The organism is Bradyrhizobium campsiandrae, assembly GCF_014529705.1.
Taxonomy (GTDB): domain Bacteria; phylum Pseudomonadota; class Alphaproteobacteria; order Rhizobiales; family Xanthobacteraceae; genus Bradyrhizobium; species Bradyrhizobium campsiandrae.
On the sequence record NZ_JAANIH010000068.1, the window covers coordinates 1 to 46,607 of the forward strand.

General features: G+C 65.1%; 41 protein-coding genes. 20 read left to right on the plus strand and 21 right to left on the minus strand.

Annotation, left to right across the window (positions count from 1 at the left end):
* Positions 1-274 precede the first annotated feature (274 nt).
* A complete protein-coding gene (locus G8O24_RS34520; protein ID WP_188106990.1) occupies positions 275-607 on the plus strand; it encodes a DHCW motif cupin fold protein in 333 nt (110 codons plus the stop codon).
* Positions 608-875: 268 nt separating this feature from the next.
* Positions 876-1,085, plus strand: a complete 210-nt coding sequence (locus G8O24_RS34525) for a cold-shock protein (protein WP_188106991.1) — start codon at positions 876-878, stop codon at positions 1,083-1,085.
* Between the two features lie 127 nt (positions 1,086-1,212).
* Here G8O24_RS34525 and G8O24_RS34530 read toward each other — a convergent pair whose 3' ends face one another.
* Complete coding sequence (locus G8O24_RS34530; protein ID WP_188106992.1) at positions 1,213-2,514, minus strand: RsmB/NOP family class I SAM-dependent RNA methyltransferase; 1,302 nt, start codon at positions 2,512-2,514, stop codon at positions 1,213-1,215.
* A 34-nt stretch (positions 2,515-2,548) separates the two neighbouring features.
* Positions 2,549-2,971, minus strand: coding sequence for an MAPEG family protein (locus G8O24_RS34535; RefSeq protein WP_188106993.1), 423 nt, complete (start codon positions 2,969-2,971; stop codon positions 2,549-2,551).
* Between the two features lie 169 nt (positions 2,972-3,140).
* Here G8O24_RS34535 and G8O24_RS34540 point away from each other — a divergent pair, with 169 nt between their 5' ends.
* The 10 genes from G8O24_RS34540 to G8O24_RS34585 all read left to right on the plus strand — a co-directional run bounded on the left by G8O24_RS34540 (position 3,141) and on the right by G8O24_RS34585 (position 11,584).
* Entirely contained in the window at positions 3,141-3,758 is a 618-nt protein-coding gene (locus G8O24_RS34540; protein WP_188106994.1) for an acriflavin resistance protein, read from the plus strand.
* A 69-nt stretch (positions 3,759-3,827) separates the two neighbouring features.
* Positions 3,828-4,670, plus strand: coding sequence for a metallophosphoesterase family protein (locus G8O24_RS34545; RefSeq protein WP_188106995.1), 843 nt, complete (start codon positions 3,828-3,830; stop codon positions 4,668-4,670).
* 144 nt (positions 4,671-4,814) lie between these two features.
* Entirely contained in the window at positions 4,815-6,110 is a 1,296-nt protein-coding gene (locus G8O24_RS34550; RefSeq protein WP_188106996.1) for an alanine racemase, read from the plus strand.
* Positions 6,111-6,124: 14 nt separating this feature from the next.
* Positions 6,125-6,784 (plus strand): amino acid ABC transporter permease, encoded by a 660-nt coding sequence (locus G8O24_RS34555; RefSeq protein ID WP_188106997.1) that lies wholly within the window; start codon positions 6,125-6,127, stop codon positions 6,782-6,784.
* A 10-nt stretch (positions 6,785-6,794) separates the two neighbouring features.
* Complete coding sequence (locus tag G8O24_RS34560) at positions 6,795-7,445, plus strand: amino acid ABC transporter permease (RefSeq protein ID WP_188106998.1); 651 nt, start codon at positions 6,795-6,797, stop codon at positions 7,443-7,445.
* Positions 7,432-8,160, plus strand: coding sequence for an amino acid ABC transporter ATP-binding protein (locus G8O24_RS34565; protein ID WP_188106999.1), 729 nt, complete (start codon positions 7,432-7,434; stop codon positions 8,158-8,160). Before G8O24_RS34560 ends, G8O24_RS34565 begins: the two co-directional genes overlap by 14 nt.
* A 31-nt stretch (positions 8,161-8,191) precedes the next feature.
* Complete coding sequence (locus G8O24_RS34570) at positions 8,192-8,989, plus strand: transporter substrate-binding domain-containing protein (protein WP_188107000.1); 798 nt, start codon at positions 8,192-8,194, stop codon at positions 8,987-8,989.
* Between the two features lie 57 nt (positions 8,990-9,046).
* Positions 9,047-9,391 carry a RidA family protein gene (locus tag G8O24_RS34575; protein WP_188107001.1) on the plus strand — a complete coding sequence of 115 codons (345 nt, stop codon included), beginning with the start codon at positions 9,047-9,049 and terminating at the stop codon, positions 9,389-9,391.
* 61 nt (positions 9,392-9,452) lie between these two features.
* Complete coding sequence (locus G8O24_RS34580) at positions 9,453-10,478, plus strand: M14 family metallopeptidase (protein WP_188107002.1); 1,026 nt, start codon at positions 9,453-9,455, stop codon at positions 10,476-10,478.
* Between the two features lie 41 nt (positions 10,479-10,519).
* Positions 10,520-11,584 (plus strand): LacI family DNA-binding transcriptional regulator, encoded by a 1,065-nt coding sequence (locus G8O24_RS34585; RefSeq protein WP_188107003.1) that lies wholly within the window; start codon positions 10,520-10,522, stop codon positions 11,582-11,584.
* Between the two features lie 9 nt (positions 11,585-11,593).
* Here G8O24_RS34585 and G8O24_RS34590 read toward each other — a convergent pair whose 3' ends face one another.
* The 3 genes from G8O24_RS34590 to guaB form a co-directional block, all read right to left on the minus strand.
* Positions 11,594-11,893 (minus strand): hypothetical protein, encoded by a 300-nt coding sequence (locus G8O24_RS34590; RefSeq protein ID WP_188107004.1) that lies wholly within the window; start codon positions 11,891-11,893, stop codon positions 11,594-11,596.
* 205 nt (positions 11,894-12,098) lie between these two features.
* Positions 12,099-13,133, minus strand: coding sequence for an NADPH-dependent curcumin/dihydrocurcumin reductase (gene curA / locus G8O24_RS34595; protein WP_188107005.1), 1,035 nt, complete (start codon positions 13,131-13,133; stop codon positions 12,099-12,101).
* Between the two features lie 110 nt (positions 13,134-13,243).
* Complete coding sequence (gene guaB / locus G8O24_RS34600) at positions 13,244-14,737, minus strand: IMP dehydrogenase (protein ID WP_188107006.1); 1,494 nt, start codon at positions 14,735-14,737, stop codon at positions 13,244-13,246.
* A 380-nt stretch (positions 14,738-15,117) separates the two neighbouring features.
* Between guaB and G8O24_RS34605 the strand changes: the two genes are divergently transcribed.
* Positions 15,118-16,608, plus strand: a complete 1,491-nt coding sequence (locus G8O24_RS34605; protein WP_188107007.1) for an MFS transporter — start codon at positions 15,118-15,120, stop codon at positions 16,606-16,608.
* Between the two features lie 89 nt (positions 16,609-16,697).
* Here G8O24_RS34605 and G8O24_RS34610 read toward each other — a convergent pair whose 3' ends face one another.
* From G8O24_RS34610 to G8O24_RS34620, 3 genes are all read right to left on the minus strand, one after another.
* Positions 16,698-18,677 carry a hypothetical protein gene (locus tag G8O24_RS34610; RefSeq protein WP_188107008.1) on the minus strand — a complete coding sequence of 660 codons (1,980 nt, stop codon included), beginning with the start codon at positions 18,675-18,677 and terminating at the stop codon, positions 16,698-16,700.
* A 276-nt stretch (positions 18,678-18,953) separates the two neighbouring features.
* Positions 18,954-19,631, minus strand: a complete 678-nt coding sequence (locus G8O24_RS34615; protein ID WP_188107009.1) for a response regulator transcription factor — start codon at positions 19,629-19,631, stop codon at positions 18,954-18,956.
* A gap of 75 nt (positions 19,632-19,706) precedes the next feature.
* Positions 19,707-22,295: an ATP-binding protein gene (locus G8O24_RS34620; protein WP_188107010.1), complete on the minus strand. Its 2,589-nt coding sequence runs from the start codon at positions 22,293-22,295 to the stop codon at positions 19,707-19,709.
* 238 nt (positions 22,296-22,533) lie between these two features.
* Between G8O24_RS34620 and G8O24_RS34625 the strand changes: the two genes are divergently transcribed.
* On the plus strand, positions 22,534-24,324 hold the full coding sequence (locus G8O24_RS34625) for an autotransporter family protein (RefSeq protein ID WP_188107011.1): 1,791 nt from the start codon (positions 22,534-22,536) through the stop codon (positions 24,322-24,324).
* Positions 24,325-24,664: 340 nt separating this feature from the next.
* On the opposite strand, the gene G8O24_RS34630 is transcribed toward G8O24_RS34625, so the two are convergent.
* Entirely contained in the window at positions 24,665-25,354 is a 690-nt protein-coding gene (locus G8O24_RS34630; protein WP_188107012.1) for an RlmE family RNA methyltransferase, read from the minus strand.
* A 1-nt stretch (position 25,355) separates the two neighbouring features.
* A complete protein-coding gene (locus tag G8O24_RS34635) occupies positions 25,356-26,441 on the minus strand; it encodes a Ppx/GppA phosphatase family protein (protein ID WP_188107013.1) in 1,086 nt (361 codons plus the stop codon).
* A gap of 210 nt (positions 26,442-26,651) precedes the next feature.
* Between G8O24_RS34635 and G8O24_RS34640 the strand changes: the two genes are divergently transcribed.
* Complete coding sequence (locus G8O24_RS34640; protein ID WP_188107014.1) at positions 26,652-29,024, plus strand: xanthine dehydrogenase family protein molybdopterin-binding subunit; 2,373 nt, start codon at positions 26,652-26,654, stop codon at positions 29,022-29,024.
* A 161-nt stretch (positions 29,025-29,185) separates the two neighbouring features.
* Here the strand turns inward: G8O24_RS34640 and G8O24_RS34645 are convergent, their stop codons facing one another.
* A complete protein-coding gene (locus G8O24_RS34645) occupies positions 29,186-29,986 on the minus strand; it encodes a hypothetical protein (protein WP_188107015.1) in 801 nt (266 codons plus the stop codon).
* A gap of 105 nt (positions 29,987-30,091) precedes the next feature.
* Here G8O24_RS34645 and G8O24_RS34650 point away from each other — a divergent pair, with 105 nt between their 5' ends.
* The 3 genes from G8O24_RS34650 to G8O24_RS34660 are packed head-to-tail and all read left to right on the plus strand — an operon-like array spanning position 30,092 to position 33,479.
* Positions 30,092-30,583 (plus strand): YaiI/YqxD family protein, encoded by a 492-nt coding sequence (locus G8O24_RS34650; RefSeq protein ID WP_188107016.1) that lies wholly within the window; start codon positions 30,092-30,094, stop codon positions 30,581-30,583.
* A gap of 2 nt (positions 30,584-30,585) precedes the next feature.
* On the plus strand, positions 30,586-32,397 hold the full coding sequence (locus G8O24_RS34655) for an ABC-F family ATP-binding cassette domain-containing protein (RefSeq protein WP_188107017.1): 1,812 nt from the start codon (positions 30,586-30,588) through the stop codon (positions 32,395-32,397).
* 2 nt (positions 32,398-32,399) lie between these two features.
* Positions 32,400-33,479: a D-TA family PLP-dependent enzyme gene (locus G8O24_RS34660; protein WP_188107018.1), complete on the plus strand. Its 1,080-nt coding sequence runs from the start codon at positions 32,400-32,402 to the stop codon at positions 33,477-33,479.
* Here G8O24_RS34660 and G8O24_RS34665 read toward each other — a convergent pair.
* Entirely contained in the window at positions 33,476-34,378 is a 903-nt protein-coding gene (locus G8O24_RS34665) for a LysR family transcriptional regulator (RefSeq protein WP_188107019.1), read from the minus strand. The genes G8O24_RS34660 and G8O24_RS34665 overlap by 4 nt on opposite strands.
* A gap of 95 nt (positions 34,379-34,473) precedes the next feature.
* On the opposite strand from G8O24_RS34665, the gene G8O24_RS34670 reads away from it, so the two are divergent.
* Positions 34,474-35,691, plus strand: coding sequence for an MFS transporter (locus G8O24_RS34670; RefSeq protein WP_188107020.1), 1,218 nt, complete (start codon positions 34,474-34,476; stop codon positions 35,689-35,691).
* Here G8O24_RS34670 and G8O24_RS34675 read toward each other — a convergent pair.
* The 8 genes from G8O24_RS34675 to G8O24_RS34710 all read right to left on the minus strand — a co-directional run bounded on the left by G8O24_RS34675 (position 35,686) and on the right by G8O24_RS34710 (position 45,035).
* Complete coding sequence (locus tag G8O24_RS34675; RefSeq protein ID WP_188107030.1) at positions 35,686-36,912, minus strand: BaiN/RdsA family NAD(P)/FAD-dependent oxidoreductase; 1,227 nt, start codon at positions 36,910-36,912, stop codon at positions 35,686-35,688. The genes G8O24_RS34670 and G8O24_RS34675 overlap by 6 nt on opposite strands.
* Complete coding sequence (locus G8O24_RS34680) at positions 36,909-37,826, minus strand: SDR family NAD(P)-dependent oxidoreductase (RefSeq protein WP_188107021.1); 918 nt, start codon at positions 37,824-37,826, stop codon at positions 36,909-36,911. The genes G8O24_RS34675 and G8O24_RS34680 overlap by 4 nt, the downstream gene beginning before the upstream one ends.
* 231 nt (positions 37,827-38,057) lie before the next feature.
* Entirely contained in the window at positions 38,058-38,534 is a 477-nt protein-coding gene (locus tag G8O24_RS34685) for a MaoC family dehydratase (protein ID WP_188107022.1), read from the minus strand.
* Positions 38,535-38,540: 6 nt separating this feature from the next.
* Positions 38,541-40,259, minus strand: a complete 1,719-nt coding sequence (locus G8O24_RS34690; RefSeq protein WP_188107023.1) for an AMP-binding protein — start codon at positions 40,257-40,259, stop codon at positions 38,541-38,543.
* A complete protein-coding gene (gene mmsB, locus G8O24_RS34695) occupies positions 40,259-41,149 on the minus strand; it encodes a 3-hydroxyisobutyrate dehydrogenase (RefSeq protein WP_188107024.1) in 891 nt (296 codons plus the stop codon). Before mmsB ends, G8O24_RS34690 begins: the two co-directional genes overlap by 1 nt.
* A 28-nt stretch (positions 41,150-41,177) precedes the next feature.
* Positions 41,178-42,245, minus strand: a complete 1,068-nt coding sequence (locus G8O24_RS34700; protein WP_188107025.1) for an enoyl-CoA hydratase/isomerase family protein — start codon at positions 42,243-42,245, stop codon at positions 41,178-41,180.
* Complete coding sequence (locus G8O24_RS34705; RefSeq protein WP_188107026.1) at positions 42,242-43,387, minus strand: acyl-CoA dehydrogenase family protein; 1,146 nt, start codon at positions 43,385-43,387, stop codon at positions 42,242-42,244. Before G8O24_RS34705 ends, G8O24_RS34700 begins: the two co-directional genes overlap by 4 nt.
* Before the next feature lie 151 nt (positions 43,388-43,538).
* On the minus strand, positions 43,539-45,035 hold the full coding sequence (locus G8O24_RS34710) for a CoA-acylating methylmalonate-semialdehyde dehydrogenase (protein WP_188107027.1): 1,497 nt from the start codon (positions 45,033-45,035) through the stop codon (positions 43,539-43,541).
* A gap of 102 nt (positions 45,036-45,137) precedes the next feature.
* Here G8O24_RS34710 and G8O24_RS34715 point away from each other — a divergent pair, with 102 nt between their 5' ends.
* A complete protein-coding gene (locus tag G8O24_RS34715) occupies positions 45,138-46,052 on the plus strand; it encodes a LysR family transcriptional regulator (RefSeq protein ID WP_188107028.1) in 915 nt (304 codons plus the stop codon).
* A 99-nt stretch (positions 46,053-46,151) separates the two neighbouring features.
* Here the strand turns inward: G8O24_RS34715 and G8O24_RS34720 are convergent.
* Positions 46,152-46,607: LmrA/YxaF family transcription factor (locus G8O24_RS34720; RefSeq protein ID WP_188107029.1), on the minus strand; the 456-nt coding region annotated here is incomplete at its 5' end.

The window sequence follows — 46,607 nt, forward strand, 5'->3', positions numbered from 1 at the left end:
ATGAAGTGCCGACCGCGATCTTGCTACGAAACGCAGCCCTTCAAGGCTTCGGTGGGCATCGATCCGATCGATCGGCGGCCCAGCTCGGGCGGCCACCCGGGCTGGGCCATTCCTCACGGAACGGGGCTCATCCTAACCCGGCGCGCTAATACAAGGGTGGGCAAAGGCGCGCTTGCGCCGTGCCCACGATCTCTTTCAAGATCGCGAGACATGGTGGGCACGCTGCGCTTTGCCCACCCTACAAATCCGCCGGCGCTGAACCAGGACCCTCCCCATGAAACTCCCCACCTCGCCCTTCACCGTCACCGACTGGAGCAAGGTCGAAGCCACCTCGCATCCCGGTGAGACCGGGCACGCGCTATGGCGCACGCTCAACATCGGCGATCTCCGCGTGCGGATGGTCGAGTATTCGCCGGGCTATCTCGCCGATCATTGGTGCGATCGCGGCCATGTGCTCTACGTCCTCAAGGGCGAGCTCGACAGCGAGCTGCGCGACGGGCGCAAGTTCAAGCTGACGCCGGGGATGAGCTATCAGGTCTCGGATTTCGGCGACGCCGCGCATCGCTCGTCCACGGCAGTCGGGGCGACGCTCTTCATCGTGGATTGACGGAACTATCCTTCAGGCCGAACGGGTGCAGCGCAAAATAGCAAACCATTCGCAGCTCGCTGCCAACGCGTGCCGCCTTGAACTGGCCCCAATATTTAGCTACATTAACGAGCATCGATCCTTGGCCGAACGACTGGCTGCGGCGCTTCATTTCAAATGGGCGAGCACGTTTCAGGTATTTCTCCAAAATCGACCAACCGGGACGAAAGGCGCGAATCCTCGCGCTCTGGTCCCCCTGAGTGCATCGTCACTTGAAAAGGAACTAACTATGACTATGGGCACCGTGAAGTGGTTCAACAGCCAAAAGGGTTTTGGTTTCATCCAGCCCGATAACGGCGACAAGGACGTTTTCGTCCACATCAGCGCCGTCGAGCGCGCGGGTCTGTCGACCCTCAACGAGGGCCAGAAGGTGTCGTTCGACATCGTCGCGGACCGCCGCAGCGGCAAGTCGGCCGCCGACAACCTCCGCGCCGGCTAGCCAGCCGCGCCACGCGACCTGACCGCGGACGTGCCGGTTAGGTCGTTGAATTCGAAAGACCCCGCGGCCGGGATTCCGGTTCGCGGGGTTTTTGTTTTAAGCCGTCATTCCGGGGCTCGGAGCAAGATCAAGCCGTTTTCTTCAAAACCGAGACGAAGAACCCGTCCGTCCCGGTGCGCCTTGGCGTCATCAGCCAGCCCTCAGGCGACTGCAGCGCGGCGTCTGCAAAGGCCTCGGCTTGGTCCCAGAGCACGCTCGCCGTCTGCTCCGGCGGCACTACCGCGAACTCCGGATGCCTCGCGACGAAGGCCCGCACCTGCTCGTTGTTCTCCTCCGAGAGCACCGAGCAGGTGATGTAGGCGATGCGGCCGCCCGCCTTCACCAGCGGAACGGCGCGGGCGAGCACCTCGGCCTGGTCCTTCAGGCGAATCTCCAGCGCGCCCGGGCGCATCCGCCATTTGGCGTCGGGGTTGCGGCGCCAGGTGCCGGTCCCCGTGCAGGGCGCGTCGATGACGACGAGGTCGGCGCTGGCGTGGATGTCTTGAAGCGGATCGGCCTCGCCCTTGGGCGTGCGGACATCGGCGTTGTGGACGCCGGCGCGCGACAGCCGTTCATGGATCGGCGCAAGCTGACGCTTGTCGCTGTCGGTCGCGATCAGCCGGCCCTTGCCCTGCATCTGTGCCGCGAGCGCCAGCGTCTTGCCGCCGGCGCCGGCGCAGAGATCAATCACCTGCTCGCCCGGTTTTGCCGCGGTGAACAGCGCCGCAAGCTGCGATCCCTCATCCTGCACTTCAACGGCGCCCTTGATGAAGTCCTCTTCCGCCTGGATTCCCGGGTTGCGCGCGTCGGCCGAAAGCTCGATGCGCAGGCCATTTGGCGACCACGGCGTCGGTTTCGCATGAAGATGAGCCAGCGCCTTCAGCACCTTGTCGCGATTGGATTTTAGCGTATTGACGCGCAGGTCGAGCGGGGCCCGGCTCGCCATGGCCACGGCCTCGGCGACACGGTCCTCGCCGAACACTTTTGTCAGGTGCGGATCAAGCCATTCCGGGTAGTCGCCGGCGACAGCGGCAGGCACATCCTGCAGCGACCGCGAGGCTAGCGCCGCCTGCTCGGCCTCCGTCAGCGGCTCCGGTGCAAACCGGCTGCCGTCGAACAAAGCGGCCATGGTCGCGATGTCCATGTGGCGCTCGAGGCGGAGCATGCCGATCAGGCGCGCGCGGGCGGTGTCGGAATCCATCAGATGCGCGCTGGAGGAAAAGCGGCGCAGCACGTCCCAGACGAGGCCGGCGATGGCGGCGCGGTCGCCGGAGCCGGCGAAGCGGTGCGCGGTGCCCCACTCCTTCAGCGCCTTCGCCGCGGGCACGCGGTCCTTCTCGATGGTGTTGATCACTTCAATGGCTGCGGACAGCCGGGCAGCGGGAGTCATTTGAATCTTTCAGGTGAGATCCGACGGTTAACCGTCAGATCAACAACAAAATCTTGAGTGCGAAGTAGATCCACATCGCCAGCAGCACCAAGACGCCGGCAAGCCAAACCGTGGAGCGGCGGCCGAGATCGTTCGAACTAACAAACACGCCGGCATGGGCAAAGCGCGTCACCACGAACACCCAGGACATCAAGACGATGAAGAGATCGGCGTGGCGGAGCGGCAGCGCCAGCGCGATCAGGGCGTAGAACAGCACCGGCAGCTCGAACTGGTTGCGGTAGCAATTGGCGATTTGGGTGGCGCCCTTCGGCCAGTTCGGCTCGCCCAGCGCAATGTCGCGGATCTTGGTCTCGCCCGAGACCAGCGCCTTCCGGCGCCCGAAGACCATGCCGATCAGGAGCGCGAAGGTGAGCCCGATCTGCACGAAGACAGGCAACAAAACCATTTGAACTGACATCGGAACTTTCCCGTGAGGCGGCACGCGGCGGACCGTCAATAGCCGCGACTCCCCGCGCTGACAATCGACGAGTTGAACCGGCGTTCCCACAGCGGCGACCAACTGCCGATCGTTCAAGCGATTTTGGCCCGTTTACGGACCTGCAAGGCGAGACCGCCGAGAGAGCACGATGAACACCCTCTCCAGCCTATGGGCCGAATCCGCTGACAGTCAGCTCGGCATCTGGATGTCGGCACTGTCAGGCGTGGCGGCGGCGCTCGCCGTCGCGCTGGCGCTCACCGTGTATTTCCGCCTGGGTTACCGGACCTGGCGCGACGTCGTCAGGCATGGGCTGGCGGCACTTGCTGCCGTCGCCTTGCTGGGTTTCGTCGCCTACGACATGCACCACGCCGCGCTCGCTTTTCTCGGCCTCAACCCGTCCAAGCCCGCGGTCGAGTTCGAGATCCGGATGCCGCGGGAGACGCTCACGGCCGCATCAGCCGACACCCAGATCGAGTTGCACACCGACCGCAACCAGACCTTGGCCCTGATCGACGGAATGACCGACCTTGCCGACGGCCGCGCGGTGCTGCGCGGCGCGGTGGCACTGACCTACCGCACCGCCGACCGGGTGCTGGTGCTGAACCTGCCCGGCAAGGGCACGTTCGAGTTCCGCCTGCGCCTGCCTGCCGCGCCGCATCGCACCGAGCAGTTCGGCCCGTGGCACCTCGCCGATCGCATCGCCGCGCCGATCGCAAGCGGCGTCGCGCAGCAGGACGCCTACACGATAAGGTATCGCGTGCTTTAAACTTTGTTCGTCGCGATCCATGCCGGTGTTGTCATCGTTCCGACGCGCGGCGACGGCTACGATGATCGCATGTCCGAATTTCGTCTCACCCAGATTTCCGACACGCATCTCGGCCAGCGCTTTCCCGGCCTGATAGCGAATTTCCAGGCAGTCAGCGCGCACATCGACGCTACGCGGCCCGATCTCGTCATCAACACCGGAGATGTGTCGTTCGACGGCCCGAGCGGCCGCGAGGATGTGGAGTTCGCGAAAAGCCTGCACTCTGCCCTGCCCGTCGAGTGTCGCTACATCCCCGGCAATCACGACATCGGCGATAATCCGACCGCGCTCGGACCTGCGCCGAAACCGCCGGTCGCGGAAGCCCATCGCCAGCAATTCCGCGACATCATCGGCGAGGACCATTGGTCGTTCGATGCCGCGGGCTGGCGCTTCATCGGCCTCAACTCGCTGGTGATGAATTCAGGGCTGGCCTTCGAGGCCGAACAGTTCGACTGGCTCGCTTCTGACATCGCTGGGGTGAACGGCAGGCCGGTCGCGCTGTTCATCCACAAGCCGCTGTTTCTGAACCTGCCCGACGATCCTGAAACACCGGAGACCTCGATCCGCTACGTGCCGCAGCGGGCGCGTGCGCGCTTGATCGAAATGTTCTCGCGCGTCGGTCTCCGCCTCGTCGCCAGCGGGCACGTGCACCAGCGCCGCGACTTCACGTTTCGCCATATCAGGCACGTCTGGGCGCCGTCGGCCGGGTTCAAGATCAACGACACGCGCCAGGATCGGATCGCGATCAAGGAGACCGGCCTCGTCGAGTACCGCTTCACCCCCGACAGTTTTGAAGTCCGCCACATCCGTGCGCAGGGCCAGGTCGATGTCGATATCGAAGAGGTCCTCGCCCAGATGGACGGCGAGCACTAGCTCAACACGCGGGCACTCTCCCTTATCCCAGTACCATTTAGCGTCAATTTTCACCTGCGAATGCTCCGAAATGGCTAATGACAACGTTGTCATAAGTTCATATCGTTCGCTCCAGCGGTCTTGGGCCGCGACAGGGGAGCGACCATGCAGTTCTTGGCCCGCTGGGATAGCCAGCGCCTTTCGACGACCACGCGCGGCATTCCCGTGGTCGACGGCCTGCCCGCGGAGGAGATCGGCCGCCAAGGCTGGCAACCCGCGCAGGGCGATCTCGCCCTGCCCGCCCTCACTTTCGATGAGACCGCCTTCGCCGCCAATCGGGACTTGTTCCTGCGCTGGTGCAAGAGCGCGAGCGTTGCGGTTGCCCCGCACGCCAAGACGCCGATGTCGCCGAAGCTAGCGCGCTCGCTGCGCGAGGCCGGCGCCTGGGGCACGACCGTTGCCAACATCCAGCAGGCTGCGGTGTTGCTCAGCCACGGCGAGCGGCGCCTGCTGCTCGCCAACGAGATTGGTGGGCTCGCGGCCGGCCGGCGGCTCGGCGCGCTGCTGAGGGCCTATCCCGATGTCGAGCTTCATGCCTTCGCGGATTCGCCGGCGGCCGTCGCGGCATTGGCCGAGGCGGCGTGCGTTGCGAACCACAGCGGCCTTTCCGTACTGATCGAGCTCGGCGCCGGCCGTGCCGGCGCGCGCGATCGCGCCGCGGTCGAGGCAACGATTGCAGCCGTGCTCGCGGCCGATCGACTCCTGCTCGGTGGCGTTGCCACTTACGAAGGTGCGGTCGCAACGCCTGATGCCGATGCGACCATGCGCGCGATTGCGGCCCTGATGAAGCGCACCGGCGAGGCCTTCGCTTTGGTACGCGCTGCCGCCCCGCATCAGAAGCTGATCATCAGCGCCGGCGGCTCGGCCTATTTCGACGTCGTGGCCCACGCGCTCGCGCCCATTGCAGCGGCCGACGGCAATGCCACCGTCGTGTTGCGCTCGGGCGCGCTGTTCTTCGCCGATCACGGCATCTATGCCCGCGCCTTCGCGGAGCTCGATCGGCGCGGCGGCCTTTTCATCGACGGCACGCATCATTCCGCGGCGGACAGCTTCCGCGCGGCGCTGACGCTCTGGGCCGAGGTGCTGTCGCGGCCCGAGGCGGGCCTTGCCATCGCCGGCTTCGGCATGCGCGATGCCTCGTTCGACCAGGGACTGCCGATGCCGCTGCGCGTCTTTCGCGACGGCGTGGAACTGGACGGGCTCGCAGCGCGCCTGTCGGTCACCCGCCTCAACGACCAGCATGCGTTCCTGTCCGTGCCTTCCGACGGCCCGCTCGCGGTCGGCGACATCATCGCTTTTGGCATCTCGCATCCCTGCACCTGTCTCGACCGCTGGCGCATCATCTTCGGTCTCGATGCCGACGGCGTCGTGACGCGCGCCCTCCCCACCCAGTTCGGCTGAGAGCGAAAGCCGCGATGAATTTCCTGCCGCTCTGGCGCTATCAGAACCAGCTCATCGACGGGGCCATCGTGACGCTCGAGCTGACGGTGATCTCTGCGGTCTGCGGGCTTCTGATCGGCGTTGCCGGCGCAGTCGCCCTGAAGGGCCGCATAACGCCTTTGCGCTGGCTGGTGCGCTCCTACATCGAGCTGTTCCGCAACACGCCGTCGCTGATCCAGATCTTCATCATCTTCTTCGTGCTGCCGACGTTCGGCCTGAAGCTGCCGGCGTTCGAATCCGCGGCGGTCGCGCTCTCGCTATATTTCGGCGCCTATTCGGTCGAGATCATCCGTTCAGGCCTCGACTCCATCCCGCGCAGCCAGGTCGAGGCCGGGCAATGTCTCGGACTGTCAGGCTGGCAGGTATTCCGCCACATCGTGCTGCCGCCGGCGCTGCGCAACGCCTATCCGGCGGTGACCAGCCAGTTCGTGCTGCTGCTGCTCGGCACCTCGCTCGCCTCGCAGGTCGCGGCCGACGAGCTGTTTCATGTCGCCGGATTCATCGAAAGCCGCACCTATCGCAGCTTCGAGGTCTACGCGGTGATCTGCGTCGTCTATTTCGCGATGGCGATGGCATTCAAGGCGCTGTTCGCGATCATCGCGGCGGCCGCCTTCCGCTGGCCGCGACGGCGCTGAGGGACAGGCGATGCGATCCTTCACCCTCATCGATCTCGTCTCGCTGTTCGCGGCCCTGCGTTGGACCGTCGCGCTGGTCGTGCTCGCGCTGGCCTTCGGCGCGCCGCTGGCGCTCGGCCTCGCACTCGGGCGCATCAGCCGCTTCAGCGGCCTGCGCTGGGGGATGGCGGCGCTGATCCAGACCATCCAGAGCGTGCCACTGCTCGGGCTGTTGTTCTTCTTCTATTTCGGCATGCCCGTCTTCCTCGGCATCCAGGTGCCCGCGATCATCGCAGTCACCGTCGCCTATACGCTCTACACGGCGGCCTTCCTCGGCGAGATCTGGCGCGGCGGCTTGGATGCCGTGAAGCAGGCGCAGTGGGAGGCCGGCGCCTGCCTTGGCCTCTCCGCCTGGCAGCAATTCCGCCACATCATCGCGCCGCAGGCACTGCGGCTGTCGCTGCCGCCGACCGTCGGCTTCCTGGTGCAGCTCATCAAGGGCACCTCGCTCGCCTCGATCCTCGGCTTCGTCGAGCTCGCCCGCGCAGGCCAAGTGGTGAGCGCTGCGACGTTCCAGCCACTGCTCACCTACGCGCTGGTCGCCGCGCTCTATTTCGCGCTGTGCCTGCCGCTCACGCTCTGGTCCCGCTCCCTGGAGGCCCGCCTCGATGGCTCTCGTTGAAATCCGCGACGTGCACAAGACTTTCGGCAAGGTCGAGGTGCTCAAGGGTGTCTCGCTCGATGTTAGGGAAGGCGAGATCGTCACCATCATCGGCCGCTCCGGCTCGGGCAAATCGACGCTGCTCCGCTGCATCAATGCGCTGGAGAGCGTCGATTCCGGCGAGATCCGCGTCGAGGGCCGACACGTCCACGCCAAGATGCCGGACCTCAAGCAATTCCGTCAGCGCGTCGGCATCGTGTTCCAGGCCTTCAATCTGTTTCCGCATCTGAAGGTTGAGCGCAACATCACGCTCGCTCCGCTGCTGACCGGCCGCATCGGGAAATCAGGCGCGCGGGCGCTTGCCGAGGACGTGCTCACCCGCGTCGGCCTCGCCGACAAGATCGACGCCTGGCCGGAGCAGCTCTCCGGCGGCCAGCAACAGCGCGTCGCGATCGCGCGGTGCCTGGCGATGGCGCCTCACCTCATGCTGTTCGACGAGGTCACTTCCGCGCTGGATCCCGAGCTGGTCGGCGAAGTGCTGAAAGTGATGGAGGCGATGGCGAAGCAAGGCATGACGATGATCCTCGTCACCCACGAGATGGGCTTTGCCCGCAACGTCGCCAACCGCATCGTCTTCATGCACCAAGGCCGCGTCTGGGAACAGGGTCCGCCGGCAAAACTGTTCGCCAATCCAGAGACTCCCGAGCTCGCAAGCTTCATCGCTTCCGCGAAATGATCATCCACCCATACGTCACCAGGAGACCGTCATGAGACCATTGAAGTCCCTCTTTGCGATCGCAGCCACAGCGATCGCTGTGCTCGCTGTCCCCACCCTCGCCCAGGCCGACAAGCTTCAAGACGTGCTCGGGTCCGGCAAGCTGCGCGTCGGCATCCTCACCGATGCCGCGCCCTGGGGATTCAAGGACGAGAAGGGCGAGATCGCCGGTCTCGACGCCGATCTCGCCAAGCTGATCGCGGCCGACATGGGCGCAAAGCTGGAGCTCGTCCCGGTGACGGGCGCCGCGCGCATTCCGAGCCTCTTGTCCGACAAGATCGACATCCTCATCGCAGGCCTCGGCGCCACGCCAGAGCGTGCCCAGCAGGTGATGTTCTCGCAGCCCTACGCGGTGGTGAATCTCGGCGTCTACGGGCCTAAGTCGATTCCATCAGCCACCGGCAAGAAGCCCGACAATCTCGAGGGGCGCACCGTTGCGGTCGCCAAGGGCACGACGCTCGACGTCTGGCTCACCGACAACGCGCCGAAGGTGAAGCTGGTACGGTTCGAGGACACGCCGGCGGCGCTCGCCGCGTTCCTCGCGGGCCAGGCCGACACCTTCGCCGAGAACAGTGCCATCGCAATCAAGGCGCAGGAGCAGAACCCGTCCAAGGAGATCGAGCTCAAATTCCTGATCCGCCAGTCGCCCGCCCATGTCGGCGTGCGCCAGGGCGAGCAGAACCTGCTCAACTGGATCAACACCGACATCTTCACCAACAAGCTCAACGGCAAGCTCGGCGCGCTGCAATTGAAGTGGTTCAAGGAAGAGCAGACGCTGCCGACGCTGTAAGTTTCAGACCGGCTGCCGCGACCTCTGCGGCAGCCCCCTCACGAGGAGTATTCCGAGATGATCAAACGTTATGTTGTCGGCTCGCGCATGAGTCAGGCTGTCGCGGCGGGCGGCATGGTGCACATCGCCGGCCAGGTCGCCGACGACCGCAAGGCGGGCATCGTGTCACAGACGCAGCAAGTGCTCGCCAAGATCGACGCGCTGCTGAAGGAGGCCGGCTCCGATCGCTCCAAGCTGATCGCGGTCAACGTGTTCCTGCCTCACATCACCGACTTCGACAGCATGAACTCGGTCTACGACGCCTGGATCGATCCGGCCAATCCCCCGGCGCGGGCCTGCGTCGAAGCTCGCCTTGCCGATCCCGATCTGCGCCTCGAGATGACCGCGGTCGCCCTGCTCTGACGGCTGTCCTTACATTCAACCTTTGGCCGACACCGGCGATGGTGCGGCCGCGAGGCATCCCATGCATACCGGACTTTTCCACGAGATCGACTTCGAGAAGGACCAGAAATGGTCGGGCCATCTCGGCATTCCCTTCTCGATCGACCGCTCTCCCTATTTCCAGCTCAAGATCCCGATCTTCCGGATCAAGAACGGCACTGGGCCGAAACTGCTGCTGATGGCCGGTAATCACGGCGACGAATATGAGGGCGAGATCACGCTGACACGGCTCTATCGCCGGCTCGATGCCGCGTCCGTCAAGGGCGAGATCACGATCCTGCCCTTCGCCAACCTGCCGGCGGTGATGGCGGCGCGCCGCCGCTCGCCGCTCGACGAGGGCAATCTCAACCGCGCTTTCCCCGGCGATGCCGGGGGCACACCGACGTTCCGCCTGGCGCACTTCCTCGAGCACGAGCTGTTTCCGCGCCACGACGTCGTCTTCGATATTCATTCTGGTGGAACGTCGATGGCGCATGTGCCTTGCGCGCTGATCGAGCGGCAGGGTCCGCCCGAGATGTTCGGCCATGCGATGCGCCTGATGGAAGGGCTTGGGATGCCCTTCGCTTTCGTCGCCGCGAACGGCGCGGCCGCGCCGACCTCGATGGCGGCAGCCGCACGCGCCGGCGCGATCGGCTTATCCGGCGAGTTCGGCGGCGGCGGCACTGTTACACCGCAGACGATGGCGCTGACCGCCCGCGCCGTCGATCGCCTGCTGCTCGCACTCGGCCTGGTTCAGGCGCCGGTGCTGGGGCCGCACGCGCCGGTCGAGCGGGCCACCGAATTGCTGGCGCTGCAAAGCCACGCACAGGCGGTGTTCGCGACGCGCCGCGGCTGGTTCGAGCCTGCGGTCACGGTCGGTGCGCGGGTCACGGCCGGCGATATCGCCGGCTGGTACCATGATTTCGAGCGCCCGGAGCAGGCCGAAGAGGTGCTGCGCTTCCCCGCCGACGGCATCGTGATCTCGCAGCGCCTGCACACCGACAGCCAGAGCGGCGACTGCCTGGTCCAGGTCGGCCGGGCTCTCGCGCGTGACGAGGGGATGCGCTGAGCGTTGGAGAGACCGCCGACTTCGTCTAACTTCGGGAATCGATGACCGATCCGGCCAAGCCGAGCTATGACGACGTGGTGCGCATTCCGGCGGCGACCGGCCGCAGCAATGCGACCGGACGGCCGCCGCGCATCGAGGAGGTAGCGGAGCGCGCGGGCGTGTCGCCGATCACGGTGTCGCGGGTGCTGCGTCATCCCGAGAAAGTCAATCGCGACACCCGCGAGCGCATTCTCGAAGTGATCGAGGCGACCGGCTACGCCTCCAACCCGCATGCGCGCGCGTTGCGCTCGGGGCGGTCGAACGTGGTCGTTGCCTTCGTCTCCAACATCCTGAGCCAGCAGTTTGGACTCGCGGTGCGCAGCCTCGCCGCGACGCTCGAGCCTGAGGGCTTCGAGGTGCTGGTCGGCCAGACCTCCTACTCCTATGCCAAGGAGGTCGCGATGATCCAGTCGCTGCGGGGCATCCGGCCCGCGGCGGTGATGTTCACCGGCGTGATCGAGCTCGAGGAGAATCGCGCCGCGCTCGCCGAGCTCGGCATTCCCGTGATCGAAACCTGGGCGTTTCCGCGCGATCCCATCGACATGCTGGTCGGCCTGCCCAATGCGGATGCCGGCGCCATGGCGGCGCGCCGATTGGCCGGGGCTGGACACCGCCGCGTCGCCTTTATCGGCCGCAGCAGCGGCCGTGGCGTGCTGCGCCGGGACGGCTTTTGCAAGGCGGCCACGCAGCTCGACCTCACTGTTGTCCACGAAATCAGTGTCGGTGAGATCACGGGGCTCGTCGACGGCCGCGCCGCGTTCGCCGCCCTGCTCGACCGTGGCGATGGTGTCGACGCCGTGTTCTGCGCCAACGATCTGCTCGCGACCGGCGCGCTGATCGAGGCCCGCGCGCGCGGCCTGTCGGTGCCGCGCGATCTCGCCGTGCTCGGCTTCGGCGACAACGACGTTGCCGATCAGATCATGCCCGGCCTCACCACCATCTCGTTCGACGCCGCTTCTGTCGGTCGCATTGCGGGCGAACTGCTGCTGGCGCGGCTGTCAGGCACACCGCGCGCCGAGCAGCGACTGGCCGTCGATCTGTTCCTGGTTGAACGTGGCAGCGTCTGAGCGTGCGGCTCAGGCGACGCTCTTGAGATCCTGCTGAATCGCGGCGAGCAACGACTGCAGCGCTTCGCTGCTCACGCGCGGAGCTGCGACGTCGTCGGCCGGCACAAATTTGGCGGGCTCGGCCGCCTTGCTCGGGCGCTTGGGAAAGCGCGGCGGAGGCGTCGGCATCGGAGGCTGCACAAACGCGCCGCCATCCTCGACGTGGACGAACTTGCCGTGAATGACGTCGTCATGGCGGCCCATGACGTACATGGCCACCCAATAACCGGCAGCCAGAAGGATGACGCAAAAAATACCGATCTCGAACATCGCAACACCCTAAATATGCGCGATGATTCAATGCCTTCGCCGAGACGTCAATGAACCCTCGGTCACACACTGCCCCTTTGCGGGCAGGTGTGGCCGATTGGTGACTCTTTGTTAACCACCGATGTCCCTGATGTGACACCGGCGCAACGCCAAGGCGCCCTGGAAGGCGTTCCAGGCCTTCAGACGTCGCTTCAGCCCCTGCGGGCTAAGCCTTGTCCGGCCCGACGCGGACGAGCTGCTTGCCGAAATTGGCGCCCTTCAGGAGGCCGATGAAGGCGCTGGGGGCGCTCTCCAGCCCCTCGGTGACGAATTCCTTGTACTTCACCTTGCCGCCCTGGACCCAGCCGGACATGTCGCGCAGGAAGTCGCCATGGCGCGCGGCGAAGTCGGAGACGATGAAGCCGCGGAAGGTCAGCCGCTTGGTCAGCGTCGCCCGCATCAGCGACGCGGCCCATTTCGGCGGCTTGGCTTCGGTGTCATTGTAATGCGCAATCAGGCCGCAGACCGGCACGCGCGCGAACGGATTGAGCAGCGGAAACACCGCCTCGAACACGGCGCCGCCGACATTCTCGAAATAGACGTCGATGCCTTTCGGGCAGGCCTCTTTCAGCTTCGCCGCCAAATCAGGATCGCGGTGATCGATGCAGGCATCGAAGCCGAGCTCCTTCACCACGTAATCGCACTTGTCCTTGCCGCCGGCGATACCGACCGCGCGGGCACCCTTGATCCTGGCGATCTGGCCGACAGCCGAGCCGACTGCGCCTGAGGCACCTGCGACGACGACGGTCTCGCCTGCCTGCGGCTTGCCGATGTCAAGCAGGCCCGTGTAGGCGGTCATGCCGGGCATGCCGAGCACGCCGATCGAGGTCGAGATCGGGCCGAGCTTGGGATCGACCTTGATCAGGCCCTTGCCGTTCGAGATTGCATGCGTCTGCCAGCCGGTCCGTGCGCGGACGATGTCACCCTTGGCAAAGTCCGGATTGTTGGAGGCCGCAACCTCGCTCACCGCCTCGCCTTCCATCACGCCGCCGACCGGCACCGGCGCGGCGTAGGACGGGCCCTCGCTCATGCGCCCGCGCATGTAGGGATCGAGCGACAGCCAGATCGTGCGCAGCAGCACTTCGCCTGCGCCGGGCGTGGGAATTGCGAATTCCTCGATGCGGAAATCAGATGATTTTGGTTCGCCGACGGGACGCGCGGCGAGAACGATGCGTTTGGCGCTATGTTGACCTTGGGACATGGCTTCCTCCACTTTTCTGTCATTGGAGCGAAGCGAAGCAATCCAGCTGCGTCAACACAAAAGACTGGATTGCTTCGCTGCGCTCGCAATGACGAAGGAGAGACCGATAACTAACCCCCGCCCGGATAGTTCGGCGCCTCGCGCGTGATGGTCACGTCGTGGACGTGGCTTTCGCGCAGGCCCGCGCCGGTGATGCGGACGAACTGCGCCTTGTCGTGCAGCTCCTTCATGTCCTTGGCACCGACATAGCCCATCGCGGCGCGCAAGCCGCCGGCGAGCTGGTGCATGACGTTGCCGACGGGGCCCTTATACGGCACCTGGCCCTCGATGCCTTCGGGCACGAGCTTGAGCGAATCCTTGATGTCCTGCTGGAAGTAGCGATCGGCAGATCCCCGCGCCATCGCGCCGACCGAACCCATGCCGCGATAGGCCTTGTAGGAACGGCCCTGCCACAGGAACACTTCGCCCGGCGTCTCGTCGGTGCCGGCGAGCAGCGAGCCGACCATGGCGATGTCGGCGCCGGCGGCGAGCGCCTTGGCGAGATCGCCGGAGAACTTGATGCCGCCGTCGGCGATGACGGGGATGTCGGACTTCTTGGCGGCCTCGACCGCATCCATGATCGCGGTGAGCTGGGGCACGCCGACGCCGGCGACGATGCGCGTGGTGCAGATCGAGCCCGGGCCGATGCCGACCTTGATGCTATCAGCGCCCGCATCGATCAGCGCCTGCGCGCCGTCCGAAGTCGCGACGTTGCCGGCGACGACCTGCACGGAGTTGGAGAGGCGCTTGATGCGGTTGACCGCATGCAGCACGTGCCGGGAATGGCCGTGCGCGGTGTCGACCACGACGAGGTCGACGCCGGCATCGATCAGCCGCTCGGTGCGCTCGAAGCCGGTGTCGCCGACGGTAGTCGCGGCGGCGACGCGAAGGCGCCCCTGCGCGTCCTTGCAGGCGAGCGGATGGGCGACGGCCTTTTCGATGTCCTTGACGGTGATCAGGCCGACGCAGCGGTATTGATCGTCGACGACCAGAAGCTTCTCGATGCGGTGATGGTGCAGCATCCGCTTGGCTTCGTCCTGGCTGACATTCTCGCGCACGGTGACGAGGTTCTCGTGCGTCATCAGCTCGGAGACTTTTTGCCGCCGGTCGGTGGCAAAACGCACGTCGCGGTTGGTGAGGATGCCGACCAGCTTGCCGGGCGTCGCCTTGCTTGCCCCGGTGACGACCGGAATGCCGGAGATGCCGTGATCGCTCATCAGCTTCAGCGCGTCGTCGAGCGTGGCTTCGGGGCTGATGGTGAGCGGGTTCACCACCATGCCCGACTCGTAGCGCTTGACCTGCCGGACCTGGGCGGCCTGCCCTTCGGGATCGAAATTGCGGTGGATGACGCCGAGGCCGCCGGCCTGCGCCATGGCAATCGCCATGCGGGCCTCGGTGACGGTGTCCATGGCCGAGGCCATGATCGGGATGTTGAGCGGAATGGCGCGGGTGACGCGGGAGCGGATGTCGACCTCGCCCGGCATGACGTCGGACAGGCCCGGCTTGAGCAGCACGTCGTCGAACGTAAAGGCTTCGCGGATGCCCTGAAGTTGCACCGTGGCCATCTGCCAACTCCTTCCTGCGGCCCTGCCGCAAATAAATATGGATGAGCGCCGCCCTCGGCGTACCTTGCGGCATCGCCTTGAGAATCGGAGCCCATCGGTGGGGTTGACGCGGGTCGATAGCATGTCCGCGTGACGAATCAAAGCAAATCGGACCGCTGGCCAGCCATGCACAGGCTTTTTACGCAAATTCAGCGGGGATTGCCCCTCGCCGCCGTCATTCCCGGGCGCGGCGCCTGCCGCGAGCGCAACCCCGACGAGAGGGTCACACCGTTGTTACGCGGGATTTAGGTGCTATGCGTCGATCCGCAATGGTCCGGCGCCGATGGCGGTGATAAGCCGCAATCCTCGCCCTTCCCGCCGAACTCCATTACCAATCCGACATGGTCGACAAGCAACGCATCATTCCGCTGATCGTGGCCACGGCTCTCTTCATGGAGAACATGGACTCAACCGTGATCGCCACGTCGCTGCCGGCGATCGCCGCCGACATCGGCACCAGCCCGTTGACGCTGAAGCTCGCGATCACCTCCTATTTGTTGTCGCTTGCGGTGTTCATCCCGGCAAGCGGCTGGACCGCCGACAGGTTCGGCGCGCGCATGGTGTTCGCGATCGCCGTCGGCGTGTTCATGATCGGCTCGGTCGGTTGCGCGCTGTCCGGCTCAGTCACCGACTTCGTGTTCGCGCGCGTACTGCAAGGCATGGGCGGCGCGATGATGACGCCGGTCGGGCGCCTCGTGCTGCTCCGCTCGGTCGACAAGAGCGCGCTGGTCAACGCCATGGCCTGGGTGACGGTCCCGGCCCTGATCGGCCCCGTCATCGGCCCGCCGCTCGGCGGCTTCATCACCACCTACGCCTCGTGGCACTGGATCTTCCTGATCAACATTCCGATCGGCCTGCTCGGCATCTTCATGGCGCTGCGCTTCATCGATCCGATCAAGAGCGAGACGCAGGAGAAGTTCGATCTCTACGGCATGATGCTCGCCGGAATCGGGCTTGCCGGCATCGCCTTTGGACTTTCGGTCGCCGGGCTCAATTTGTTGCCCTGGAGCACGGTGGCGGCCCTGGTTGCGGGCGGCGCGATCTCGATGACGCTTTATGTCATTCACGCCCGGCGGACGGGATCGCCGGTGCTGGATTTCTCTCTGCTCAGGCTGCCGACGTTGCGCGCGGCCATCATCGGCGGCTTCCTGTTCCGGCTCGGCATCGGCGCCCTGCCCTTCCTGCTGCCGCTTCTGATGCAGATCGGCTTCGGATTGTCGCCGTTCCATTCCGGTCTCGTCACCTTTGCATCCTCATTGGGGGCGATGGGCATGAAGACGCTGGCCGCGCGCCTGATCCGCGCCTTCGGCTTCCGCAATCTGATGACGGTGAACGCGATCGTCAGCGCCTTCTTCCTCGGCGTCTGCGCGCTGTTCACTGTGACGACGCCGCTCTTGATCATCATGGTGATCCTGGTGGTCGGCGGCTTCTTCCGCTCGCTTGAGTTCACCGCGATCAACACGGTGGCCTATGCCGATGTCGAGAGCCCGCAGATGAGCCGCGCCACCACGCTCGTCAGCGTCAATCAGCAGCTCGCGGTCTCCGCCGGCGTCGCCGTCGGCGCGGCTTGCGTCGAGACGACCATGTGGTTCAGCCATGTCAGCGAGCTCAACGCCACCGTGTTCGCGCCCGCCTTCGTCGTGGTGGCGCTGACCTCGGCGGCTTCGAGCTGGTTCTTCTGGCAGATGCCTGCGGACGCCGGCCACGAGATCTCCGGCCGCAAGGCAATCGAGGTCGCAAGCCGCAAGGGCGCGGCGAAAAGCGCCGCCAACGCCGCCGTCAAGGCCGCGACCGAAGATACGCAGGACATGCGGGATCAGCGGCTGGGGTGAGCCAGCGCAGGTCAGATGCGAAGGAAGAGACAAGCAAGCTATGGCTGGATGCGCCTCGCTCGCCCAGTCTCCAGTCGCGCGACGAGCGTCTATCTTGGTGTAATGCGGTAGAGCGTGACACCCAATCCCAGCGGCTTGTCCAAGGGAGTCTCCAGGCGCAGCTCGCCGATGTCCACATACCCCGTATAGTCTTCGATCTTTTGCAGGCTGGGGTCCGGCGGAGTCGGATCGGATGCATGCTGGAGATAATATGCGAGGTTGCTCCTGGTCGCGTCGATTTGATAGCGTTCGACCCTCACCGATCCATAATAGTTGTTGTTCTGGAATATGTTGGATATCAGAATGGAGACATTCTCCGGTGTGTCGGTCCGGGTGTTGGCGTCGTTGTTGAACACCAGATGCGGGTCGAAATTGTAGACCATGGCACTGGTCGAGTTCTGGTCACTGGTGACGAACGCGCCAAGATGCGACCCCGAGCTGCCCGGCGTGACGGCAACCTGATTGCGCAGGCCCGTCATCAGGTTGTACATCCTGAACACGTTCATCGGCGGCTTTGGCAGGAAGTTGTAAGATTCCGCCGCGCCGTGGGTATGCAGCAGACTGGCCCCGTTCGTGATAGAGGAAGCGGCCGGTCCGCCATAGACGAGCCGGTCTTCGATGGTCAGGAACGATCCCATCGTCACGCCCTGGGCTAGCGCCTCCGGCAGGAACGCCGCAACCCAGGCCGCCGACTTGTGCGACGTATTGACGTCGCCGGTCGTGCAGCTGGAGGCCCCCCATTCCGAAAGGAACAGCGGCACTTCGCCCATTCCGGGATTGGCTGTCCTGAGCGCGCCAAGCTTGGTCCTGTAGGCACCGGTCATCTGCCGGAACAGGTTGAACGGCTCAGTGACGTCGGCATCGCAAGCGTGATCGGCCGTAGTTGTACGAAGCGCCTCAACCGAACCATAATAATGAAATGAAAAGCGATTGAGAGGCGCATTGAACTTGCCGCCGTAGGGCGCCGCGTAGGGATTGAAGGTCTGCTCGAGGAATTGCTCCTCCAGCGAAGCCCCCGTCCCCTGTGGCCGCACGATCAAATTCCAGCCCGCTAAGGCAGGGCCAGCCATCTCGATGGTCTTGCCGCTGTAGAGGCTGTTCTGCGCGAACTCGGCGTTCATCGAGGTGACCGCCTCGGCGAAAATCTTCTGCACCGGAAGCAGACCACGGCCCAGACGGCGCACGTCGCCATTGTAGGGAAAGCCCAATTGCCGATTGTCTTCGTCGGCAATCGCGTACGCCTGCGAAAATCCACCGATGTCATAGCCATTCGGGTCGATCCACCACAGCCAGCGGCCCCACGGACCTAGGGGCGCGAGGGTGCAAACGGGCGCGGCTTGGTTCGAACGGTTGCATGTCGGATAATCGGCAGCAATGTCCATTTCGTTGCTGACCTCGAAAATCGCCGTTTGCGCGCCGGCGGTGAACGCCTTGGTGGCGATGTACCGTACGAGCGCCTTGGCGTAATCCTTGTAGTGATCGATGATCTTCTGGCCGTTCGGGTCGCTCGGATTCAGCCGCCGATCACCCCACGTCTCGGCCGGACCGTACTGCACGAAGCTTGTCGGCATGTGCGAGGCGACTGCCATGTGAGGAGAAAGATTGGCCTTGATCAGCCATTCGATCTGCCAAGCCAGCGGGAAGCAATCGCCTGCGGTAAAAGTGCCACCGGAATTGGTGCCGAAATGTCCCTGAACGTCGATATCGCAATATTCGTCGACGAGCAGCAGGCGGGCCCGCTTGACCCCGATACCCGACAGCATCGGCAGCATCTGATCGGCCAGCGTATCGGGGCCACCGCTCACAGCCCCCGGGGCGTTGCCGTCCTGGAAGATATTCTTCAACGTCGGCAGAACATCCCCGCCATTTTGTGGAAATGTCGATGTCGCATCGATCGAAATCGTCGCGTCCGCGGCTGCCGGCACTGTGCTGGCGCCCAGCGCGACGATCATCAACAACGCGAGCAGCCGTGTTCGACGCCATGTCCCGCTTGCTTCGCCTTGATCGACAGAGGAATTCAGATAGCGCATGTCATTCACCATCGCTTCTCTGCGGGACGTCCAGAGATTGCAATGTTAACTGATAATACCATTATGTTATGATTATGTGATGCATAGTCTCGACACCGATGCAGCTATCAGACATGCTACGCCCCGAAGCCGCGGCGATCGCTTGGCCGCAGGAGAGCATTGAGACCTGCTTCGTTTATTCTCCGCCTGGAGCGGGCGGCGATGCGGGCGATCCCGACCTGATCCAGCCGCAGTCTAAACGCGCATCGATTTCGGTGGCTTGCTCGACGAGGGCGCCTATTGCTGCAGCGGCACCAGCGCATAGCCGACGCCCCTGACGGTCGCGATCGGTGCGGCCGTTCCGTCGTGCTGCATCTTGCGGCGCAGCCGCACGATCAGATTGTCGACCGTGTGCTCGCTGATCTCGCGGGGATCGCGATTGGAGATCACATCGAGCAGAAAGTCGCGGCTCAGAGGCTGTGTCATGTGGGACGCCAGCGCGACCAGGATGTTGAACTCCCCGGAGGTCAATTTGACCATGCTGCCGTCGGGCCGAAACAGCTCGCGACGGACCGGATCGAGAATCCAGCCATCGAAGGTGATGATGGACTCCTTGGTCCGCCGCATTACGCTGCGGATGCGAGCGAGCAGCGTGCGCAGGTTGATCGGCTTGGAGACGTAGTCGTCGCCCCCCGCCTCGAGCCCCGACAGCACGTCGTCATCGGAGTCGCGGCTGGTGACGAAGATCAGACCGCACTGCTCGCCGAGCCGCAATTCGCGCGCCAGCGCGATGCCGTCGGCATCGGGCAGGTTGACGTCGAGCAGAACGATGTCCGGTCTGAGGGCGGCCAGCCCGGCACGCAGTTCGCCCCCGGTCGCCATGCCGTGCACGACCATGCCCTCCTCCTGGAGGAACGACGTCAGCATCAGCCGGATCTCCGGCGCATCTTCAACCACGAGTACGATCGTCGACATCGGCCCCTTCGAACACGCTGTTGATGGCTGCGGGCACTAAAGCGCGATGAGATCAAGATGGATCGTCATCGCGCTTCAGGTTGTTGTTTGAGCATGATCTCCGCGCAAACGCGTTCCGCGTTTGTCGCGAGGGAAAACCGCTTCGCACTTTTCCGGATCATGCTTTGGCCTGCTCTGCCCGGCGACTTCCAGCTCCCGCAAGACCGGCCTGATTTGCCGCCGGAGCGCCCTGACCGCCTCATCCCGTTCGTTGCGGCTCGCCCCTGCGGCCTTCGCCGCCGTCAGCGCATCGTCCGCGCGAGCGGCAAGTTCGGGCATGCGCAAATTGGCCGCGCTTCCCTTGATACGATGAGCAACGCCGGCCAGGTCCCTCGGTGCCAGGTCGCCCCGCGCCAGCTCGCGGTCCAATCCCCTCAGGCTCGCCGCGAACAATCCCTGTAATTCGTCGATGCGGTCACGCTCGAACACCTCTTCGAGCGTGAACGATCCGTGAGTCTGCTGCGGAGCAAGGAACGCTTCGATCTTCCAGGCGACTTCGTCAGGCGCGAGCGTCGAGGCCAGCAGGAGATCGGCCCCCTCCTCCAGCACGCGCCCATCCTCGCCGTCGCCGGGCACGGCCACGATGAACATCCCCATGCCCCCTGCTTCGGCGCGCCGGCGCAGCGCCTGCACAAAGCCCGATGGCGGGCTGACTGCGACGATCGCAGCGAATTCCCGTGCCGCCACCATGGTGCCGGCAGCCTCGAAGGATTGAGCGGGAAAAACACGAAATCCCAGGTGCTGGAGCGGACCGTGCGTGACCTTGCCCGGATCCCCCACGACGAGAACGTCGCCGCCGGCCTTCAGAGATACGCTCGGGCCGGACGCCGGCCAGTGCCGCGATCGCAGCGCGCCCTCGATCGCAGCGTACAATGCTGCGACGTCGATCGGTTTCGCCAGATGTCCGTCCATGCCCGCGGCAAGGCACGCGGCAACATCCTCCGACATGACATTGGCGGTCAAGGCGACGATCGGTACCTGGCCGTGTGGGGGCGGCAACGCACGGATTCGACGTGTCGCCTCCAGCCCGTCCACGTCGGGCATCTGCATATCCATCAGGACGGCATCAAACCGCGCGCTCCGCACCAATTCGAGCGCCTGCTCGCCTGATGTGACGAGTGCAATCCGGTGACCGGCCTTTTCAAGGATTCCGCGGGCCACCATGGCGTTGATGGGAAGATCCTCGACCAGCAGCAGGTTGAGCGGCCGTACAGGGGCAGCCCTCTCGGTCGCATCAAACTCGTCCGGCTCATCCACCGCAGGAAGCGGCAGCCAAAACCGAAAGCGGCTGCCCTGTCCCGGCGCGCTCTCGACGTCAATCTCCCCGTTCATGCCGTCGACGAGCCGCTTACAGATGGCAAGTCCGAGACCCGTGCCGCCGAAGCGCCGCCGGATCGTGGCATCCGCCTGCTCGAATGCCTGGAACAGATGCGCCCGCTGCTCAGGCGTGATCCCGATGCCGGTGTCCGACACACAAAAATCGATCCGCGCCTGATGCTGCGCTTCGGTTGCCGTGACCTCGATGGTGACGCTGCCCGCGCTGGTGAATTTGAGAGCATTGCCGATCAGATTGAACAGGATCTGTCGCACCCGCGACTGATCGCCGAGCACCCATTGCGGCACGAGCGGCGCGAGCACCAGCCGGAGGCTCAACCTCTTCTCCTGGGCGCGCGGCGTCATCAGGTTGACGATCTCGCGAAGGCTCTGCCTGAGATCGAACGGTGCGCGCTCATAGACTTCGGCCCGGCGCTCGAGCTTCGAGATGTCCAGGATGTCGTCGAGGATGTTGAGCAACCCCTCCGCCGACGATTTGATGATCGAGATGCGCTTGCGCTGCGATGGCGGCAGCGGCTCGTCGAGCGCCAGTTGCGCCATGCCGAGGATTCCGTTCATGGGCGTGCGGATCTCGTGGCTCATCACCGCCAGGAAGTCAGCCTTGACGCTTGCAGCCGCTTCCGCCGCGTCCTTGGCTTCGCGCAGGTCGAGATTGATCTGCTGCTCGCGCGCGATGCGCAGATATTCCTCGCGCCGCAGCCGATTGAACTGGGTGCGCGCCACCGCGCCGACGACATAGCCGACCAGCACCACCAGCCCGATGATCGTCAGATCGAGCGAACTCTCCGGATCCGGCCTGAGGACCGCCCAGAACAACAGGCTGACGATGGGTGCATAGGCGCTCATCAACGCGACCCAGCGAAATCGCCCGGGGATGCACAGGTTGAGCGCGATCGCGATCAGCGGCAGCAACAACCCACCGTGGCGGATCAGGCTCGGATGGTTGAAGACGAGCGCATTGAGCGTGAAGAAAACGAACTGATGCAGATACGTGATCGCGACGATGCGGGCGTAGCGGGTCGTCCGCAGCACCGCGACCACCGCGGCAACCGCCGACAGCGCGATCAGGAGCCGGATCTCGCTGAAGAATGCCAGCCGCGGGCCTGCCATTGTCATGAAATCCAGCGGCACGAAGGACAGGCTCGCGACCGTCTCGGCGAGCATGCACAACAACGCCATCGCGCGCGCCGACTGCCAGACGCTCGCCGAAAACGCCTCCTCCATCCTGCCATCACGAAATTCGCCGCTCGGCCCAACGAGCCCGCGAAGGTCGAATTCTACCGCCGGCATACCGGCCAATTCCTCTCGCCTGCCAACCACGCACATCATTTGCAGGAGCGGTTCGCCTTCGTCCAGAGCCAATTCCGGCTGACACCTCGCGGCGCGCCTGCAATCAACCGCCGTTGATGGTGGTTTCCGTCCCTTTCGCCTACCAGCCCCTTTCAGTTGATCCCAGACACGTCCGGCGTCGCATCACGCGCGGCCCCCGCGTCACGACCAGTTGAGTATGGCTTTCCTTCATCACGACATGCGCACACGTCTCGCGAACTTCAATCGGGTCACCCTGGCCGTATTCCGCGTCCTCGTGCTGCTTGCACTGGCCCAGACGGCCGGTATCGGATCGGCGCTCGCGGCAACCACCTGTGCTGACATCAACGGCGGCGCCTTCAACGTGGGCGGAGCTGACAACCAGTCCAGCACGTTGTCGCTGACCGCCGGCGACGTCATCACATTGAATTACACCTTCATCGTCGACACCACGTTCTTCTATGGCATCGAGCTCGGTGTCGGCGGCCACTATGCCGATGGCTCCAGCAGGGTGTCGGGCACGCTGCGGATCACCGTAGCGACGACGGGCACGCAGACCTTGAACTGGCACTCCCTCAGCGAAGGCATGCCGTCGCAGATCGACGTCACCGTGGTCTGCACGGCCGCGGTCATTCCCGGCCCCGTGGTCACCAGCGCCAATCCGGCGTCGGGCCCGGTCGCCGGACAGCAGACGACGATCGTCACCGGCCAGAACCTCACTGGCGCGACCTCGGTCAAGTTCGGCGGCGTGAACGTGCTCGGTTTCACCGTGTTGAGCGCGACGCAGATCTCGGTCATCACGCCACCGCATGCGGCGGGCGCGGTCGACGTGACGGTGACGACGCCACTCGGCACGGGCACCGGCACGGCGATCTATCGCTACGCGGCCATGCCGGATCCGACCACGGATCCGACCGTCAAGGCCATGGTCGACTTCCAGGTCCACACCGTGCAGGTGATGGGTCAGCAACAGATCGACAACGTGCAGGACCGGCTGACCGAGCTGCACAATGATGACGTGCCCCTGGTCAGCAACAGGGCCGCTTTCGCGCAGATACCGGCGCCGCAGAGACATTATGGCCTGCCAGCGGACGCCAGCGCGAATGCGGGCGCCTCATCCGATGCAGCGCTGCCCGCGGCAAAACCGAGAGATGCACAGGCGGCGCCGGAGGCGTTCGGATCCGATTCATCGCTCCGCTATTGGACCGCAGGCTCGCTGCAATTCGGCCGGGACACGACTTATGCCGACGCCAAGTACAACGTGTCGTCGACCGGCATGACCGCCGGCGTCGATACCCACCTGACCCGAAACCTGAAGGCTGGGGTCGCCATCGGGTTCGGCATCGATCATGCGACGATCGGCAGCAACGGCTCGCGCATCGATGCCAGTGTCTGGTCGACGCAGGCCTATGCCAGCTATCGCGTGGCGCCGCTCTGGTTCATCGACGGCGTCGTCGGCTATGCAGGCGGCCGGCTCGCAAACTATCGTTATGACGGCACGGCGCTGGCGTTCGGCTCCGGCGAGCGAGGGGCCGGCGACCTCTTCGGCTCGCTGGCGGTAAACCACGAGATCAAGCTCGACCGCTGGAAGATCACGCCCTATGCGCGGTTCGACCTGCAATGGATCCGGCTCGACGGCTACGCCGAGACCGGCGCGGGCATCTACAACCTGACCTTCAATCAGGCCTCGGCTGTCGATCTCGCGAGCATGCTCGGAACGAAGTTCAGCCATTCAACGGACACCGCGGCCGGCACACTCAAGTCGAGCGTCGAGCTCGCCTATCGCCACAGCTTCAACGGCGGCTATACGCAGTTCGTCGCCTACAGTCTCGACCCCGCGACGCCCTACAGCCTATTCGGCCTGGCAGAGAAGCGCGATCAGGCCCTGATCGGTCTTGGCCTGGAACTGCAGGTGAACAAGTCGCTCAGCCTCAGCGCGCGGTTTGACGAGTTGATCGCAAACCAGGCGAGGAGCGAGCGCGGGCGGGCACAAGTCAAATTCGGATTCTGAGGCGGCACCAGCATTGCTCGACATCAGTCGCAGTAACACCTTCACAAGGCTTCAACACGGATTCCGGAGACCAAGATGATCGCTGCAGGCAAGCCGGCCCGCACAAGATTGACCGCTCGGCCCAAAGCCCGGGACGAAACAGGTTGGCTCCTGGCCGTAGCCGCCGCGTTTCTGATCGTTCACATCGTCGGCTTGACGATCACAGCGCGCGCCTTCGCGGGCCAGACAACGACCGGACAATCTGCGATATCGGAATTGTGCGATTAGCGTTGCCGATACCGACATCTCGGCCGGATGATCTCAAGCGCCTTGCGCCGGAGCGCCGGACGAGCCAAGGCGGCTACGTCTCGCCTTTTGTCCCGCGAAATCCCGTTGCCAGCACGTAGCGCTCGGACGAATCCTGCCGGCTCGCGGCCGGCTTCACATGCCGCACCGTTGCAAAATCGCGCTTGAGCTGGGCGAGCAGATCGGCGTCGGCGCCGCTCTGGAATGTCTTCGCCAGGAACGTGCCGCCAGGTTTCAGCACGTCACAGGCAAAGGCCGCGGCCGTCTCGACCAGGCCGACGATGCGGAGCTGGTCGGTCTTGCGATGGCCCGTGGTGTTGGCGGCCATGTCGGACATCACGACATCGGCCTTGCCTCCGAGCATCGCGGTGAGCTTGTCCGGCGCGTCATTGTCCATGAAGTCGAGCTGGGCGAAATCGACGCCGGGAATCTCGGGCATTTCCAACAGATCGATCGCGACGACCTTGCCCTTGCCTTCCGTGGAGCCGACGCGCTTGGCGGCGATCTGGCTCCAGCCGCCGGGTGCGGCGCCGAGATCGACCACGGCCATGCCGGGCTTCAAGAGCCGAAATTTGTCGTCGATCTCCAGGAGCTTGAACGCCGCACGCGAGCGATAGCCCGCGGCCTTGGCCTTGGCGACATAGGGATCGTTGAGCTGCCGCTCCAGCCATAGCTTCGACGACAATTTGCGCTTGCCGCCGGTCTTGACCTGGACGTGCAAGCGGCCGGTGGTGTCCTTGGCCATCTCACCAGCTCCTGATCGCGCCGTCCTCGCGCATCATCTCGACCAGCATGCCTTCGCGCAGGCCCCGGTCGGCGACCCGTAGGCGCGGCAGCGGAAACGCGCGGCGGATGGCATCGAGGATGGCGCAGCCGGCCAGCACGAGATCGGCGCGCTCGACGCTGATGCAGCTGTTGTTGGCCCGCTCCTCGTAGCTCATGCCGAGCAGCTTGTTGATGGTCGCGGTGACGTCGGCATCGTTCATCCAGATGCTGTCGATGCGGCGGCGATCGTAGCGGGCGAGATTGAGATGGATGCCGGCGAGCGTGGTCACCGTGCCCGACGTGCCGAGCAGATGCATGTCGGTGAGATCGCACCCGTGCTCGGCGGCGAACGGGGCAACGTGGCCCGCGACCTCCTGCTCCATCGCGGCATAGATTTCCGGCGTCACGTCCCGGCCGCCGAACTGCTCGGCAAGCGTGACCACGCCGTGCGGGATCGACATCCAGGCCTTGATCCGCGGTTCCGGATTGACGGGATCGCGCTCGATCCGCACCAACTCGGTCGAGCCGCCGCCGATGTCGAACAGGATGGCGCCGCGACCCTTCGGATCAACCAGGGGCGAGCAGCCGAGCATGGCGAGCGAGGCTTCGGTCTCGCGGTCGATCACCTCGAGCTCGATGCCGGTCTCGGCCGCCACGCGGCTGCGGAAACCTTCCGCATTCGCGGCCGCGCGGCAGGCCTCGGTCGCGATCAGCCGCAGCCGCTTGGCCTTGCGCAGGTTGATCTTGTCCCGGCAGATGCTGAGCGCGGCGATGGCGCGGTCGATTGCGGCCTCGCTGATGCACCCGGTCGCCGAGACGCCCTCGCCGAGCCGGATGATGCGCGAGAAGGAATCGACCACACGAAAGCCATCGTGGGTCGGACAGGCGATCAGGAGCCTGCAATTGTTGGTGCCGAGGTCGAGCGCCGCATAGACGCCGGTTCCCGGCGCCTGCACGGGGACGGCAGGCTCGGTGGCCAACGCCACCGCCGCCATCGACCCCTCCAGCTCACCGTGCGGCCCATGTTGGCTTACATGGCCGTCGCGGAGCCGCGTGTGGTCATTCATACAAACTGTCTTTCCGCGGCCGGTCAGGCCGGTCTGGAATGGATTTTTCGCCTGAAACATTAGCAGCGCCGCAGTCCTGCGCAACATCGCATCACATAGGACCATGCCCATTCGTGCGTTGTCGTGGGTGGGTCGGTGGGCTATTTTTGTGGGGTCCGGTCCTCCAGGCGCCCGCCAAACGCGCAATTGCCGGCTTTTCAGGTCAATTCCATGCAAGAACACACGAAATCCTCGACGCTCGAAAACGCTATTGCACTGCAAAAATACGGCGTTGGACAGCCGGTCCGCCGCAAGGAGGACGATACCCTGGTGCGCGGCAAGGGCCGCTACACCGACGACTTCAACCTGCCCGGCCAGGCCTATGCCGTCATCGTCCGCTCGACCCATGCCCATGGCGTGATCCGCGGCGTCGGTATCGACGCCGCCAAGGCAATGCCCGGCGTGCTGGGGGTGTGGACCGGCAAGGACCTCGACGCCGCCGGCTACGGCCCCTTCACTTGCGGCTTGCCGCTGAAGAGCCGCGACGGCACGCCCCTGCACCAGACCAATCGCCAGCCGCTGGCGACCGACAAGGTGCGCTTCGTCGGCGACCCCGTCGCCTTCGTCGTGGCGGAGACGCTGGCGCAGGCGCGCGATGCGGCCGAGGCGGTCGAGCTCGAAATCGAGCCGCTGCCGGCCGTGACCGATCCCGAGGACGCCGCCAAACCCGGCGCGCCGCAGCTCTACGACCACATCCCGAACAATGTCGCACTCGACTACCACTATGGCGACACAGAGAAGGTGAATGCGGCGTTTGCCAGCGCCGCTCATGTCACCAGGATCGACATCGAGAACACCCGCGTCGCCGTGGTCTCGATGGAGCCGCGCGTGGGCCTTGCCTCCTACGACAAGGCCACCGAGCGCTACACCATCCAGATGCCGACGCAGGGCGTGGCGGGCAACCGCGCCAACCTCGCCAAGAACCTGAAGGTGCCGAACGAGAAGGTGCGGATCCTCACCGCCAATGTCGGCGGCTCCTTCGGCATGAAGAACGTCAACTATCCCGAATACATGTGCATCCTGTACGCGGCGAAGGCGCTCGGGCGCCCGGTGAAGTGGCTCGACGAGCGCTCCACCAGCTTCCTGTCCGACAGCCATGGCCGCGCGCAGAAAATCCATGCCGAGCTCGCGCTCGACGCCGAGGGGCATTTCCTCGCCGCGAAGCTTTCCGGTTACGGCAATCTCGGCGCCTATATCACCGGCGTTGCGCCGAGCCCGCTTTCGCTCAATACCGGCAAGAACTTTTCCAGCGTCTACCGCACGCCGCTGATGGCGGTCGACATCAAGACGGTGCTGACCAACACCACGCTGATGGGCGCCTATCGCGGCGCCGGCCGGCCCGAGGCCAACTACTACATGGAGCGGCTGATCGACCGCGCCGCCGACGAAATGGGCATCAACCGGCTCACCTTGCGCAAGCGCAACTTCATTAAGCCGAACCAGATGCCGTTCCCGGCGTCATCAGGCGTCACCTATGACAGCGGCGACTTCCAGGCCGTCTTCAACAAGGCGCTGGAAATCTCCGACCACGAGAATTTTGCCAAGCGCAAGAAGGAGAGCAAGAAGGCCGGCAAGCTGCGTGGCATCGCTGTCGGCTCCTACCTCGAGGTCACCGCACCGCCAAGCCCCGAGCTCGGCAAGATCGTGTTCGACCCCGACGGCAGCATCCAGCTGATCACCGGCACGCTCGATTATGGCCAGGGCCACGCCACGCCGTTCGCGCAGGTGCTGAGCGCGCAGTTAGGCGTCCCCTTTGAAAGCATCAAGCTGGTGCAGGGCGACAGCGACATCGTCCACGCCGGTAACGGCACCGGCGGCTCGCGCTCGATCACCGCGAGCGGCATGGCGATCGTCGAGGCTTCCAAGCTCGTCATCGAGAAGGGCAAGCGCGCCGCAGCGCACATGCTGGAAGCGTCCGAGGCCGACATCGAGTTCGAAGGCGGCAGCTTCACCATCGCTGGCACCGACCGCAGCATCGACATCATGGAGCTCGCCAAGCGCTTGCATGACGGCAAGGTGCCGGACGGCGTGCCCGATAGTCTCGACGTCGACCATACCAGCGAGCCGGTGCCCTCGGCCTTCCCGAACGGCTGCCACGTCGCCGAGGTCGAGATCGATCCCGAGACCGGCGTAGTGGAGATCGTGCGCTACAGCGCGGTGAACGACTTCGGCACCGTGATCAACCCGATGCTGGTCGCCGGCCAGCTCCACGGCGGCGTGGTCCAGGGCATCGGCCAGGCCCTGATGGAGCATGTCCGCTACGACGAAAGCGGCCAGCCGATTACGGGCTCGCTGATGGACTACGCCCTGCCGCGCGCGGGCGACGTGCCGAACATGACGGTCGGCGACCATCCGGTGCCGGCCACCACCAACCCGCTCGGCAGCAAGGGCTGCGGCGAAGCCGGCTGCGCCGGTAGCCTGTCGACCGTGGTGAACGCGGTGGTCGATGCGCTCTCCGACTACGGCATCAAGCATATCGACATGCCGTTGACGCCGGAGCGGGTGTGGCGGGCGATCCAGGACGCGAAGAGGAAGGCGGCGTAAGAGTTGTTTACCTCGCCCCGCTTGCGGGGAGAGGTCGCCGCGTAGCGCCGGGTGAGGGGGAGCTTCCGCGGGGATAGTGACAGACGACTCGCGGAGAGTCCCCCTCACCCGCCGCGCGTGCCGCGCGTCGGCCTCTCCCCGCAAGCGGGGTGAGGCGAAGACTACGCCGCCGCCTGCTCGCGCGGCTGGTAGATCGCAATGTGCTGGCAATGCGCCAGCGGCGTCGTGCCGTTGGCGACGACGAGCGCGTCGAGCTCGACGAAGCGGTGGCCTTTCTTCTCGTAATTCGCGGTGACCTTGGCGCGTGCAACGATCTCGTCGCCGGCGCGCGCAGCCGACAACAGCTGCATGCGGCTGCCGACGTGGATCCACGGGCCCAGAATGGTGTTGTCGACCAGCACGCGGTTCATCACGCGCTGGATCAGGCCGGGATGGCCGAGCCCCTCGCGCGCAAAAATCGGATCGGTCTCCCTGATATCAGCGAGATAGTCCGACGCCGCCTGCCCGGCCCAGCGGCGCGGCGTCGTGCCGAGCCATTTGCCTGTCGCGAAGATGTCAGGGCTGACCGGCTTGCGCTCGGCCACCGCGGCGACCGCAACATAGTCACCCAGGGACACCGCGGGCGCCGCCGCCGGCAGCGAAGCCGTGCCCGTGGCGCACAGTGTGGTGCGGCTGAAGACCTCGATCGTCAGCAGCCCGTTGTGCTCGGTGGCATCGACGTCGGCGGTCTCGCCGTCATAAACCGGCTTGATGAAGCGGGCCTCGACCAGCCCGCGGGTCAGGAAATCGCGGCCCCAGCGCGCGATCGGCACGTGCATCATATAGGCAAAAACATCGACGCCGGGCACCAACCCGCCGGAAAAGCCGAAGCGGCGCGCCACGGTGTCGTCATGCATCTTGTTTTCGGATTGCTTGGCGGTGTTGTAGGCCTCGACGCGCCAGGTTTCGAGCCGGGTCGGCATGGCTTGGCTTCTCCATATTCTTGTTGTTTCCGGCCAATCGTAGGCCCCCGGGAACAGCGGTCAATCCCCTCGCCTTTGCGGCCCGAATGGGGTACCACGCGGCGAATGACCGACACGCCCACCCGCATCTATGTTGACGCCGACGCCTGCCCGGTGAAGGACGAGATCTATCGCGTCGCGCTCCGGCACAACGTGCCCGTGAGCGTGGTCGCCGGCAACTTCATCCGTGTGCCGCAGGACCCGCTGATCGAGCGCATCGCCGCAGGCAGCGGCATGGACGCGGCCGACGACTGGATCGCGGAACGGGCGAGGCCCGGCGACGTCGTCGTCACGTCAGACATTCCGCTCGCCAGCCGCTGCGTGAAAGCGGGCGCCGAGGTGATCGCCCCGAACGGCAAGCCGTTTACGGAAGAGTCGATCGGCATGACGCTGGCGGTGCGCAATCTGATGACGGATCTGCGCTCGGCCGGCGAGGTCACCGGCGGCCCGCGCTCGTTTGCCCCGCGCGACCGTTCCGCCTTCCTCTCCGCGCTCGACCAGACTCTGCGCCGGATCCAGCGCCGCCGCGCCGATCAGGCCGCAACGAACCAAGGCTGACGATGGCGCCCCCGCTGATCCAACTCAAAGACATCACGCTGACCTTCGGCGGCACGCCTCTGTTGTCAGGTGTCGAGCTCAACGTCGCGCCGTCCGAGCGCGTCTGCCTGATCGGTCGTAACGGCTCCGGCAAATCGACGCTGCTGAAGATCGCGGCCGGCCTCGTCGAGCCCGACGGCGGCACGCGCTTCGTGCAGCCGGGCGCGACCGTTCGCTATCTGCCGCAGGAGCCGGATTTCGGCGACCACAAGACCACGCTTGCCTATGTCGAATCCGGGCTCGCACCCGGCGACGACCAGCATCAGGCACGCTATCTGCTGCAGCAGCTCGGCCTCACCGGCGAGGAGAACCCGCACAACCTCTCCGGCGGCGAGGCCCGGCGCGCGGCCCTGGCCTACGTTCTGGCCCCCTCGCCCGACATCCTGCTACTGGACGAGCCGACCAACCATCTCGATCTCGCCACCATCGAATGGCTGGAACAGGAGCTCGACTCCCGGCGCAGTGCGCTTGTGATCATCAGCCATGACCGCCGCTTCCTCACCAATCTTTCGCGTTCGACGGCCTGGCTGGACCGCGGCAGGATCAAGCAGATCGATCGCGGCTTTGCCGCCTTCGAGAGCTGGCGCGACGAGGTGCTGGCGGAGGAAGAGCGCGACCAGCACAAGCTCGACCGCAAGATCGTCGACGAGGAGCACTGGCTGCGCCACGGCGTCTCCGGCCGCCGCAAGCGCAACGTCAAGCGGCTCGCCAATCTGCATGCGCTGCGCGACCAGCGTCGCCACTATCGCGGCACCGCCGGCAGTGCCACCCTTGCCGCCGCAGAAGCGGAAGCCTCCGGCAAGCTGGTGATCGAGGCGAAGGCCATCACCAAGGCCTATGGCGAGCGCAAGATCGTCGAGAATTTCTCCACCCGCATCCAGCGCGGCGACCGGCTCGGTATCATCGGCCCGAACGGCGCCGGCAAGACCACGCTGGTCAACCTGCTCACCGGCGGCATCCGACCGGATTCCGGCACGGTGCGGCTCGGCGCCAATCTGGAGATGGCGACGCTCGATCAGCACCGCGAAAGCCTCGATCCCAAATCGACGCTTGCCGAGGCTCTCACCGGTGGCCGCGGCGACCATGTCATGGTCGGCGGCAAGCCGAAGCATGTCGTCGGCTACATGAAGGACTTCCTGTTCGCGCAGGAGCAGCGCGGCACGCCGCTGGAGGTGCTCTCGGGCGGCGAGCGCGGCCGCCTGATGCTGGCGCGCGCGCTGGCGAAGCCCTCAAACCTTCTGGTGCTGGACGAGCCGACCAACGATCTCGATCTCGAAACGCTCGACGTGCTCGAGGAGATGCTCGGCGATTACGAGGGCACGGTCATCCTGATCAGCCATGACCGCGATTTCCTCGATCGTGTCGTCACCTCGGTGATCGCGCCCGAGGGAGGCGGCAAGTGGATCGAATATGCCGGCGGCTACAGCGACATGCTGGCGCAGCGCGGTGCGGATCTGAAGCGCGAGACCGCGAAGGCGCAGCCGGTCGCCGACAAGAAAGAGGATCGCCCCGCTCCGGCAGCGCCCGCGTCCAAGCGAAAGCTGAGCTTCAACGAGAAGCACGCGCTGGAGACGCTGCCCAAGAGGATGGAGACGTTGCAGTCTGACATCGCCAGGCTGCAACGTGTGCTGGATGACCCCAACCTCTACGCCAGGGATCGCAAGAAATTCGACGACACCTCGGCCGCCATCGCCAAGGCACATGAAGAACTGTCCGCCGCCGAAGAGCGCTGGCTCGAACTTGAAATGCTTCGCGAAGAAATTGAACAGGCCTAATCATGACAACGACTCTCGCCGCCAAGATCGCACGCGAATACGGCACGCCCTGTGCCGTCATCGACATGGACAGGGTCGAACGCAACATCGCGCGGATTCAGAAAGCCTGCGACGACGCAGGCATCGCCAATCGGCCGCACATCAAGACGCACAAGAACCCGACGATTGCGAAGATGCAGGTCGTGGCCGGCGCCAAGGGCATCACCTGCCAGAAAATCGGCGAGGCCGAGATCATGGCCAATGCCGGCATCGACGACATCCTGATCAGCTACAACCTGCTCGGCGAAGAGAAGATGGCGCGGCTCGGTGCGCTGAATGCCAAGACCAGAATGACGGTGGCGGCCGACAATTCGACCGTGGTTGCCGGTCTGCCCAAGGCGGCAGAAGCCTCGGGCCGCACGCTCTCGGTCGTGGTCGAATGCGATACGGGGCGCAAGCGCGCCGGTGTCGAGACGCCGGCCGAGGCGATTGCGCTTGCACGCGAGATCGCCGCATCCAAGGGGCTCGAGTTCGCCGGTTTCATGCTCTACCCGACCGAGACCGGCTGGGCTGACGCGCAAAAATTCTACGACGAAGCGCTGGCCGGCGTGCGGGCGCACGGGCTCGACGCAAAAGTCGTCTCGACCGGCGGCACGCCGAACCTCGTCAATATCGGCAAGCTCAAGGGCGGCACCGAGCACCGGTTCGGCACCTACATCTACAACGACCGCATGCAGGTCGCGGCCGGTGTCGCCAGCTGGGACGACTGCGCATTGCACATCTATTCAACGGTGGTGAGCCGCGCCGCGCCCGAGCGCGGCATTCTCGATGCCGGCTCGAAGACGCTGACGACTGATACCGGCGGGCTCGAGGGCCATGGCCTGATCCTCGAGCATCCCGAGGCCAAGATCGCGAAATTTGCGGAGGAGCACGGCTTCCTCGATCTCTCCCGCAGCAACACGCGGCCGAATGTCGGTGATGTGGTGCGCATCGTGCCGAACCATGTCTGCGTCGTGGTCAACATGATGGATGAGGTGGTGATGGTCCGCGGCGATGAGATCATCGGCACGCTGCCGGTTGCGGCGCGCGGCAAGCTGCGCTAGGCGCGTATCAAAGCCTGTAGCTCCCGATCGAGCCCCTCGCGGAACAGGTTGATCGGGCGGGCCAGTCGGCCGGCTGGCGGGCGATGAACCAACCATGCCCTCACAGCGGGATTGAAGTCCCGCGCAGCGACCGGCTTGAGCTCGTCGCGAAACGCGCTCCGCTTCAGTGCAAGCGGCGTCACCAGGCCGACGCCGAGCCCGCGCGCCACGAGCGACAGGCGAAGCTCGCTGTCGAGCGCCTCCACAGCGACCGTGAACGGCAAATGCTCGGCATCGAAGCGGCGCTTGAGCGTGTCGCGAAATCCGCAACCGTCCTGGTTGATGACCCATGAGAGCTGCGACAGGCGCTCGAGATCGACCGTGCGAGGGATCTTCATGTTGCGCGCAACGACGAACACAACGGGCTGCGAACCGAGATCGTCAGCGACGAGATCAGCGGGCGGCGCGGCCCCGTCAGGCAGGCAGATCGCGGCGGCATCGAGCTCGTTGCGGCTGACCCGCTCGACCTGGTTGGGCGACCAGCCCGAGACGACACGCACGCTCAGCGCCGGAAATTCGGCACGCACAGCATCCAGCGGTGCGCTGAGCCCCGCCTCTGAGAGAAACGGCGTGAGACCGAGTCGGAACTCGCCACGCACCACGCCGTCATTGGCAACGCCGGCCTTGAGATCATCCAGCATTCTGAGCAGGCGTCGGCCCTGCTCATAGGCCTCGTGACCCGCTACCGTCGGCTTCAGCGGTTTCGACAGGCGGTCCAACAACTGCGTGCCCAGCATCTCCTCCAGATTCTGGATGCGCCGCGTCACGCCGGGCTGGGTGAGATTGAGACGCGTCGAGGCCGCGACGATCGAACCGGTTTCGACCACCGCGACGAAAGCGACCAGGTCATGGGTGTTCATGAGTAACTCGCATATTCTTTATAGGCTTTATTGAATTGTAGCATACTGCACGCCCCGCTTAAAGAGGACCACGCATTCCATCCGCGCGAGGTCCCATGACCGTTTCCGAAACCACCAGGCTTGCATCACCCAAGCAGTTCGCCGAACGATCCCTGATCTGGCTTGGTGCGATCACCACCGGCGTCGTCGTCACCAATTTGTTCGCGCCGCAGATTCTGGTCGGCCTGATCGGCCGATCCTTGGCCATGACCCCAGTTCAGGCCGGCCTCGTCAGCACGCTGACCCTGCTCGGCTATGCGCTTGGCCTGTTGTCGCTGGTGCCGCTGGTAGATCTCGTCGAGAACCGGCGCCTGATCCTGCGCACGCTCGGCTGTGCAATCCTCGCGGCGCTGGCAACGTCATTGGCGCCGACACCCTCGCTGCTATTGTTCGCCACCTTTGTTCTCGGAGCGTCCTGCGCGGCCATCCAGATGATGGTGCCTCTTGTGGCCTCGATGATCGCACCGGAACGTCGCGGCCAAGCCATTGGCGAAGTCATGAGCGGATTGATGATCGGCATCCTGTTGTCGCGGCCAGCCGCGAGCTTGATTGCCGATCTCTGGAGCTGGCGCGCCTACTATCTCGCCTCGGCTATCCTGATGACGCTGCTCGCCGGCGCACTCGGTCGCTATCTGCCGCCGCTGCAGCCCACGGCCCGCGTCGGCTACGTCGACTTGCTCCGCTCGTTCCCAAGGCTGCTACGGGAAGAGCCTGTGCTGCGCGTGCGCGCCTGGACAGCGTCCCTGGTCATGGCGTCTTTCACCGCATTCTGGTCCGCGGTTGCGCTGCGCTTGCCCGATGCACCCTTCGCGCTCGATGCCAAGGGCATCGCAGCTTTCGCGCTGATCGGCGTCGCAGGCGCGGCGGCGACGCCAGTCGCCGGCCGTTGGGGCGACAGGGGCTGGGCACGACAGATGTTCTTCGCCGCACACCTGTGTATTATCGGCTCACTCGCGCTTTGCGCCTGGGCGGGCGTGATGGAGTTCCGCAGCGCTGCCCTGCTGGTGTTGAGTCTCGGTACCATTCTGTTGGACATCGGCATCACCGCCGACCAAACGCTCGGGCGCCGCGCCGTCAATTTGCTGCGGCCCGAGGCGCGCGGCCGAATCAACGGCCTGTTCGTTGCGCTGTTCTTCGTCGGCGGAGGCGTCGGCTCTGCGGCGGCCTCACTGGCCTGGAGCTACGCCGGCTGGACCGCGGTCTGCGCCGTCGCGGCTGCATTCGGTATGCTCGGCCTGCTCACCGATCTCTTGACCAGGACCGGCACGTCATGATTGCGACGACGCCAGCCAGGCCAAAGCGCCCCTCCCCGCCGCAGCCCCCGTGGCGAACGAGGCCTGCAGGAGATAGCCGCCGGTCGGCGCCTCCCAGTCCAGCATCTCGCCGGCCGCGAACACGCCGGGCAGTTTGCGCAGCATGAAGTGGTCATCGAGCTCATCGAAGGCGATCCCGCCCGCAGTCGAGATGGCGCGCTCGATCGGCGCAACGCCGGTGAGCTGGACTGGAATCGCGTTGATCAGATGCGCGAGCTCCGCCGGCGAGAGCGTTGCCAGTGGCCGGCCGGACGCGATGGCCGCCTCCTGCATGAGTCCGATTCCCACCGGCGACAATTGCGCGGCCTTGCGCAGGAAGTTTGCCAGCGATTGCTTGCCACGGTTACCTGATAGCCGCGTGGTCAGCGCCTCGGCGCTGAGATCCGGCCGCAATGCGATCGTCAATGTCGCCTGCCCCAGACCCAGCACCGCTTCGCGCAACTCGGCCGACAGTGCGTAGATGGCTCCGCCCTCGATGCCCGCGCGCGTGATCATCGCCTCGCCGCGCACCGTGTGCGCGCCGATCGTCAGCGCCACGCCCTTGAGCGGCTGGCCCTCGAAGCGATCGCGGAACACATCGGACCAGGCGACCGTGAAGCCGGAATTGGCCGGCCGCAATTTCGAGACAGCAATGCCTTTCGCCGCGAGAAGGCCGACCCAACTCCCATCCGATCCCAGGCGCGGCCAGCTCGCGCCACCGAGCGCGAGCACTGTTGCGCTAGCGGCAACGGCAAGCGGACCATCCGGCGCTTGAAATTGCAGCCGCCGCTCCGCATCCCATCCGGTCCAGCGATGCCGAAACGCGAATTGCACGCCCGATGCATCGAGCCGCCGCAGCCAGGCGCGCAGCAAGGGCGAGGCCTTGAACGTTTTCGGAAACACCCGCCCGCTGCTGCCGACGAAGGTCGGCTGCCCTAACCCAGCGCTCCAGTCGCGCAGCGCGTCGGGCAGAAACGCCTCGACCGCCGCGCGCAAATGCGGCATTGCTTCGCGGTAGCGCGCGAGGAAATCCGCCAACGGCTCGCTGTGGGTGAGATTGAGTCCGCCGCGGCCGGCCATCAGGAATTTGCGGCCGGCCGACGGCATGGCATCGTAGACGGTGACGCCGGCGCCGCCCTGCGCCAGCACCTCCGCCGCCATCAGCCCGGCGGGACCGGCGCCGATGACGGCGACGTCGCTCAGAGCTTGATCCCCGCCCGGACTGCGGCCTGAGCCACGTATTTCTGGGTCTGCTCGAACGCGCCGGTCAGCGCCTTGGCCTTCGACATGTCGCTGATCTCCGCGAAATGCGCGGCGATCGCATCCGGGGTCCAGTCGGACTCCGGCAGGTTGATACCCTCGCTCTCGAGGATCTTGATCACCGCAAAGGAGCCGGCACCGGCGCCCATGATGGTGCGGGTCGGCGCGTCCTCGCTGAGCATGTACTCGACCGCAGGCGTGATCGCGTTCGGCTTCATCAGCTGCAAAGCCTGCGGCGGCAGCAGCTCCTCGGTCATCCGGGTCGCCGCAGTCGGCGAGATGATGTTGACGCGGATGTTGTTCTTGCGACCTTCCTCGGCCAGCACATTCATCAGACCGACCATGCCTGATTTGGCCGCGCCATAATTGGCCTGGCCGAAATTGCCGTAGAGGCCGGAAGACGAGGTCGTCAGCACGATGCGGCCGTAGTTGCGGTCGCGCATGCCGGCCCACACCGCCTTGCAGCAATAGAAGGTGCCGACGAGATGCACGTCGAGCACCTTCTGGAAGTCGGCCGCTTCCATCTTGCCGAACGACTTGTCGCGCAAAATGCCGGCATTGGCACACATGATGTCGACGCTGCCCCACTCCTTGGTGGCGCGTTCGACCATGGCGGCGACCTGCTCGAAGTTCGAAACGTCGGCGCCGTCGGCCATCGCGGTGCCGCCGGCTTTGCGGATCTCCTCGACCACGGCTTCCGCCGGCGAGAGCGATGCGCCGGTACCATCGCGGGCACCGCCGAAATCGTTGACCACGACTTTCGCACCGCGGCTCGCGAGACCCAGCGCGTGGGCCTTGCCGAGACCATTGCCCGCCCCGGTGACGATGGCGACGCGTCCGTCGAATCTGATTGCCATTGATTACATCCTGTTCTTCTCTTCCCTTCTCCCCTTGTGGGAGAAGGTGGCGCGTAAGCGCGGGATGAGGGGTCTCTCTCGACAGCCGAGTTTGCGGAGGGATACCCCTCACCCGGCTTCGCGTTCCGCGAAGCCACCCTCTCCCACAAGGGGAGAGGGTGACACCGCGCGATTTGGTCAGCTTTTGAGCAGCGATGGGTTGCCGGGTCAAGCCCGGCGATCTCAGCCTGTTCAGGCGATATAGATCAGGCCGAGCCAGTCCGCGACCAGAGCGGGCTTGTCCTCGCCTTCGATCTCCACCGTCACGTTGGTGCGAGACTGCAATTCACCAGCCTTGCGCAGCCTGGCTTCGGCCAGCACGAACCGACCGCGGACGCGCTTGCCCGAGCGTACTGGCGAGATGAAGCGCAGCTTGTCGAAACCGTAGTTCACGCCCATCGTGGTGCCCGCGATCGCCGGCATCACTTCGTAGGACATTACCGACAACATCGACATGGTCAGGAAACCATGCGCGATGGTGGTGCCGAATGGGGTCGCCTTGGCCCGCTCAGGATCGACATGGATGAACTGGTGATCCTCGGTGACGTCGGCGTAGGTGTCGATGCGGGACTGATCGATCAGGTGCCATGACGAGACGCCAATCTCCTTGCCGACCATGGCCTGATAGGCCTCGAGCGTGATCGGCGGCTTCTTCCAGATTTCGTTCATGTCGCTTCAAGTCTCACTTCTTGTTTTCGGCAGATCCGGAAAGTCCTCCTCGCGGAATTCCCGGCCGCGCAGCGGATCGTTGCGATCATCGTCGCGTTCGAGCCGTCGTAGCTGCACGCGGCGGATTTTGCCAGAGATCGTCTTCGGCAGCTCGGTGACGATTTCGAGACGGCGGATCCGCTTGAACGGCGCCAGCCGCGTGTGCAGGTGCTTGAAAATGGAGAGCGCCGTCTCCGGCGTCCGCTCGGCGCCTGCAACCAGCAGCACGAAGGCTTTTGGGATCGCGAGCCTGATGGGATCGGGGCTCGGCACCACGGCGGCTTCCGCCACCAGTTCGTGCTCCAGCAGCACGCTCTCCAGCTCGAACGGGCTGATGCGGTAATCGGAGGATTTGAACACGTCGTCGGAGCGGCCGACGAAGGTGAGATAGCCGTCCTCGTCCTCGAACACGACGTCGCCACTGCGGTAGAGATCGCCTTCTGCACCGGACAGCCTGCCGTCGTCGCCCTGATAGCCCTGCATCAGGCCGGCGGGGCGATCGGCGCCCAGCACCAGCGCCACCTCGCCTTCCTTGGCTGGGTGACCGTCGGCATCGCTGACCTGCACGCGATAGCCCGGCAACGGGCGGCCCATCGAGCCGACCTTGATCTTCTGACCCGGCGAGTTGCCGGCGAGCGCGGTGGTCTCGGTCTGGCCGTAGCCGTCGCGGATGGTGAGCCCCCAAGCGGACTGCACCTGATCGATCACTTCCGGATTGAGCGGCTCGCCCGCGCCGCAGACCTCGCGCAGGGCCATCTTGAACGAGGCCAGGTTCTCCTGGATGAAGAGCCGCCACACGGTCGGCGGCGCGCACAGCGTGGTGACGCCACAGCGGCCGATGGTGGCAAGCAGCCCCTTGGCGTCGAAGCGCGGCTGGTTGACGACGAACACGGTGGCCCCCGCATTCCAGGGCGCGAAGAAGCAGCTCCAGGCGTGCTTGGCCCAGCCCGGCGAAGAAATGTTGAGATGGACGTCGCCGGGCTTCAACCCAATCCAGTACATGGTCGACAGATGCCCGACCGGGTAGCTGCGCTGGCTGTGCCGCACCAGCTTTGGCTTTGCCGTGGTGCCGGAGGTGAAATAGAGCAGCATCGGATCGTCGGCGTTGGTCGGGCCGTCGGCTGCAAAACTCTCCGAAGCTTTCGCCGCCTCGTCATAGGCAAGCCAGCCATCGGAGGCCGCACCGACCACGATGCGAACGATATTCTCGGCGCCGAGGCTCGCGAACTTCGCGACCTGATCCTGCGCGGCGACGACCGCCCTCGCCTTGCCGCGGTCGAGCCGATCGCGCAGTTCGTCGGCCGTCAGCAGCGTGGTGGCGGGAATCACGACGACGCCGAGCTTCATCGCCGCCAGCATGGTCTCCCACAGCGGCACGACATTGCCGAGCAGCAGCAGCAGATGATCGCCGCGCTTCAAGCCCTGTGCGCGGAGAAAGTTTGCGACCTGATTGGAGCGCTTCGAGAGCGCCGCAAAGGACAGCTTTGTCTGCTTGTCCTGTGCGGCATCGACAATCCAGAGCGCGGGCCGATCCCTGCTGTCCGCATTCGCCGCCAACTCGGCGTCGAACCAGTCGAGCGCCCAGTTGAAAGGGGCAGGATCCGGCCAACGGAAGCCTTTGACCGCTGTCTCGTAATCCGTGCGGTGTGCGAGAAGAAACGCGCGCGCGTCCTGAAATGTCGTCATTAAGCTTTCCCGGCTAGCCCCCTAACGTGCTTGATAATTCCGGAAAAATCCACCCCGCCCTGGCCGGCAGCATCGAAAGACTGATAGATCTCCTGCGCATGCTTGCCGAGCGGCGTGGCCGCGCCCGCGGCCTTGGCAGCGTCCTGGGCCAGGGTCAGGTCTTTCACCATCAGCGCCGAGGCAAAGCCCGGCTTGTAGTCGTTGTTGGCCGGGGAGGTCGGCACCGGGCCGGGAACCGGGCAATAGGTGGTGAGCGACCAGCACTGGCCCGACGAGGTCGAGGCGACGTCGAACAGCGCCTGGTGCGAAAGACCGAGCTTTTCACCCAGTGCAAAGGCCTCGCTCACCGCGATCATGGAAATGCCGAGAATCATGTTGTTGCAGATCTTGGCCGCCTGCCCAGCGCCGGCGCCGCCGCAATGGACGATCTTCTTGCCCATCTTCTCCAGCACGGGCTTTGCCGCCGCGAACGCGGCCTCCTCGCCGCCGCACATGAAGGTGAGCGTGCCGCCCTTCGCACCACCGGTACCGCCGGAAACAGGCGCGTCGACCGAGAGCACACCGTGCTTGGCCGCGAGCGCATGGGCCTGACGCGCGCTCTCGACATCGATGGTCGAGCTGTCGATGATCAGCGCCCCCTTGGTCATGACAGGAACGACCTCGTTCCAGACGCCGAGCACGTGCTTTCCAGCGGGCAGCATGGTCACCACGACATCGGCGCCCTTCACCGCTCCGGTCGCGCTCTCCGCGATGCTGGCGCCATCGGCCTTGGCCTGATTGCGCGAGGCCTCGACGAGATCGAAGGCCACCACCTTGTGGCCGGCCTTGACGAGGTTGGCCGCCATCGGGCCGCCCATATTGCCGAGACCGATGAATGCGATCGTGGCCATTGTCGTTTCCTCCGCTTGATAATCGTTGTCAGCTGAACTTGAGCTCGTCGGCACCAATCTCGGCAAAATACGGCACCAGCATCGCCGGCGTGACATCCTCGATCCGCGGCGGCGACCAGGTCGGGTTGCGGTCCTTGTCGATCACGGCGGCGCGCACGCCCTCGCGGAAATCGTCGCTGCGGAACACCTCCAGCGCGGCGCGATATTCGCGCACCAGGCATTCTTCCAGGCTCGATGCGGAGCGCGCCAGCCGCAGCAGCTTCAGCGTCACCACCATGCCGCGGGGCGATTTTTCGTTGAGCGTCTTCAGCGTGGCCTGCGCGAAGTCAGAGCCGTCGCGCTCGAGCGCTGCGAAAATGTCTTCCATGCGGTCGAAGCTGAACAATGCGTCGATCGCCGGCTCCTTCGCCGCCACCGGCCCGGCGGTCTCACCGGTCGCAAAACCGTTAATGACCTTAGTGACGTCAGCTGCGGTTGCGCCCGAACGAATCCTGGTTAGCGCCTCGCGCAGCTCCGGCCATTTAGACGCCGGCACCACAGCGTCGGCGAATTTTGCATGGATTGCGTCGGGCCCGTTCATGGTCTGACCGGTCAGGCCGAAGTAGGTGCCGGTCTCGCCGGGTGAGCGCGACAACAGCCAGGTGCCGCCAACATCGGGGAAGAAGCCGAGCCCGACCTCCGGCATCGCCAGCTTGGTGCGTTCGGTGACGATGCGATGACTGGCGTGGCCGGACAGGCCAACGCCACCGCCCATCACCAGGCCATCCATGAACGCGACGTAAGGCTTCGGAAATTTCGCGATCCGCGCATTCATGACGTATTCCTGACGCCAGAACCGCGCGCCGAGGTCGCCGCCTTCGCGCGAGCTCTCCCAGAGGCCGCGGATGTCGCCGCCGGCGCAGAGGCCGCGCTCGCCGGCGCCTTCAAGAATGATCAACGCGACTTCTGGGTCGGCCTCGAACTTGTCCAGCGCCGCGTCGATGCCTTCCGACATCTCCAGCGTCATGGCGTTGATCGCCTTCGGTCGGTTGAGGCGGATCACACCCGCCGCGCCCTCACGGCGAACGACCAGATCACCCTCGTCCTCTGAACTCATCGCGCGCCCTCGATCAGTTTGCGCGCCACGATGAGGCGCATGATTTCGTTGGTGCCTTCGAGGATCTGGTGCACACGCAGATCCCGTACGATCTTCTCGATGCCGTATTCGCTGAGGTAGCCGTAGCCGCCGTGCAGCTGCAGCGCGCGGTTGGCAACCTCGAAACCGATGTCGGTCCCGAAGCGTTTTGCCATCGCACAGAGCATGGTGGCGTCGGGATCCTTGCGATCCAATGCGGCTGCGGCCCGCCACAGGAAGGTGCGTGCAGCCTCGAGCTCGATCGCCATGTCGGCGAGCTTGAACTGCAACGCCTGGAATTCGTCGAGACGTTTGCCGAAGGCCTTGCGCTCCTTCATGTAGGCGCGCGCCTTGTCGAGCGCAGTTTGGGCACCACCAAGAGAACACGCAGTGATGTTGAGACGGCCGCCGTCGAGGCCGGCCATCGCGATCTTGAAGCCGACACCTTCCTCGCTCAGGCGGTTTGCAACCGGCACGCGGGCATTCTCGAACATCACCGCGCGGGTCGGCTGGGCGTTCCAACCCATCTTGCGCTCGTTGGCGCCAAAGGAGATGCCTGGCGTCTTGCCGTCGATGACGAGCGTCGAGATGCCGCCGGGACCATCGCCACCGGTGCGCACCATCGCGACCAAGAGATCGGTGCCGCCTGCGCCGGAGATGAACTGCTTCTGGCCGTTGAGAACGTAGTGATCGCCGTCGCGCGCCGCGCGGGTACGCAGGGCTGCCGCATCCGAGCCGGCGCCCGGCTCGGTCAGGCAGTAGCTCGCGATCAGCTCCATGGTGCAGAGCTTCGGCAGCCATTGATGACGCTGGGTGTCGCTGCCGAAGGCATCGATCATCCAGCTCGCCATGTTGTGGATGGAGATGAACGCCGAGGTGGTCGGGCAGCCCGTCGCCAGCGCCTCGAAAATCAGCGCCGCATCGAACCGCGTCATGGCGGAGCCGCCGACATCCTCGCGGATGTAGATACCGCCCATGCCGAGCGTGGCGGCTTCGCGCATCACGTCGACAGGGAAATGCTTCTCCTCGTCCCAGCGCAGCGCGTGCGGCGCAATCTTTTCCGCCGCAAACGCCAGCGCCATGTCTCGAATCGCGACCTGATCCTCGTTCAGAGCGAACTGCATCGTGCGGCTACCCTCTTGCCCCATCGTCATTGCGAGCGCAGCGAAGCAATCCAGTATCCCTCCGCAGAGATAGTCTGGATTGCTTCCGCCTTCGCCAAAGGCTTCGGCGGACAAGTCGTCGCAAGAGCTCCTCGCAATGACGGCTATGCCGTCACTTCATCAGCGGGATGGAGAACTCCGCACCGTCCTTGACACCGGACGGCCAGCGCGACGTCACCGTCTTGGTCTTGGTATAGAAGCGGATCGAATCCGGGCCGTGCTGGTTGAGATCGCCGAAGCCCGACTTCTTCCAGCCGCCGAAGGTGTAATAGGCGATCGGCACCGGGATCGGCACGTTGATGCCGACCATGCCGACATTCACCTTCGCCGCGAAGTCGCGCGCGGCATCGCCATCGCGAGTGAAGATGGCCACGCCGTTGCCGTAATCATGATCGGAGGGTAGGGCCAGCGCCTCCTTGTAGTCGTGCGCGCGCACGACCGAGAGCACCGGGCCGAAGATCTCTTCCTTGTAGATCCGCATATCCTTGGTGACGTTGTCGAACAGCGAACCGCCGAGATAAAAACCCTTCTCGTATCCCTGCATCTTGAAGCCGCGGCCGTCGACGGCCAGCGTTGCGCCTTCCTTGATGCCGATGTCGATGTAGCTCTTGACCTTCTCGACCGCCTCGCGCGTCACCAGCGGGCCGTAATCGGCGGACGGATCGATCGAGGTGCCGATCTTCAAGGACTCGACGCGCGGAATCAGCTTTTCCATCAGGCGATCGGCGGTGGTCTTGCCGACGGGGACGGCGACGGAGACGGCCATGCAGCGCTCGCCGGCCGAGCCGTAGCCAGCGCCGATCAGCGCGTCGACGGCCTGGTCCATGTCCGCATCCGGCATGATGATGGCGTGGTTCTTGGCGCCGCCGAAGCACTGGCAGCGCTTGCCGGTCTGGGCCGCGCGCTCATAGATGTATTGTGCGATCGGCGTCGAGCCGACGAAGCCGATGGCCTTGATGTCGGGGTCGTCGAGGATGGCGTCGACGGCTTCCTTGTCGCCGTTGACGACGTTGAGGATTCCCGCCGGCAGGCCCGCCTCCATCATCAATTGAGCAAGCAGCATCGGCACGCCGGGGTCGCGCTCGGACGGCTTGAGGATGAAGGCGTTGCCGCAGGCGATCGCCGGGGCGAACTTCCACATCGGGATCATCGCCGGGAAATTGAACGGCGTGATGCCGGCGACGACGCCCAGCGGCTGGCGCATGGAATAGATGTCGATGCCGGGGCCGGCGCCTTCGGTGTACTCGCCCTTCATCAGATGCGGGATGCCGCAGGCGAACTCGGCGACTTCGAGGCCGCGCTGGATGTCGCCCTTGGCGTCGGGCACGGTCTTGCCGTGCTCGCGCGCGAGCAGCTCGGCGAGCTTGTCGTAGTCGCGCTGCACCAACTCGACAAATTTCATCATCACGCGGGCGCGGCGCTGCGGGTTGGTCGCAGCCCATTCCGGCTGCGCAGCACGGGCGTTCTCCACGGCAGCGCGCACTTCAGCCTTGGACGCCAGCGCGACCTTGGCCTGAACGTCACCGGTCATCGGCTCGAAAACGTCGGCGGTGCGGCCCGAGGAGCCCTTGACCTCCTTGCCACCGATGAAATGTCCGATTGAACGCATGGAATGATCTCCTTCAGGCCGAGCTTGAACGCTTTGACAAATCCTATCGACCTGCATTTTATAGGATTCAAGTCTGAGATAATGCACCATAGATGTGCGAAAATGCTGGATCAAGGCGCTATCGATTGGGACGACTTTCGCTTCGTGCTGGCCATCGTGCGGGGCGGCTCGGTGTCGGCTGCGGCCAAGCAGCTCGGCGTCGACCACGCCACGGTGATCCGGCGGGTCGACCGGTTGGAGAAGCACCTCTCGGCAAAGCTGTTTGACCGGCGCAAGACCGGCTACCTCCTCACCGAGGCCGGCCAGCGCGTCGCCGATAGCGCAGAGACGATGGAATCGACCATCGTCGCCAACCAGGAGCAGGTCGGCGGCTCGGTGGCGCGGCTGACCGGTACGGTGCGGATCGGTGCGCCCGACGGCTTCGGCACCGCCTTTCTGGCGCCGCGGCTGGCGCCGTTCGCCGACCGCTACCCCGATCTCGATCTGCAACTTGTAGCGACTGCGCGGCTTTTCAGTCTCTCCAAGCGCGAGGCTGACATCGCGATCAGCCTGACCATGCCGAAGGAAGGCCGCATCGTCGGCCGCAAGCTGCTCGATTACCGTCTTGGGCTTTATGCGTCGCCGGCCTACCTCGACCGTTTCCCCGACATCACCTCGCGGCAGGACCTGACGCAGCACCGCTTCGTCGGCTACATCGAGGAACTTCTGTTCACGCCGGAGCTCGACTACCTGCCGCAAGTGTCGCCGCGCATCTCCGCGCGCTTCCGCAGCGCCAACCTGATCGCGCAGCTCAACGCCACGCTCTCCGGCTTCGGCATCGCGGTGCTGCCGCATTTCATGGCGAGCGATTACCCGCAGCTCAAAGCGGTGCTGCCCGAAGAGATCTCGATCACCAGGACGTTCTGGATGCTGATGCATGCCGACAGCAAGGATCTGGCGCGGATCCGGGCGGTGGCGGATTACATCGGCGAGATCGTGGAGCGCGAACGGGCGCTGTTTGCGGGGCGGACTTCGTAGGGTGGGTTAGCGAAGCGCAACCCACCTCTTTAATTTCCACCAAGACAGAAGTGGTGGGTTACGCCTTCGGCGAACCCACCCTACGGCACCGCGGCATCCCTAGTTCTGCTTCGCCTTCTTCGCCGTCGCCACCTTCGGCTCCCGCTTCGCCCCTTCCAGCGCGCTATCCCTGCCCGCCTTCAGCACCTCGTCCGAGAGCTCGCTGGAGCCGGCGATGCGCGCCAGCAGCATCGTGCCGGCCATCGTCGCAAGCGTCGCGATCGCCTGCTTGCGCGCGGCCTTGCGCGGCTGATTTGGAATGAAATCGGTGATCATCTCGACCATCTCGTCGAGCTTGCCGGCAAAGGCCTTGCGCGTCTTCGGGCTCTCGCGGGCGATCTCGGCGCCGAGCGCGGGGATCGAGCAGCCATGGCCGGGATTGTCCCGGTGCAGCACCGAAAGATAGGTCTCGACGATCTGCGCTAGCTGCTTCTCGGGCGCGACTTGACCCGACTGCTTGCGCCAATGCTCCATCGAGCGGTCCATGGCGTAGGCAAAGGCCTCGATCACCAGCGC

What these genes read in the sequence shown, in the direction of transcription:
- G8O24_RS34545 (WP_188106995.1), top strand. Translation starts at nt 3,828, where the DNA reads ATGTCCGAATTTCGTCTCACCCAGATTTCCGACACGCATCTCGGCCAG.
- G8O24_RS34530 (WP_188106992.1), bottom strand. Translation starts at nt 2,514, where the DNA reads ATGACTCCCGCTGCCCGGCTGTCCGCAGCCATTGAAGTGATCAACACC.
- G8O24_RS34560 (WP_188106998.1), top strand. Translation starts at nt 6,795, where the DNA reads ATGCGATCCTTCACCCTCATCGATCTCGTCTCGCTGTTCGCGGCCCTG.
- G8O24_RS34585 (WP_188107003.1), top strand. Translation starts at nt 10,520, where the DNA reads ATGACCGATCCGGCCAAGCCGAGCTATGACGACGTGGTGCGCATTCCG.
- G8O24_RS34580 (WP_188107002.1), top strand. Translation starts at nt 9,453, where the DNA reads ATGCATACCGGACTTTTCCACGAGATCGACTTCGAGAAGGACCAGAAA.
- G8O24_RS34650 (WP_188107016.1), top strand. Translation starts at nt 30,092, where the DNA reads ATGACCGACACGCCCACCCGCATCTATGTTGACGCCGACGCCTGCCCG.
- G8O24_RS34710 (WP_188107027.1), bottom strand. Translation starts at nt 45,035, where the DNA reads ATGCGTTCAATCGGACATTTCATCGGTGGCAAGGAGGTCAAGGGCTCC.
- G8O24_RS34615 (WP_188107009.1), bottom strand. Translation starts at nt 19,631, where the DNA reads ATGTCGACGATCGTACTCGTGGTTGAAGATGCGCCGGAGATCCGGCTG.
- G8O24_RS34520 (WP_188106990.1), top strand. Translation starts at nt 275, where the DNA reads ATGAAACTCCCCACCTCGCCCTTCACCGTCACCGACTGGAGCAAGGTC.
- G8O24_RS34685 (WP_188107022.1), bottom strand. Translation starts at nt 38,534, where the DNA reads ATGAACGAAATCTGGAAGAAGCCGCCGATCACGCTCGAGGCCTATCAG.
- G8O24_RS34680 (WP_188107021.1), bottom strand. Translation starts at nt 37,826, where the DNA reads ATGGCAATCAGATTCGACGGACGCGTCGCCATCGTCACCGGGGCGGGC.
- G8O24_RS34620 (WP_188107010.1), bottom strand. Translation starts at nt 22,295, where the DNA reads ATGCCGGCGGTAGAATTCGACCTTCGCGGGCTCGTTGGGCCGAGCGGC.
- G8O24_RS34625 (WP_188107011.1), top strand. Translation starts at nt 22,534, where the DNA reads ATGCGCACACGTCTCGCGAACTTCAATCGGGTCACCCTGGCCGTATTC.
- G8O24_RS34610 (WP_188107008.1), bottom strand. Translation starts at nt 18,677, where the DNA reads ATGCGCTATCTGAATTCCTCTGTCGATCAAGGCGAAGCAAGCGGGACA.
- G8O24_RS34705 (WP_188107026.1), bottom strand. Translation starts at nt 43,387, where the DNA reads ATGCAGTTCGCTCTGAACGAGGATCAGGTCGCGATTCGAGACATGGCG.
- G8O24_RS34550 (WP_188106996.1), top strand. Translation starts at nt 4,815, where the DNA reads ATGCAGTTCTTGGCCCGCTGGGATAGCCAGCGCCTTTCGACGACCACG.
- G8O24_RS34540 (WP_188106994.1), top strand. Translation starts at nt 3,141, where the DNA reads ATGAACACCCTCTCCAGCCTATGGGCCGAATCCGCTGACAGTCAGCTC.
- G8O24_RS34665 (WP_188107019.1), bottom strand. Translation starts at nt 34,378, where the DNA reads ATGAACACCCATGACCTGGTCGCTTTCGTCGCGGTGGTCGAAACCGGT.
- guaB (WP_188107006.1), bottom strand. Translation starts at nt 14,737, where the DNA reads ATGGCCACGGTGCAACTTCAGGGCATCCGCGAAGCCTTTACGTTCGAC.
- mmsB (WP_188107024.1), bottom strand. Translation starts at nt 41,149, where the DNA reads ATGGCCACGATCGCATTCATCGGTCTCGGCAATATGGGCGGCCCGATG.
- curA (WP_188107005.1), bottom strand. Translation starts at nt 13,133, where the DNA reads ATGTCCCAAGGTCAACATAGCGCCAAACGCATCGTTCTCGCCGCGCGT.
- G8O24_RS34635 (WP_188107013.1), bottom strand. Translation starts at nt 26,441, where the DNA reads ATGAATGACCACACGCGGCTCCGCGACGGCCATGTAAGCCAACATGGG.
- G8O24_RS34655 (WP_188107017.1), top strand. Translation starts at nt 30,586, where the DNA reads ATGGCGCCCCCGCTGATCCAACTCAAAGACATCACGCTGACCTTCGGC.
- G8O24_RS34525 (WP_188106991.1), top strand. Translation starts at nt 876, where the DNA reads ATGACTATGGGCACCGTGAAGTGGTTCAACAGCCAAAAGGGTTTTGGT.
- G8O24_RS34690 (WP_188107023.1), bottom strand. Translation starts at nt 40,259, where the DNA reads ATGACGACATTTCAGGACGCGCGCGCGTTTCTTCTCGCACACCGCACG.
- G8O24_RS34570 (WP_188107000.1), top strand. Translation starts at nt 8,192, where the DNA reads ATGAGACCATTGAAGTCCCTCTTTGCGATCGCAGCCACAGCGATCGCT.
- G8O24_RS34715 (WP_188107028.1), top strand. Translation starts at nt 45,138, where the DNA reads ATGCTGGATCAAGGCGCTATCGATTGGGACGACTTTCGCTTCGTGCTG.
- G8O24_RS34575 (WP_188107001.1), top strand. Translation starts at nt 9,047, where the DNA reads ATGATCAAACGTTATGTTGTCGGCTCGCGCATGAGTCAGGCTGTCGCG.
- G8O24_RS34565 (WP_188106999.1), top strand. Translation starts at nt 7,432, where the DNA reads ATGGCTCTCGTTGAAATCCGCGACGTGCACAAGACTTTCGGCAAGGTC.
- G8O24_RS34700 (WP_188107025.1), bottom strand. Translation starts at nt 42,245, where the DNA reads ATGAGTTCAGAGGACGAGGGTGATCTGGTCGTTCGCCGTGAGGGCGCG.
- G8O24_RS34645 (WP_188107015.1), bottom strand. Translation starts at nt 29,986, where the DNA reads ATGCCGACCCGGCTCGAAACCTGGCGCGTCGAGGCCTACAACACCGCC.
- G8O24_RS34535 (WP_188106993.1), bottom strand. Translation starts at nt 2,971, where the DNA reads ATGTCAGTTCAAATGGTTTTGTTGCCTGTCTTCGTGCAGATCGGGCTC.
- G8O24_RS34660 (WP_188107018.1), top strand. Translation starts at nt 32,400, where the DNA reads ATGACAACGACTCTCGCCGCCAAGATCGCACGCGAATACGGCACGCCC.
- G8O24_RS34630 (WP_188107012.1), bottom strand. Translation starts at nt 25,354, where the DNA reads ATGGCCAAGGACACCACCGGCCGCTTGCACGTCCAGGTCAAGACCGGC.
- G8O24_RS34555 (WP_188106997.1), top strand. Translation starts at nt 6,125, where the DNA reads ATGAATTTCCTGCCGCTCTGGCGCTATCAGAACCAGCTCATCGACGGG.
- G8O24_RS34640 (WP_188107014.1), top strand. Translation starts at nt 26,652, where the DNA reads ATGCAAGAACACACGAAATCCTCGACGCTCGAAAACGCTATTGCACTG.
- G8O24_RS34590 (WP_188107004.1), bottom strand. Translation starts at nt 11,893, where the DNA reads ATGTTCGAGATCGGTATTTTTTGCGTCATCCTTCTGGCTGCCGGTTAT.
- G8O24_RS34670 (WP_188107020.1), top strand. Translation starts at nt 34,474, where the DNA reads ATGACCGTTTCCGAAACCACCAGGCTTGCATCACCCAAGCAGTTCGCC.
- G8O24_RS34605 (WP_188107007.1), top strand. Translation starts at nt 15,118, where the DNA reads ATGGTCGACAAGCAACGCATCATTCCGCTGATCGTGGCCACGGCTCTC.